At 63.6% G+C, this 54,933-nt stretch carries 58 protein-coding genes (1 of these 58 cut by a window edge); 35 read left to right on the top strand and 23 right to left on the bottom strand.

The annotated features are described in order from the left end of the window. From FB460_RS11475 to FB460_RS11455, 6 genes are all read right to left on the bottom strand, one after another. A partial coding sequence (locus tag FB460_RS11475; protein ID WP_142094241.1) for a hypothetical protein occupies positions 1-277 on the bottom strand: 277 nt, incomplete at its 3' end. 70 nt (positions 278-347) lie between these two features. Then, positions 348-1,412, bottom strand: a complete 1,065-nt coding sequence (locus tag FB460_RS11470) for a glycoside hydrolase family 88 protein (protein WP_142094240.1) — start codon at positions 1,410-1,412, stop codon at positions 348-350. Continuing rightward, entirely contained in the window at positions 1,409-3,301 is a 1,893-nt protein-coding gene (locus tag FB460_RS11465; protein WP_142094239.1) for a hypothetical protein, read from the bottom strand. Before FB460_RS11465 ends, FB460_RS11470 begins: the two co-directional genes overlap by 4 nt. Positions 3,302-3,353: 52 nt before the next feature. After that, positions 3,354-4,718 carry an MFS transporter gene (locus FB460_RS11460; protein WP_170210070.1) on the bottom strand — a complete coding sequence of 455 codons (1,365 nt, stop codon included), beginning with the start codon at positions 4,716-4,718 and terminating at the stop codon, positions 3,354-3,356. After that, the gene (locus FB460_RS13105; protein WP_170210069.1) at positions 4,715-6,541 is read right to left on the bottom strand and encodes a hypothetical protein; all 1,827 of its coding nucleotides are present in this window, start codon (positions 6,539-6,541) and stop codon (positions 4,715-4,717) included. Before FB460_RS13105 ends, FB460_RS11460 begins: the two co-directional genes overlap by 4 nt. After that, positions 6,534-8,279 (bottom strand): outer membrane protein assembly factor BamB family protein, encoded by a 1,746-nt coding sequence (locus FB460_RS11455; protein ID WP_142094237.1) that lies wholly within the window; start codon positions 8,277-8,279, stop codon positions 6,534-6,536. Before FB460_RS11455 ends, FB460_RS13105 begins: the two co-directional genes overlap by 8 nt. A 100-nt stretch (positions 8,280-8,379) precedes the next feature. Between FB460_RS11455 and trxB the strand changes: the two genes are divergently transcribed. The 9 genes from trxB to FB460_RS11410 all read left to right on the top strand — a co-directional run bounded on the left by trxB (position 8,380) and on the right by FB460_RS11410 (position 15,527). Then, complete coding sequence (trxB, locus tag FB460_RS11450) at positions 8,380-9,312, top strand: thioredoxin-disulfide reductase (protein WP_142094236.1); 933 nt, start codon at positions 8,380-8,382, stop codon at positions 9,310-9,312. 83 nt (positions 9,313-9,395) lie between these two features. Continuing rightward, positions 9,396-9,716, top strand: coding sequence for a thioredoxin (gene trxA / locus FB460_RS11445; protein ID WP_142094235.1), 321 nt, complete (start codon positions 9,396-9,398; stop codon positions 9,714-9,716). A 72-nt stretch (positions 9,717-9,788) separates the two neighbouring features. Further along, complete coding sequence (locus FB460_RS11440; RefSeq protein ID WP_142094234.1) at positions 9,789-10,361, top strand: hypothetical protein; 573 nt, start codon at positions 9,789-9,791, stop codon at positions 10,359-10,361. A gap of 238 nt (positions 10,362-10,599) precedes the next feature. Beyond that, a complete protein-coding gene (locus FB460_RS11435; RefSeq protein ID WP_142094233.1) occupies positions 10,600-11,034 on the top strand; it encodes a hypothetical protein in 435 nt (144 codons plus the stop codon). 52 nt (positions 11,035-11,086) lie between these two features. Continuing rightward, entirely contained in the window at positions 11,087-12,115 is a 1,029-nt protein-coding gene (locus FB460_RS11430; RefSeq protein ID WP_142094232.1) for a ferritin family protein, read from the top strand. Next, positions 12,112-12,441, top strand: coding sequence for an MmoB/DmpM family protein (locus FB460_RS11425; protein ID WP_142094231.1), 330 nt, complete (start codon positions 12,112-12,114; stop codon positions 12,439-12,441). The genes FB460_RS11430 and FB460_RS11425 overlap by 4 nt, the downstream gene beginning before the upstream one ends. Continuing rightward, positions 12,441-14,012: a YHS domain-containing protein gene (locus tag FB460_RS11420; protein ID WP_142094230.1), complete on the top strand. Its 1,572-nt coding sequence runs from the start codon at positions 12,441-12,443 to the stop codon at positions 14,010-14,012. The genes FB460_RS11425 and FB460_RS11420 overlap by 1 nt, the downstream gene beginning before the upstream one ends. A gap of 2 nt (positions 14,013-14,014) precedes the next feature. Next, the gene (locus tag FB460_RS11415; RefSeq protein ID WP_142094229.1) at positions 14,015-14,335 is read left to right on the top strand and encodes a phenol hydroxylase subunit P4; all 321 of its coding nucleotides are present in this window, start codon (positions 14,015-14,017) and stop codon (positions 14,333-14,335) included. A 127-nt stretch (positions 14,336-14,462) separates the two neighbouring features. Beyond that, the gene (locus FB460_RS11410; RefSeq protein WP_142094228.1) at positions 14,463-15,527 is read left to right on the top strand and encodes an NADH:ubiquinone reductase (Na(+)-transporting) subunit F; all 1,065 of its coding nucleotides are present in this window, start codon (positions 14,463-14,465) and stop codon (positions 15,525-15,527) included. A 91-nt stretch (positions 15,528-15,618) separates the two neighbouring features. On the opposite strand, the gene FB460_RS11405 is transcribed toward FB460_RS11410, so the two are convergent. From FB460_RS11405 to FB460_RS13100, 3 genes are read right to left on the bottom strand one after another with little or no spacing between them, the layout of a single operon-like run. Beyond that, positions 15,619-16,527 carry a mechanosensitive ion channel family protein gene (locus FB460_RS11405; protein WP_142094227.1) on the bottom strand — a complete coding sequence of 303 codons (909 nt, stop codon included), beginning with the start codon at positions 16,525-16,527 and terminating at the stop codon, positions 15,619-15,621. Between the two features lie 54 nt (positions 16,528-16,581). Beyond that, on the bottom strand, positions 16,582-17,259 hold the full coding sequence (locus tag FB460_RS11400; protein WP_142094226.1) for a hypothetical protein: 678 nt from the start codon (positions 17,257-17,259) through the stop codon (positions 16,582-16,584). Between the two features lie 4 nt (positions 17,260-17,263). Then, positions 17,264-17,440 (bottom strand): hypothetical protein, encoded by a 177-nt coding sequence (locus FB460_RS13100; RefSeq protein WP_170210068.1) that lies wholly within the window; start codon positions 17,438-17,440, stop codon positions 17,264-17,266. Between the two features lie 25 nt (positions 17,441-17,465). Between FB460_RS13100 and FB460_RS11395 the strand changes: the two genes are divergently transcribed. The 8 genes from FB460_RS11395 (at position 17,466) to FB460_RS11360 (ending at position 24,645) form a co-directional block, all read left to right on the top strand. Beyond that, positions 17,466-18,812, top strand: coding sequence for an aminotransferase-like domain-containing protein (locus FB460_RS11395; protein ID WP_142094225.1), 1,347 nt, complete (start codon positions 17,466-17,468; stop codon positions 18,810-18,812). Positions 18,813-18,887: 75 nt separating this feature from the next. Beyond that, on the top strand, positions 18,888-19,841 hold the full coding sequence (locus FB460_RS11390; RefSeq protein WP_142094224.1) for a D-alanine--D-alanine ligase family protein: 954 nt from the start codon (positions 18,888-18,890) through the stop codon (positions 19,839-19,841). Positions 19,842-19,845: 4 nt separating this feature from the next. Next, positions 19,846-20,715 (top strand): SURF1 family protein, encoded by an 870-nt coding sequence (locus FB460_RS11385; protein ID WP_142094223.1) that lies wholly within the window; start codon positions 19,846-19,848, stop codon positions 20,713-20,715. Continuing rightward, a complete protein-coding gene (locus tag FB460_RS11380) occupies positions 20,708-21,109 on the top strand; it encodes a DUF3817 domain-containing protein (RefSeq protein WP_142094222.1) in 402 nt (133 codons plus the stop codon). The genes FB460_RS11385 and FB460_RS11380 overlap by 8 nt, the downstream gene beginning before the upstream one ends. 107 nt (positions 21,110-21,216) lie before the next feature. After that, positions 21,217-22,023 carry an alpha/beta fold hydrolase gene (locus FB460_RS11375; RefSeq protein WP_142094221.1) on the top strand — a complete coding sequence of 269 codons (807 nt, stop codon included), beginning with the start codon at positions 21,217-21,219 and terminating at the stop codon, positions 22,021-22,023. A gap of 97 nt (positions 22,024-22,120) precedes the next feature. Beyond that, the gene (locus tag FB460_RS11370) at positions 22,121-22,573 is read left to right on the top strand and encodes a TetR-like C-terminal domain-containing protein (RefSeq protein WP_142094220.1); all 453 of its coding nucleotides are present in this window, start codon (positions 22,121-22,123) and stop codon (positions 22,571-22,573) included. 363 nt (positions 22,574-22,936) lie between these two features. Next, positions 22,937-23,710, top strand: a complete 774-nt coding sequence (locus tag FB460_RS11365) for a ParA family protein (RefSeq protein ID WP_170210067.1) — start codon at positions 22,937-22,939, stop codon at positions 23,708-23,710. Beyond that, the gene (locus FB460_RS11360; protein WP_142094219.1) at positions 23,707-24,645 is read left to right on the top strand and encodes a ParB/RepB/Spo0J family partition protein; all 939 of its coding nucleotides are present in this window, start codon (positions 23,707-23,709) and stop codon (positions 24,643-24,645) included. The genes FB460_RS11365 and FB460_RS11360 overlap by 4 nt, the downstream gene beginning before the upstream one ends. Before the next feature lie 21 nt (positions 24,646-24,666). Here the strand turns inward: FB460_RS11360 and FB460_RS11355 are convergent, their stop codons facing one another. From FB460_RS11355 to rpmH, 7 genes are all read right to left on the bottom strand, one after another. Next, entirely contained in the window at positions 24,667-24,900 is a 234-nt protein-coding gene (locus FB460_RS11355; protein WP_211345951.1) for a nuclear transport factor 2 family protein, read from the bottom strand. A 193-nt stretch (positions 24,901-25,093) separates the two neighbouring features. Next, complete coding sequence (gene rsmG, locus FB460_RS11350; protein WP_425466996.1) at positions 25,094-25,669, bottom strand: 16S rRNA (guanine(527)-N(7))-methyltransferase RsmG; 576 nt, start codon at positions 25,667-25,669, stop codon at positions 25,094-25,096. A gap of 29 nt (positions 25,670-25,698) precedes the next feature. Continuing rightward, positions 25,699-26,316, bottom strand: a complete 618-nt coding sequence (locus FB460_RS11345; RefSeq protein WP_425466995.1) for a Jag family protein — start codon at positions 26,314-26,316, stop codon at positions 25,699-25,701. A gap of 141 nt (positions 26,317-26,457) precedes the next feature. Then, positions 26,458-27,489: a membrane protein insertase YidC gene (yidC, locus tag FB460_RS11340; protein ID WP_246044373.1), complete on the bottom strand. Its 1,032-nt coding sequence runs from the start codon at positions 27,487-27,489 to the stop codon at positions 26,458-26,460. Continuing rightward, entirely contained in the window at positions 27,489-27,890 is a 402-nt protein-coding gene (gene yidD / locus FB460_RS11335; RefSeq protein WP_142094218.1) for a membrane protein insertion efficiency factor YidD, read from the bottom strand. Before yidD ends, yidC begins: the two co-directional genes overlap by 1 nt. Beyond that, positions 27,887-28,237, bottom strand: a complete 351-nt coding sequence (gene rnpA / locus FB460_RS11330) for a ribonuclease P protein component (RefSeq protein WP_281281840.1) — start codon at positions 28,235-28,237, stop codon at positions 27,887-27,889. Before rnpA ends, yidD begins: the two co-directional genes overlap by 4 nt. A gap of 7 nt (positions 28,238-28,244) precedes the next feature. Further along, entirely contained in the window at positions 28,245-28,382 is a 138-nt protein-coding gene (gene rpmH / locus FB460_RS11325) for a 50S ribosomal protein L34 (protein WP_142094217.1), read from the bottom strand. 379 nt (positions 28,383-28,761) lie between these two features. Here rpmH and dnaA point away from each other — a divergent pair, with 379 nt between their 5' ends. The 8 genes from dnaA (at position 28,762) to FB460_RS11285 (ending at position 36,262) form a co-directional block, all read left to right on the top strand. Continuing rightward, a complete protein-coding gene (gene dnaA / locus FB460_RS11320) occupies positions 28,762-30,123 on the top strand; it encodes a chromosomal replication initiator protein DnaA (protein ID WP_142094216.1) in 1,362 nt (453 codons plus the stop codon). A 46-nt stretch (positions 30,124-30,169) separates the two neighbouring features. Further along, positions 30,170-30,418 carry a ribosomal protein L7/L12 gene (locus FB460_RS11315; protein WP_142094215.1) on the top strand — a complete coding sequence of 83 codons (249 nt, stop codon included), beginning with the start codon at positions 30,170-30,172 and terminating at the stop codon, positions 30,416-30,418. 464 nt (positions 30,419-30,882) lie between these two features. Next, a complete protein-coding gene (dnaN, locus tag FB460_RS11310; RefSeq protein WP_142094214.1) occupies positions 30,883-32,043 on the top strand; it encodes a DNA polymerase III subunit beta in 1,161 nt (386 codons plus the stop codon). A 2-nt stretch (positions 32,044-32,045) separates the two neighbouring features. Continuing rightward, positions 32,046-33,185 (top strand): DNA replication/repair protein RecF, encoded by a 1,140-nt coding sequence (recF, locus tag FB460_RS11305; RefSeq protein WP_142094213.1) that lies wholly within the window; start codon positions 32,046-32,048, stop codon positions 33,183-33,185. Then, entirely contained in the window at positions 33,178-33,783 is a 606-nt protein-coding gene (locus tag FB460_RS11300; protein WP_142094212.1) for a DciA family protein, read from the top strand. Before recF ends, FB460_RS11300 begins: the two co-directional genes overlap by 8 nt. 66 nt (positions 33,784-33,849) lie before the next feature. Continuing rightward, entirely contained in the window at positions 33,850-35,175 is a 1,326-nt protein-coding gene (locus tag FB460_RS11295) for a hypothetical protein (protein ID WP_142094211.1), read from the top strand. Further along, on the top strand, positions 35,172-35,735 hold the full coding sequence (locus FB460_RS11290) for a hypothetical protein (protein ID WP_142094210.1): 564 nt from the start codon (positions 35,172-35,174) through the stop codon (positions 35,733-35,735). The genes FB460_RS11295 and FB460_RS11290 overlap by 4 nt, the downstream gene beginning before the upstream one ends. Next, positions 35,732-36,262, top strand: a complete 531-nt coding sequence (locus FB460_RS11285; protein ID WP_142094209.1) for a hypothetical protein — start codon at positions 35,732-35,734, stop codon at positions 36,260-36,262. Before FB460_RS11290 ends, FB460_RS11285 begins: the two co-directional genes overlap by 4 nt. A 9-nt stretch (positions 36,263-36,271) precedes the next feature. Here FB460_RS11285 and FB460_RS11280 read toward each other — a convergent pair whose 3' ends face one another. Further along, positions 36,272-36,883, bottom strand: coding sequence for a hypothetical protein (locus tag FB460_RS11280; protein ID WP_142094208.1), 612 nt, complete (start codon positions 36,881-36,883; stop codon positions 36,272-36,274). Positions 36,884-37,020: 137 nt separating this feature from the next. Between FB460_RS11280 and mutA the strand changes: the two genes are divergently transcribed. The 4 genes from mutA (at position 37,021) to FB460_RS11260 (ending at position 43,600) form a co-directional block, all read left to right on the top strand. Continuing rightward, the gene (gene mutA, locus FB460_RS11275; RefSeq protein ID WP_142094207.1) at positions 37,021-38,958 is read left to right on the top strand and encodes a methylmalonyl-CoA mutase small subunit; all 1,938 of its coding nucleotides are present in this window, start codon (positions 37,021-37,023) and stop codon (positions 38,956-38,958) included. Next, complete coding sequence (scpA, locus tag FB460_RS11270) at positions 38,955-41,138, top strand: methylmalonyl-CoA mutase (RefSeq protein WP_142094206.1); 2,184 nt, start codon at positions 38,955-38,957, stop codon at positions 41,136-41,138. Before mutA ends, scpA begins: the two co-directional genes overlap by 4 nt. Then, positions 41,139-42,131 carry a methylmalonyl Co-A mutase-associated GTPase MeaB gene (gene meaB / locus FB460_RS11265; protein WP_142094205.1) on the top strand — a complete coding sequence of 331 codons (993 nt, stop codon included), beginning with the start codon at positions 41,139-41,141 and terminating at the stop codon, positions 42,129-42,131. Positions 42,132-42,751: 620 nt separating this feature from the next. Then, a complete protein-coding gene (locus FB460_RS11260) occupies positions 42,752-43,600 on the top strand; it encodes an endonuclease domain-containing protein (protein WP_142094204.1) in 849 nt (282 codons plus the stop codon). A 343-nt stretch (positions 43,601-43,943) separates the two neighbouring features. Here FB460_RS11260 and FB460_RS11255 read toward each other — a convergent pair whose 3' ends face one another. Continuing rightward, the gene (locus tag FB460_RS11255; RefSeq protein WP_211345950.1) at positions 43,944-45,287 is read right to left on the bottom strand and encodes an endonuclease/exonuclease/phosphatase family protein; all 1,344 of its coding nucleotides are present in this window, start codon (positions 45,285-45,287) and stop codon (positions 43,944-43,946) included. A gap of 230 nt (positions 45,288-45,517) precedes the next feature. Between FB460_RS11255 and FB460_RS11250 the strand changes: the two genes are divergently transcribed. From FB460_RS11250 to FB460_RS11240, 3 genes are all read left to right on the top strand, one after another. After that, complete coding sequence (locus tag FB460_RS11250; protein ID WP_142094203.1) at positions 45,518-46,738, top strand: acyl-CoA dehydrogenase family protein; 1,221 nt, start codon at positions 45,518-45,520, stop codon at positions 46,736-46,738. Positions 46,739-46,838: 100 nt separating this feature from the next. Next, entirely contained in the window at positions 46,839-47,879 is a 1,041-nt protein-coding gene (locus tag FB460_RS11245) for a phosphotransferase family protein (protein ID WP_142094202.1), read from the top strand. Between the two features lie 5 nt (positions 47,880-47,884). Next, positions 47,885-48,559: a TetR/AcrR family transcriptional regulator gene (locus tag FB460_RS11240; protein WP_142094201.1), complete on the top strand. Its 675-nt coding sequence runs from the start codon at positions 47,885-47,887 to the stop codon at positions 48,557-48,559. Positions 48,560-48,571: 12 nt separating this feature from the next. Here the strand turns inward: FB460_RS11240 and FB460_RS11235 are convergent, their stop codons facing one another. Continuing rightward, complete coding sequence (locus FB460_RS11235) at positions 48,572-49,348, bottom strand: SDR family oxidoreductase (RefSeq protein WP_142094200.1); 777 nt, start codon at positions 49,346-49,348, stop codon at positions 48,572-48,574. 112 nt (positions 49,349-49,460) lie between these two features. Between FB460_RS11235 and FB460_RS11230 the strand changes: the two genes are divergently transcribed. After that, positions 49,461-50,462 carry an NADP-dependent oxidoreductase gene (locus FB460_RS11230; RefSeq protein WP_142094199.1) on the top strand — a complete coding sequence of 334 codons (1,002 nt, stop codon included), beginning with the start codon at positions 49,461-49,463 and terminating at the stop codon, positions 50,460-50,462. Between the two features lie 72 nt (positions 50,463-50,534). After that, positions 50,535-51,485, top strand: a complete 951-nt coding sequence (locus tag FB460_RS11225; protein ID WP_142094198.1) for an NADPH:quinone oxidoreductase family protein — start codon at positions 50,535-50,537, stop codon at positions 51,483-51,485. Between the two features lie 50 nt (positions 51,486-51,535). Here FB460_RS11225 and FB460_RS11220 read toward each other — a convergent pair whose 3' ends face one another. Next, entirely contained in the window at positions 51,536-52,006 is a 471-nt protein-coding gene (locus tag FB460_RS11220; protein ID WP_142094197.1) for a MaoC family dehydratase, read from the bottom strand. Positions 52,007-52,120: 114 nt separating this feature from the next. Between FB460_RS11220 and FB460_RS11215 the strand changes: the two genes are divergently transcribed. Further along, a complete protein-coding gene (locus FB460_RS11215; RefSeq protein ID WP_142094196.1) occupies positions 52,121-52,375 on the top strand; it encodes an SDR family NAD(P)-dependent oxidoreductase in 255 nt (84 codons plus the stop codon). A gap of 40 nt (positions 52,376-52,415) precedes the next feature. On the opposite strand, the gene FB460_RS11210 is transcribed toward FB460_RS11215, so the two are convergent. The 3 genes in view from FB460_RS11210 to FB460_RS11200 are tightly spaced (at most 26 nt apart) and all read right to left on the bottom strand, a layout consistent with a single transcriptional unit that may run on beyond the window. Further along, the gene (locus FB460_RS11210) at positions 52,416-53,381 is read right to left on the bottom strand and encodes an ArsA family ATPase (RefSeq protein ID WP_142094195.1); all 966 of its coding nucleotides are present in this window, start codon (positions 53,379-53,381) and stop codon (positions 52,416-52,418) included. A 26-nt stretch (positions 53,382-53,407) separates the two neighbouring features. After that, complete coding sequence (locus FB460_RS11205) at positions 53,408-53,671, bottom strand: cory-CC-star protein (RefSeq protein ID WP_142094194.1); 264 nt, start codon at positions 53,669-53,671, stop codon at positions 53,408-53,410. Between the two features lies 1 nt (position 53,672). Continuing rightward, a protein-coding gene (locus FB460_RS11200; RefSeq protein ID WP_142094193.1) for a carbon starvation CstA family protein crosses the window boundary here: on the bottom strand, positions 53,673-54,933 show its 3' portion. Its footprint extends 437 nt past the window's final position; only the last 1,261 of its 1,698 coding nucleotides appear in the window; the start codon falls outside the window, past its right edge — the gene reads right to left on this strand; it ends in the stop codon at positions 53,673-53,675.

Here is a 54,933-nt window from a genome sequence, read left to right as displayed (position 1 = left end):
CACCGAACTTCGCCCAGTTGCCCGGACGCCACATCCCGGCCCGGGCCGCCATCGTGGCGTCACCGAGGCCCAGTTCCACGTACTGCCGCATGTGGGCATCGAGGTTCGCCTTCAGATTCACCGCCTGTGTGCAGGTGAAGTCCGTGGGATCGGAGATGATGCCGAAGCCCACCACCTCCTCGACGGCCTGATCGATCACCATCGCCTCGAACGAATCCCGCAGAGCCGACGCCACGTCGTCGATCTGCTGCGTGTACCACACACCGAGATCTGTCATACGCCAAGCAAATCAGTCACCCCGGAGCTTCGAACAAGGGGCACCTGGAGTTTCCTGGGTCGCCCCGAGGTCAACCGGCTCGCAGCGCGGCCCACATCTGCGCGGCGAGGCCGTGGCTGTGGTCCCGCCCCATCGGCACCACCTGGTAGGCCTGACGCCCCACCCCCGGAACCGGGATCGTGGGCCCGCTGATGCCCGGCAACGACCACTGCCGCATTCCGTCGGGGCCCACACGCCATTGGATCGTCGCGTCCACCGCGCGCAGCGCCTGCAGCGCCGGTTCGCGATACGACGGGTCCAGGACGCCGAGAGCGACGCCGTGCAGCCACCCGGCGGCGACGAGCGAGGTCACCGACGCCTCGGCGCGCTCGGGTTCGTCGAGGAGCGTGGCGAACCAACCGTCATGCCGCTGGAGGGGCGCGATGGCGTCGCTGGTGCGGCGCAGGATGTGCGCGATGGTTTCGACCTCCTGATCGAACCCGCCGGCGGCCATCAGTTCTTCCATGATCAACGGAAGGGCGGCGACGACCCAGCCGTTGCCCCGGCCCCAGAACACACCTTCTGGCACCGGACGCCGACCGCGCCGCCACCACGAGTGGTGCCACAGGCCGCTGGGGTGCTGCAGCACCGACGCGTACGCCGCAGGTTGCGACGCGGCGATCCGCAACAGCTCGGCGTCGCCCGACGCCCTCCCCCACCGCGCGGCGAAAACCCCGAACATCATCAGGCTGTCGACCCACACCGACTTCGGATACAGCCTTCCGATCATGGAACCGCCGAGGTGGTTGGTCATCTCGGCGTCCATGCGCGGTTCATCCCGCACGTAGGCCGCGATGCGCTCACAGACCTCGCGATGGCGAGACGCCGCCCCACGCGCATGGAGCCCGGCGGCCACCAGCCCGGGGGTGACGCGGTCGGAGGTGTCGGTCACGGTGCCGCGTGCCAGATGGTGATCCACCCAGCCCGTGGCCCACGCCACATGTCGATCATGGTTCGGGCCCGCCGCCGCGGCGTCCAGGGCAGCCGCACCGAACAGTGCCGGGCCCCACGTCCACGGGGAGTAACGCCCGGTGCGGAGTTCCCACGCGCAGACGGTGTCGGCCACGAGCGAGATGCGCTCCAGTGGGTCGTTCATCGCGTCTCCCGGGTGCCGGCCGGCCAGTCCAGCGTCAGGGCATGCCCGGCGTGTTCCACGTGGAACCGCTGCGGATCACGCTCGACCCGCCCGAAGGGGCTGTCCAGCCGTGGATGGTCGAGGTCGATCCGCTCACCGTCGATCATGAAATCCCGGTCCGGTCCGAGCCGCCACTGCCATCGCTCACGGGCCGGTTCCCACATCGGATCGGTCTGCACCTCGAGCACTCGGCGTCCCCGCTCCCGGACCAGACGCATGGCCGACCGCCGCAGACCGGCCACGAACCACTCGAACGAGCCCGCCTCGGCGGCATCACTGCAGATCGCCACCCAAGCGGTGTACCGGCCATACTGCTTCACCTCACCGGGCATGCCATCCTCAAGGTCACGCAGCGCCAACACACCCACATAGGAATCGTCGACGCGACCGGCGAGCCACCGGTCTCCACGTTCTTCCTGATCGAACAGGTCGGCGGGCCAGTACACATGGCTGAGCAGACGCCGTGGCGATTCCAGGTAGCCGGAGCGTCCGGTGAGGTCATGAAGAACCAGCACCGCGTTGGCATCTGCGGCCACCAGCGGAAGACGCCCGTTGCCGATCCACTCCGAGGGCGAGAAGTCACGCGTGCGGTCTGCGAAGAACGGCTCGGCGGGATGGGTGCTGAACACCGACACATCTCCTGGCAGCAACACCTGCCAGATGTGCTGCTGGTCACCGAACCTGCGGGGGTTATGGGCCTGCGCCGCAGAAACCAGCCACGAGGAACTTCGAGTGGTCACCACGTCGGCTCGATGCAGCGCCACTCCCTGCGTGGCCGGATTGACGATGTGCATCATCTGCGGCAGGACGCCGCGTCCGCGAAGTTCTGCGAACGGGGTGAAGTCCTTGAGGAACGGGTTCTCGACCAGGTCGTAATGGTGGAGCATCTCGGAGGTGAGCTCCACCGATTCGGGGGTGGTGATCGCCTCCATGCCCCAGAAGAACAAGCCGGCGCGCGTGATTCCGGGGCCGACGGCGTCCACCACTTCACCGGCATCCAGGCCGAACGTGGCTCGCACCGTGTTCTCCTTCGTCTCCTGCGCAATGGCGGTGATGACCGGAGGGATTCGGTAGGAACTCAGACGCAACAGCGCACCCAGTCGAGTCTCGTCCCAATCGGCATCGGTGCCCGCGATGGCCTCGACCAGGCTCTGGACGGGTGCCTGTTTCGGATCCACCTTCGCCAAGTCGTAGCAGCGTCCGCTGGAGGGCAGGAACCTCGGCCCGGTCGGGAAGGAGTGCAGTGCGAGATCGAGCATCAGCAGGTCGAGGACCGAACTCGCGGCGGTGACGAGTTCAGGGTCATCGGCCTCATCGATGAGAACCGCGAGCGCGGCGGCGTCCTCCTCGTAATAGATCGGCGACAACCACTCGCTGAAACCAAAGCGAAAGCGATGATCCAGCCACAGCCGGAGCCGTTCTGCCGCTCGCTCGCGTTGCTCCACACCACGGCGCCCGGAATTGGCGAACACCTCATCGGGCCAGTGCTGACCGGCGAGGTATTGAGTCACCCCGGTGACCACCTGATGGTTCTCCGACCACAGGCACATGCCGTCGCGTCCTGGCTCATCCATCCAGTACTTGTGGCGCATCAGCGTGGTGGAGATACGTTCCCTCGTCGCTTCGGGGAGTCGGTCCCCCCACGCGAGAAGGGTCTTGATCAGCACCAGGGCGCGGAAGTCGGAACAGTCATGGCGGGCGTCCACGAAATCGCAGATCGCCTCGAGGTCATCACGCCCCGAGGCGGTCAGGACGCCACCCCCGGCCAATTCTCGGATGCCACGGAACCCCGGGGGTGCCATCTTGACGGCCATGCCCGGGTCCTCGGAACTACGCGTCACGGTGTCCATGGAGCCTTCCTGCTGTGTCGACAAAACCATCTCTACTACATCGAAAGTGGATTCAGCTGGTCGGCGGCTCAGGATGCCTCCGAGTTTCGAGTTCCGCAGCCGTGGCCAGACACCGTTCCCGTGTCAGAGGCCAATGGGACGACACATACCGGCCGATCCCCAATGTGAGCACCACGCCCACGGCCACGCAGCCCCGGATGCCCCATTCCGCGCTGAGCGGCTGAGGGCCACCACCGGGGCGATAACCGGTGAACTGCAGGACGAGCCCGATGACCTGAAGCATCGCAGCGCTCAAGATGTTGCGGGTGAACGTCATGAGCCCTGCGAAGGTTCCCGAGTCCCTACGCCCCCAGACGAGCTCGGCGTCGTCGAGCACATCGGGGAACATGACCCACGGCAACAGTTGTGCGCCGGCGGTTCCGACGGCGAGCACGAGCACGAGCACATAGGCGCCCCACGGCGTCCAATCACTCGGATACAACGCCAGTCCCACTGCGGCAACCATCGCCCACGGCATACCGAAGCGGTAGATCCGATGCTTGTCGTGGCGTCGAAGCATATGCAGGATCACCGGAAAGGCCACGACGGTGACGGCGATGAACACCCCGAGGAAAACCGTCGCCGAGAGTCCGATGACCACATGCGCGGTGTAATAGAGCACGATCGCCGATATCACATCCATCGCCAGGGCCTGGCAGATGTACATGGTGATGAGCCCACGCGTCGGCCCGTGCATCAGCGGCATCATCGATCGGCTCCACCAGGTCCGGGTGTCATCCACCGGCGGCAGGGCCACACGTTCCCGACAGCCGATGGCGACACCCAGCGCAGCCACCGCGAACGGGACGCCGAACACCAACAAGATCGTCAGATGGAGCGTCACCACCCCCATGCTGCCGTCACGGTGGGATTCGACCAGATGGGTCGCAACGAGCGTCACCACAGCACTGGCGATGGTCGAGAACAGGAGCCGGGTCAGATTGATCCGGTTCCGTTCATGGGGTTCGACGGCCACCTCGCTGCTCATGGAGATGTACGGAACCATGATCATCGTCTGGATGGAGTTGTAGACGATATAGGTGCCCATCGTCCACAGCATCAGCGACACCTGCCCGTCGAAGGGCGGGTCGGGCATCCACATGAGCGCCATGCCGCCCACCAGGAGCAACGCACCGATGCCGATCCAGGGCCGACGTCGACCCCACCGCGAGCGGGTGCGGTCACTCAACGACCCCACGAGCGGGTCGTTGACGGCATCCCACAACCGCGCGACGAAGATGGCGTTTCCCGCAAGTGCCGGCTGCAGGCCCACGATGTCGGTGAGGAAGATCAGATACAACACCGCGATCAGGGATCCTCCCCCACCGCCGAAGATGTCCCCGGCAGCGAAGAGAATCCGTTCACGTCTCGGGATCACCCTGACCCTCCCCGACGAGGAGACCGGGCGGTCCCGCTCTCCGGCGACGCCACATCCACAGCCTTCTGCCCGATGGATGGAGCCGGGACGGTGGCTTTCGGTTCGATGCGGGCAAGAGCAGTGACGCCGAATTCCTCACCCGGTCGCTGGTCACCGCCTTCACGCCCTCGCCAGGCGATCAGCAGGCTCGACAACGTGGCCGCGAGATACAACGTCGTTCCGATGTTCCGGTCGGCCACCCCCTCCACCTGATCGAGTGAGGCGGGACTCGCTGACCCGGCCACCGTGCCGGCCAAGATGCAGACACCGATCAGAAGCATGTTCCCCAACCCGAGCAGGACGCGGGCATCGACGCGAAACACACTCGTGCCCCGCTGTGTGAACTCGTATTCGGTCAACTGACGCCAGATCAGACCGACCGCCAATGCCGCCGAGGCTCCCGACACCGCGAAGAGATTGGTGAAGGGTTCATCGAACCAGTCACGGATCGTGTAGAAGCGGGAGAGGAGGAATGCGGTGGCGATCGCCAGGAGGCGGTCCGGCGTCAGCCGCCGTGCGACGATCAGACCCACGAGAATCAACAGCGTCAGGCCATCGAGCACCAGCGTCAGCGCCTGGCCACTGACCAACGAGACCCTCAGTGCATTCAGCGACTGGATGAGGAACGTGGAGGCCGCCGATGTGGCCAGGATGACCGCGGTCGTCGCCTCACCCCGGCGTGCAGCCCGGATCGCCAGTACCAGGAAGAAGATGCTGAGCACGAACTGAAGGCTGTGGTAGGTGCTCAGCCCGCCGAAGGTCACGGCGTCCCAGATGAGAGGGCCCAACAGGTAGGCACCGGCGAAGCCCATCACGATCGGGCGGGACGCCCGCACCCACGCGGCGCTCACGTCATCGGCGTCCACCGGGACTCCCGGACGCATCCCCATGGGCACCAACCAGCCGATCATCAGCGCGACCAGACCCACCAGGACCACAACGATCAGCGCCACCAGCAGTCGGCTCGGGAGCACCTCCACCGAACCCTCGGTGAGCGAGAGGACGTCGGCGAGCAGCGTCCACACGATCAGGAGTGCGAACAGGGTCCATCCCGCACGTCGGGACCCCGAGTACGCGGCCTCCCAAACACCACGTGCCGTCCATGATGCGGCACCCACAGCGATCTCCACGATGGCCGCACCGGCCGCGAACACCGACGGATAGGCCATCCAGGAGAGAAACTGCAGCAGCATGGCCAGTGCGTCCAGTGGTGTGACATCTCGGGGCTCCATGATGATGCTGCTGGTCAGGATCCCGAAGAAGAACACCGCCAAGGGCATCTCCCATCGCGCGACACGGGCTCTGCGTCGCACGATGCTCAGAACGATCATCGGGAGCGCCAGCACAGCTCCCACCAACATCACGATCCCCGAGGACGCGAAGACATAACTGATCACCAGGGCCGCGAAGATCGCGTAGCGCACGGGGTGACGCCAATGGCACGCCGCCACGAAGAACCCTGCTGACCCGAAGATGATCGCCGGGATCATGACGAGAATCACCAGCACAGGCAGGGACATCGATCCGCCGGCGACCACCGGTGTGACTTCACGCAGTCGCGTTCCCACCACCGACAGGGCAACCAAAGCGGTGTACAGCACGGTGGCGATCACCACGAGCACGCGAATCCCCCGGGGCCACGGGAACTCCGGATCCTCGGACATGCGGCCCCGTCGCACAGGCTCGACGAAGGTGCGGTGCGCCACGAAGCGCAGCACTCCCCACACCCGTTGCCCTGCCGTCGCGGTGGGCTCCTTTGTGCTCGGTGTGTTCTGGTCAGCCAACGCGGATCACCACCTGTCGTGCCCCGGCGACGGTGTACCACCACGCAGTCGCATGGGTGTCCGCGCGCGACTGACCGATCAGCCTCGGCTCACCCGTGGAGCCGTGCGAATCCCAGCTCTGCTGGACCTCACCCAGCAGATCACGCACGACATGGGTCTCACCACTCACCTCGAGCACCCCGACCCCGGGCACAGGATGGAGGTGCCCCTCGGCTCTCGGCCGGTCCACGACGCCCAGCGTGGTGGCGTCGAGGACCACCATCGTTCCGGGTCCCACCGCCGCCACTGCCCCGGGATGATCGGGGCTCGTCACAAGATCGAGTGCATCATCACGGGCCAGGGTCGTCTCCATGGCCATCGCTTCGCCGTCCTCGTAGGCGTAGCGGACCAGGGACTTGTTTCCGTTGAGCACCACAAGACCCACATCGGTGGCGGCCGCGGACAGCAACGAACCGGCTCCTTCGGAGACCCAGCGCTGCTGTCCGGTCGCGTCGATCACCACCACTTCATCCTCGGTGGTGTATGCGACGATCAGCGGCCCGGTGGGAGCATCCACGACGTGGAGAGCAGCCTCGAGCGGGTCGGTCCGGACCCTCCAACGCTCGGTCCCGTCCTCGAGATCGAACGCCGTCACGTGTCCGGTCACCGAACTCACCACCACCACGTCATCGCCCAACGGCTGGGGGGTCCCGAACGGCGTGTCAGCCATCTCGCTCTGCCACAGGCGACGACCGTCGCGGTCGTAAGCGAGCAGATGGCCGGTGCTCGTGCTCACGATCACGTGGTGGCCCATGACCTGCAATCCGACGACCTTGCCCGGTGGCGATGCCGTCCACGACGGCGACAGGGCACCGTCGGGAGTGTCCTCCACCAGACCCACGATTCCCCTGTTCCCGGCCTGGGTGCTGACGACCATCCCGTCGGTGGTCACGCCGGTCGTACGGGAGTCGAGGGACACCTCGCGGAACCCGAAGTGTTCATCACCGGCGCGGGGGATCAACTCCACACTCTCCTCCCCATCCGGGATCTTCACAGGACCACCGGTGATGGGAGGGAGCGGCTCTTCGGCCACTGGTCCCTGCACATAACCCGAATAGGGGACGCCACCGTCCACGATCCCGCGTCCGGGGCACCACGTCACGACGCCCGTGCGGCTCATCTCCTCGTCTTCGACCTCCAGATCCCAGCGAGACCGCAGACACCCCTCACCGGCCGCGGGACCGGAGGGCTCGTCCACCTCCAGCTCGTATCTGTACCGCTGGCCGACCTTTTCACCGAACCGGACCATCCCGGTCATCTGCTGCGTCACTCCCGGGTCGGCCTGCGCCGGGATCATGGGAAGGCCCGGCTCGAAGGCCGCACTCTGCGCACGATCGATGACGCCCTCCAGCGTCACTCCCTCAGCGGCCACACCGAAGTACGCTTCCCGCACGCCGAGGCCATCACCGCCCGACATGCTGACGCGCCAGAATCGACTGATCCCATCCCCATCGACCATGTGGGGATTGATCGATCTGGTCTCCCCCACCGTCAGGATCCCGTTCTCGAGGGATGCCGCCCCGCCCACCATCTCGACACGTGTGGAGTGGCCATCGGCAGGGACGAAGCCGGTCGATGCTGCGACCGGGAGTCCGGTTCCGGCCACCCACACCGTTCCCATGACGCCGAACAGCACCAGCAGAACCACGATGAGGATGCCGCTGATCAGGCTCACCATCCCACTCGCCGCGTTCTGCATGTCGGTGAGTCTATGGCTCACTCCCGGGCGCGGGAAGGAATAGCGTCGCCCCACACGACGTTGGATAACCTCGGATGGACTCTCCAGAAAGGTTCAGCACATGAGCGAGGTTCGCGAAGTCATCATCGTCGGCAGCGGTCCGGCAGGTTGGACGGCGGCGGTGTACGCAGCCCGCGCCAATCTCACCCCCTTGGTGATCGAGGGCGAGATCGAGGGCGGCGGCGCTCTCATGAACACCACCGAGGTGGAGAACTTCCCCGGCTTCCCCGAGGGCATCATGGGACCCGACCTGATGGCCAACATGCGTCAGCAGGCCGAACGCTTCGGAGCCGAGATCCTCACCGAGGACGCCACCGAACTGGAGCTGACCGGCGAGATCAAGACCGTCAAGGTCGGCGATGCCGAGTACCGAAGCAAGACCGTCATCCTCGCCACCGGTTCGGGATACCGCCGCCTGGGGCTCCCGGATGAGGACCGTCTCTCGGGCCGCGGCGTCTCGTGGTGCGCCACCTGCGACGGATTCTTCTTCCGTGACAAGCCCATCGCCGTCGTCGGTGGCGGCGATTCCGCGATCGAGGAGGCCACCTTCCTCTCGCGCTTCGGTGAATCGGTCACCGTGATCCATCGACGCGATGAACTGCGTGCGTCGGCGATCATGGCGGAGCGAGCCAAGAACGATCCCAAGATCGACTTCGCCTGGAACTCCCAAGTCGTCGCCATCAACGGCGAGCAGCAGGTGGAGAGCGTCACGCTGGAGGACACCGTGACCGGGGAGCGCCGCGACCTGCCGGTCAACGGCCTGTTCATCGCCATCGGCCACGATCCCCGCTCCGAACTGGTCAAGGGTCAGGTCGATCTCGACGACGAAGGCTACGTACTGGTCGAAGGACGCAGCACTCGCACCAACCTGCCAGGTGTCTTCGCCTGTGGCGATCTGGTGGACCACACCTATCGTCAGGCGATCACCGCCGCAGGCACCGGCTGCCAGGCCGCCCTCGATGCCGAGAAGTACCTCATGCGCTTGGCGGACTGAACGTCCGCTTCGTCACGGAATGGCCCCGGTTCGGGCGTCAATGGCAAGATGTCACTGCTGAACGAGACAACAGAAGGGCCGCCATGACCGTGCTTGACGTGACCGATGCGACGTTCGCCGACGAGGTACTGAAGTCGGACATTCCGGTTCTGGTGGACTACTGGGCCGATTGGTGTGCGCCCTGCCGTCAGATCGCTCCGATCATCGACGAACTCGCCAGGACCTACGAGGGTCGCGTGAAGTTTGTGAAGGTCGACACCAACGCCAACCCGGTGACTCCTGCCGATCAACTCGTGCGTGGCCTTCCCACGCTCCAACTGTTCGTGAACGGTGAGGTTGTGGAGTCACTGCAGGGCGCCAAGCCCAAGACGGTGATCGTGAAGGCCCTTCAGGAACACATCTGACCCTTCGGGACACACCCGGGGAGTGCATCTGCAAACTCCCCGGCCAGCAGCCCAGTGAGGCAGGAGCCAGGCATGAGTGAGGACCAGACCGATCCCTACAGCGGTCTCTCCGATGATGAGATCATCGAGGAGGAGGTCGAACAGGGACGCAGCAACGTTCCCATGATCACCATGGTGGTTTCGCTGGTCGTGCTCGCCACGACGGTCGCCGTCATCGGCTACTTCATCTCCAGCGCCACCACCGATCTTCCTGCACCGACCGAGACCCCATCGGTGCAGCCCACCGGTGAGCCCAAGCTTCCGCAGGAGATCGGCGAATACTCACGTGCGCCGGGTGGCGGCGGGGTCGACGACAGCGACCCGGACCAGATGACCTCCACCGCCTTCTACATCAAGAACGGCCAGGAATCGATGCTGATCGCCGCGATCCGGCCGGCGAAGGATCCACGTCAACAGCTCGAGGACATCGACACCACCAACATCGTCGACTACGACGACGACGCCCGCTGCGGTCGAGACAAGAACGATCTCGACATCTGTGCAGTGCCCTACGGCAACACGCTCGTGGTGGTGCAGGGCCTGCGCGACCAGTCCGTCGATGACATGGTCGAGTTCGCCCGCGAGGTGGCACCGCACATCGGTTGAGCGCCTCCGGCACAACTCAAGCTCTGACACAGAGGAGGATCGGGCACGACCCGCGCTTCATGGACCCGGGCACACCATCAGGTGTGCCCGGGTTCATTCGTCTCCTCGCCTGCCTTCGCGAGGACGCTGCGGATGCATGAATGCGTATACCCACTCACGTAAACGGGTAGTTCTACGTGTTCCACATCACATTCTGGCTGCCTAATGTGAGGAACGTCCCGAACTCGAGGAGGAGTCAGTGACTTTCTTCATGCAACACCTCGCCGAAGCATTGGGTGAGGATCCCGATCAGCTCGACATCCCGGAGGTCGCTCTTCGCCCGAGCCGTCCGGTCTCCCGCGGCACCGGCACCGACCGTCAGATCGAACTGCGATCGCTCGCCGAGCAGCTCGTCTGCGAAGCCAACGCGATCATCCAGGACCGGGTGAACCGGCTCACCTTGGACGACGAATACGGACGCGAGGAGCTGGCTTTCACGATCACGTGCAAGGACCACACCGCTCGCGTCAGCACCCGGTACGACGGCGATATGACGTACGGGCAGATCACCTCCAGCGACCTGCCGGGTACCGAGGTGCACGAGCTGGACGGCCCCGAGGCCCTCCCCAATCTCATCATTCGCCTCTGCTTGGTGGCCGGTCTGCACAACGAGCAGTCCGCACACCTCATCTGAGCGACGCCCCGGCCCTCACCAGCAGGTTCCCGACCAGTATCAGGAGAACTCCATGCAGTATGAACTCAAAACCCAGGTGATCGAGCCCACGCGGCACACGTTCGATCACATCGCGGCCCGCTACGGCGACCGCCCCGCCACCCGGTACCAGGAGGGAACCATCGGCCTCCAGCCGAAGGAGAACTTCCATTACCGCCCGAGCTACGCCCCCGAACGCGAGATGTACGACGTCAACTACAGCGCGTACAAACTCGCCGACCCCGAAGGCTTCGTCGATCCTCGCGGCTATTACTACACGCCGTACGTGACGAACCGTTCCGAGATGCACGAAGGTTTCGGCGCGTCTTTGGAGTACGTCACCAAGCGTGAACTGTTCGGTCGCACCCCCGATGCGTGGAAGACCGTGATGACCGAGGTTCTCATCCCGACGCGTCACTACGAGTCCGGTGCCCAGATGCTGTTCTCGGGGGCCTGCCGCTTCTGCTACGGCTCGGCACTCGCTCAGTGCTGTGCCTACGAAAGCTTCGACCGCGTCGGCAACGCCCAGCTGATCAGCCGCATCGGCATCGCCCTGGGTGACCAGACCGCAACCGTCCTCCGCGAGGGCAAGCGTGCCTGGATGGAGGCCGAACACATGCAGCCCCTCCGCAAGCTCATCGAGGAGCTTCTCATCGAGGAGGACTGGGCAGATTCGGTCACCGGCATCGACTACGCCGACCGCCTGCTGAGCGCCCTGCTGCACAAGCATCTCGAGGAGGTGGCGATCAACAACGGCGCCGGTGCCTACTCGCTTCTGATCCAGCATCTCGACGGGTGGTACGCCGAGCACCGCAAGTGGCTCGACGCGCTCTACAAGGCATGGACCTCCGATGAGACGCACGGCGCATCCAACATCGAGCTCTTCTCGGCGTCGGCCAACAAGTGGCTGCCACAGGCCGAGGCCGCAGTCCGCGACATCGCCGCTCGTGCCGACGAGCTCCTCGGTGCCGACGCCGGGTGCGTCGCCGCCGTCGAGGCCGCCGCCCTCGAAACCCGTGAAGCCCTGTCCAAGCTCGGACTCACCGTGGAGGAGGCCCGATGACCACAGAGACCCGCACGGTCAGCGTCGACATCCAGGAGACGGAGAACAACCGCGCCCTGATCGATGCGATCGAGGCCGACAACAGCGAACTCGTCATGCGGCACCTGCCCGGAATCGTGAAACTGCAGGCACCCGGACGGCTCGAGATCAACCGCGCCAGCGTCGAGGAGCGCCTCGGACGCGAGTGGGAGACCCACGAATTCCAGATGGCCATCGTGACCCTGGCCGGCAACATCAGCGAATGGGACGAAGACCACATCGTCATCTCGTGGGGACGCCCCGTCGAGGACGACGAAGACGATGACGATGACGAGGAGGACTACTGATGACCACCGAAGCAACCACCAACACCGGCGGGAAGCCCGCCAAGAAGCTCACGATGAAGAAGCGCTACAGCGCTCTGACCCGTGACCTCGACTGGAAGCCCAGCTACGTCACCGAGGAACAGATGTTCCCGCACACCACGTACGAGGGCATCAAGATCCACGACTGGTCGAAGTGGGACGACCCCTTCCGCCTCACCGTGGACGCCTACTACCGCTACCAGGCCGAGAAGGACAAGCGTCTGTACTCGGTGCTCGACGGCTTCGCGCAGGGCCAGGGTCACCTGACCATCTCCGAGGCCCGCTACCTGAACGCCATGAAGGTGTTCCTCGGTGGCGTGACCCCGCTCGAATACGCCGCCCACCGCCACTTCGCCTATCTGGCTCGTCACTACAACGGCCCGGGCCCCCGCTTCGCGGCCCTGTGCCAGTCGATCGACGAGATGCGTCACGCGCAGACCGAGATCCACACGCTCTCGAACTACAACAAGTACTACTCGGGCTTCCACAACTTCTCCGAGTCGTTCGACCGCGTCTGGTACCTCTCGGTGCCGAAGTCGTACTTCGACGACGCCCTCACCGCCGGCCCGTTCGAGTTCCTGATCGCCATCGGCTTCTCGTTCGAGTACCTGCTGACGAACCTGCTGTTCGTGCCGTTCATGTCGGCCGCGTCGTTCAACGGCGACCTGCCGACCATGACCTTCGGCTTCTCGGCGCAGTCCGACGAGTCGCGTCATATGACCCTCGGGTTGGAAGCCATCAAGTTCCTGCTCGAGCAGGACGAGGACAACGTGCCGATCGTCCAGGAGTGGGTCGACAAGTGGTTCTGGCGTGGCTACCGCGTCACCGCGATCATCGCCCAGATGCTCGACTACATGCTGCCGCGCCCGGTCATGAGCTGGAAGGAGGCCTTCGAGCTCTACTTCGAGGAGCAGATGCTCGGCGGCCTGTTCCCCGACCTCGCGTACTACGGCATCAAGCCGCCGCGTCACGTCGAGCAGGCCATCTGGGAGAAGGACCACCTCTCACACGTGGTGTACGAGACGCTGTACAACTTCAGCTTCGCGGCGAACTTCACCACCACGGTGCCCGACGAGGAGCACCACAAGTGGCTCGCCCAGCAGTACCCCGACACCTACGAGAAGACGTACAAGCCCCGTTGGGACAAGTACGAGGAACTCGACAAGGCCGGCAAGCGCCAGTACTTCCCGGGTCTGCCGCAGCTCTGCCAGGTGTGCCAGGTGCCCATGTGTTTCCCGGCCCACGATGACGAGACGCAGACGCAGTTCCACTCCGAGTTCGAGGGTGAGCACTACAACCTGTGCTCCGAGGGCTGCAAGTGGATCTTCGAGCGTGAGCCCGGCAAGTACCGCCAGGCGTGGCTGCCGGTGCACCAGATCCTCGCCGGCAACTGTGGCGGACCGACCGTTCCCGATGTGCTCGCCTGGTACAAGTTCCAGGAGGGCGACAACGGTGAGTACGTCGGTTCGGTGGATCACAAGCACTGGATCGAGTGGCATGACCAGATCGAAGACGTCGCCGGTGAGACCGCCGACGCGGGCAAGGAGGCCTGATCATGGGTGAGACCCTGGGTACCTACAACTTCCCGTCACGCTCGGCGGTGGAGAACTACGACGGCGACATGATCGTCCACATCTGGATCAAGGGACGCTCCCTGCTGCCGTGCGCCGCGGCGGTCCGCGTCCCACAGACCATGCCGTGGAGCGAGTTCCATGAGACGCAGGTCAAGCCCCTCATCGACGCCGATGCCTTCTTCGATCACTCGAAGACGATCTCGTGGGAGCTCGTCGGCGAACCCTTCACCCCTGAAGACGGCAAGTCACTCGTGGACAACGGGATCTCCCACAAGAACACCGTGTCCATCCTGACGGCCTGATCGATCCCCACACACCCGAACGACGCGGCCCGTCCTCCCCACGAACTGGACGGGCCGCGTCGTCCATCCCCCACGAACCACGAACCACCGTCCGCGACGCAGCGGCGGCGTCCGAAGGAGTTTCCCCATGAGCGAGACCCACACCGTCACCATCGAACCCCTGGGCCGAGAGATCGAGTGCCGGGACGACCAGACCATCCTCGATGCCTGCCTCCGCGCCGGCGTGTGGGTGCCCCACTCGTGCACGCACGGCACGTGCGCCACGTGCAAGGTGGATGTGCTCGACGGCGATGTGGACCATGGCGAGTCCTCCAGCTTCGCCCTCATGGACTTCGAGCGCGACGAGGGAAAGACGCTGTTGTGCTGCGCCCGCCCCGAATCCGACGTGACCTTCGAGGCCGATCTCGACGTGGACGAGGAGCTCGAGGTGTTCCCCGTGCGCGACTTCACCGGCACCATCATCGAGCTCGAGGACATCGCCAAGGACATCAAGCGCCTCAAGATCGAACTCGACGACGACCTCGGCTTCAATGCCGGCCAGTACATGCGCGTCATCATCCCGGGCACCGATGGCATCGACCGCACCTGGTCGATGGCCAACTCCCCCACCGAGCAGCGCATCATCGAGTTCCAGGTGCGCAATGTCCCCGGTGGCGTCGCCACCGATGGGTGGTTGTTCAAGGACGCCGCCGTCGGCGATGAGCTGAAGCTCTCGGGTCCGTACGGCAAGTTCGTCCTCCGCACCTGGGAGGAGGACAAGCCCATCGTCATGCTCGGTGGCGGCACCGGTCTGGCGCCCCTGGCGTCGATGGTGAAGCACGCCTTGGAGGATGAGGCCTACGAGGGCCACATCACCCTCTACGCCGGCGGTGCCACCGCTGAACACCTCTACGACGTCGACTACTTCCGTGAACTGGAGGAGGAGTACGAGGACCAGTTCACCTTCCACGCCTGCACCTCCGAGGAGGCCGAGGGCTTCCGTCACGGCCACGTGAACACCGTCATGGAGGAGGACTTCAAGACACTCAGCGGTTACCAGGGCTACATGTGTGGTTCACCGGTGATGGTCGAGGCGTGCCTGAAGTCCTTCATGGGCAAGCGTCTGTTCCCTCGCGACATCTTTCACGAGGACTTCTTCAACGAGGCCGACAAGGCCGAGGGCGGTCTGAACTCGCCACTGATCAAACGCTGATCGCATCCGCGGCAGGAACCCGCTCACAGCAAGGACGACGCCCGGCTCATCATGAGCCGGGCGTCGTCATATGTCGTGTTGCTTTCAGGGATCAGTCCCTGGGGTCGATCTGTTCGACGCTCGATGTCTCGGCACCGGGTCCGAAGGCACCGGGACCGTCGGCATTGGGGGTCGAGAACAGGATCGGTCCGGGGATGCCCGCGGCGCGGAGGCGGGACATGCCGACCTCCAGGAGTTCTCGCTTGACCCCCCAGTGGGTCTCGGGGAGGCACTTGGCCATGGCCTTGACCGTCATGGTGCCGTTCTGCACCTCGCCCACACCGAGGACGATGGGCTTCTCGAGCATCTTCTCGTTCCACTTGGGGTCGGCGTAGACGTCTTCACAGGTTCCTTCGAGCACCGCGATGGTCCGTGCCGGGTCGGCGTTGTAGGCCACGGGGAAGTCCACCCAGGCGGTGTTCCAGCCCTGCGTCTTGTTGGCGATGCGGAGGATTTCACCGTTGCGGATGTACCAGATGACGCCGTCGTAGTCGCGCAGCTTGGTGATCCGCAGCGTGACCTCCTCGACGGTTCCGATCACATCTCCGGTGTCGACGACATCCCCGACACCGTACTGGTCCTCGATGATCATGAAGATTCCCGAGAGCAGGTCCTTGACGATGGACTGGGCGCCGAAGCCCAGGGCCAGACCGCCCACACCGGCCGAGGCGAGCAACGGTGCGAGCGGCAGCCCGAGGATCTGCATGATCATCATCACCGCGACGATCACGATGACGACGGTGGAGACACTCCGCAGCATGGACGCCAGGGCACCGGTGCGTGCGCGGACACGCGCGACGTCGACGCCGATGCGCTTCTTGGGGTTCTCCGCAGCCAATTTCGCGCTCTTGACCGTGGCGTCGACCACGCGTCGGATCCCGAAATGCAGGATGATCCGGGCCGCGACGGCCACGACCACGACGAGACCGATCTGGATGGCGGTTTCAGGCCATTCGAACATCAATGACTTCACATCGTCATTGATACCAGCGCCGCACACGCCACAATCAAGAAATCAGGCGGAGTGATCCGCGCGCTCGGCCATGCGTCCCTGCGCGACAGGACGCGGCCACAGGCCGACGAGTCGGTCGACCAGGTGGAACCCCGGTGTACGCACCGTGCGTTCGAGGTCCAGACGCATCCATGGATGGATGTCATCGACGAATGCCGCCGACCCGTGCCACGACCAGCCGCGCGGCTTGCCGATCGGCCGGAACCCGATCCGCTCCAGGTCGTCATGGTCGGGCAGAGCGCAGTGTGGGGAGATGCGTGTGGAGCGCACCTGCAGCCCATGCCACTGACGCGTCCGCCCACGCTGCAACAGGTGTCCCATCGCCCGCTGGATGAGGGCGTCGGCCAGCCACTCCCCCTCCCCGTCGAGGACGCGGAGCTGGAGAATGACCGCCGAATCGCTGAGAGGGGCTCGACGTATCCGATGCCACGCTCCCCCGGCCCAGGACTGTGGACCCCTGTGTGGCGCGTGCGAGGGCGGAGCCCACATGAGGAAGGCGACGGGAACAGGGTCATCCACCCCGGCATGCACGATGAAGCCCACGCACCCGAACTCGCGCTCGGCCGCCCACGCCCAACCGGTGTCGAGCCCGGGAACACGTCCAGCACCGAGGGGACAGCTGTCACATGTACGCGGCAACCGCTCCACGGCGGAGAGGTGCAGTGGGGTCAGACGTTCCATGGATTCAATCCCGGTCGGCGATCCCGGCCAGCTCCTCTCGGTCAGGGGCCGCGAGTCCCAACAGGAAACCGGTTCCGAGCGCCAACAGCAGGCCCACGGCGAGCAACAACCACCGGCGTCGTGTCGGCAACAGCAGGTCTTCTCGACCCACGAGCCGCCGCCAGATCGAAGGCTTCTTCATGCCCCTATCGTAGGATGAGAGCACCATGACCGATCCTCACTCCTTCAACCCGTCGCGGTTGCCGTCCACCGGTGGGCGCTCCGACACGCGGCTGGATCATTACGTAGACAGTTACGCGCAACGCACGCACAAGATGACCGCCTCGGCGGTTCGATCCTTGTTCTCCGTGGCCAACCGGCCCGAAGTGGTGTCGCTCGCCGGGGGAATGCCCAATATCGCCGATCTTCCGCTCGGCAAGGTCGGCAATCTGCTCGATGAACTCATCCAGCGCGACGGTGCCCGCATCATGCAGTACGGGTCGGGGCAGGGAGAACTGCAGATCCGTGAACAGATCTGCGAGGTCATGGCCGAGGAGCAGATCCGGGCCCACCCCGATGATGTGGTCATCACAGCCGGATCTCAGCAGGGGCTCGATCTGGTGACGCGGATCTTCTGCGATCCCGACGATGTGGTGCTCGTGGAGGCCCCCAGCTATGTGGGTGCGCTCGGGACCTTCAAGTCGTACCAGACGCAGATCTCCCACGTGGCGATGGATGATCAGGGCCTTGACCCCGACGCACTGCGTCAGGTCGTCACATCGCTGCGGGATCAGGGGCGTCGGGTGAAGTTCTTGTACACGATCCCCAATTTCAACAATCCCGCCGGCATCACCCAGCCCACCGAGCGCCGACGCGAGATCCTGCAGGTGGCCGAGGATCTGGACCTGCTCATAGTCGAGGACAACCCCTACGGTCTGCTCACCATCGACGGTGAACCCCTGCCCGCCATGCGTTCCATGGAAACCGATCGCGTCATCTACCTGGGATCGTTCTCGAAGACCTTCGCACCGGGCTTTCGCGTCGGCTGGGTGCTGGCCCCGCATGCGGTCCGCGAGAAACTGGTTCTGGCCCAGGAATCAGCGACGCTGTGCCCGCCGGTGTTCTCACAGTTCGCGATCTCGGAGTACTTGGCGAAGCACGACTGGCGCGGCCAGATCCGTCAGTACCGCGACATGTACCGCGAGCGTCGTGACGCCATGCTGCAGGGCCTCACCGAAAACATGCCCCAGGGAACCACATGGACCCACCCCACCGGCGGGTTCTTCGTATGGGTCACGCTCCCCCAGGGCGTCGACTCCCAGAAGATGCTGCCCCGTGCGGTGACCGCCCGCGTCGCCTACGTTCCCGGGGACGCCTTCTTCGCCGATGGTTTCGGATCGCGCCACATGCGCCTGTCCTACTGCTTCCCGACGCCCGAGCGCATCATCGAGGGCACCCGTCGACTCGGCGAGGTCATCGCCGACGAGATGCGCATCAACGAGGTGTTCGGCATCACCGACGACCACCGCCTGCACAGCAATCCGACGCCGGGCCCCTCCCCCGACATCTCGTGACCCCGATACCTCGTGACCATGACATTTCGTGACCATGACCAGCGATTCCCGCGCCACCTCGAACAGGAGCACGACATGACCTCCAAACCCACCGTTGCCGTTCTGGCGGGCGGTCTCTCCCATGAGCGGGAGATCTCCCTGCGCTCGGGCCGACGCGTCACCCAGGCTCTCCGCGACCTGGGTCATGAGGTGATCGAAAGCGATGTGGACAGCGGGCTGATCGAGACGCTCACCGGTCTGGACGATGTGGTCGCCTTCCCACTGCTCCATGGGGAGAGCGGTGAGGACGGTGCCCTGCGCGAAGTGCTCTCGATGCTCGACATCCCCTTTGTGGGGACGCTCCCGCGTTCGTGCCGGCTGGCGTTCGACAAGGCGGTCTCCACAACGCTCGTGCGTCGCGCCGGTATCCGTACCCCCGAGCAGGTGGCCCTGCCGCACGATCTGTTCCGTGAGCTCGGGGCGAAGCACATCGTGCGTTCCTTGGGGGAGAAGCTCGGTTTCCCGCTCATGGTCAAGCCGGCCCGCTGCGGCTCGGCGTTGGGCTGCACAAGGGTCGACGCCCCTGAGGATCTTCCTGCCGCCATGGTGGCCGCCTACGGGTACGGCCCCCTCGCGGTGGTGGAAGAAGGCGTCTCGGGCGTGGAGGTGACCGTCACCGTCATCGACACCGGCAACGGGCCCGAGGCCCAACCGGTGGTCAAGATCGAGCCGGCCAGCGGCGTCTACGACTACGAGGCCCGCTACACCGCCGGAGCCACCCGTTTCACCGTTCCCGCGGATCTCTCCGACGAGATCACCGCACAGTGCGCCGACATGGCGGTGCGTGTCCATGAACTGCTCGGGCTCCGGGATCTCTCGCGCACCGACATCATCATCGATGAGGAGGGCCCAGTGTTCATCGAGACGAATGTGGCCCCCGGCATGACCGAGACCTCACTGGTGCCGCTGGCGCTCGACGCCGGCCCGGACGGTTTCGCCAAGGTCTGCTCGCAGCTGGTCTCGGTGGCGGCGGCCCGGGCACGCGGCTGACGCGATGTCCTCCCGCTCGCGCACCCAGGCGCTCATCTGGTCGATCGGTCTGACCGTCACCCTCGTGATGGTCGCTCTCGGGCTCTGGCAGGCGAATGCCTTCCAGGCGTCGGGACGCGATGCGATGGTCACCCGTTTGACCGGTGAGCCCGAACCACTTCAGGATCATCTCGACGGCGAGAAGGGAATCCAAAGCGCCTACGGGCTGCCGGTGGAGGTCACCGGGGAGTACACCGATGAACCCGACCTGCTGGCCGGCATCGGTGAGCCCTATCGCGTGGTCTCGGCGTTGGAACTCGCCGATGGCCAGATCCTCCCGGTGGTGCGGGGCGCAACCCAACTCGAACCGATCCCGCCCGTTCCCGGGGAAGAGGTCACGCTCACCGGCATCCTGCTGCCCACCGACCCCGACGAGCCGGCGCCTGCGCCGACTGCCGGCGTCGCCCCCGGCGTCGGCTACACCGAGGATCCTTCGTCGTTGCCGACGCCGGGGCCACACGTGCAGGGAGGGGCGAATCCAGAGGACCTGACCATGATCGACAACGTCCGGCTCCCGGAGATGGCCCAGATCTGGACCAGGCCCATGCACGCGGGGTACCTGACCGTCGACGCATCACTGGCCGCGAAGAACGGTCTGAATCCGGTCATCGTCCCGGTGCCGGACACGGCGGAGGGCCAGGCCCGCAACCAGGGGTACGCCCTGCAGTGGTGGGTCTTCGCGATCGTCGCCATGGCCGCCACCGTCAAACTCAGTCATGACGCCGGACGCGGCACCGGTTTCATGGCCCCAAGGACGAACGCCGGGACGGACAACGGGCCGACCGAGCCGAAGAGTTCCCGGACCACCGAGATGGAGGACCAGCACGATGACTGAACAGCAGCCGAGCACTGAGCCCACAGCAGCAAACGCGCAGGTCGAGGGCGTCAAGAAGGCCCTGATGTTCTACCGCGTCATGGCCTACATCGTCGGTGTGCTGCTCGTGCTGCTCGTGCTGGTCGGCATGCCCTTGAAGTACCTCTCCCCTGACCCCTATCTGCAGCAGATCGGTGCCGGTATGAACACCTATCTGGGTGTCGGGCATGGCTGGTTGTACGCGGTCCTGTTGCTCTCGGCCTATCTTCTGGGACGCCGCGTGCAGTGGAGCTGGAAGTGGCTGCTGGCCATCGCTCTGGCCGGCACCGTGCCGATCCTGTCCTTCGTTGCAGAACGCAAGGCCACCCAGAACGTGAAACAGCACATCGCTCACCTGGAGTCCGCCGAGCGCTGACCGGGGATACATTCGGCGCTTCGAGGGCATCCGCGCAGCGCTGATCGTCTTGTCCTCTTGATCCTCGCGGGGTTGCACCCTCATGGCTAATAGTATTAGCTAAAGCCATGGACAGCAGGGTGATGAACCTGGAACATCAAGGTCGGTCCGTCGTCGTCGAATTGCTGGGGCCCGAGGGCGCCCCCGGTGTCATCTGTCTTCCCGGTATGGGGGACATACGTTCGGTGTATCGCCATGTGCGTGAGCCACTGGTGTCCCGTGGCCACCAGGTTGCTCTGATGGATCTTCCGGGTCACGGCGAGAGTGAAGCCGGCGTGGAGCCCTCACAGGTGGACATCGCTCACCTGGTGGCCAACCTGACCGAGCAGCTGACCTCACCTGTGATCGTCATCGCGCATTCCTACACTCCGGACAGTGCCCTGCTGGCTTCGCAGATGAACCCGTCCATCGTCGGGGTGCTCGCCATCGGCCCGTGGGCCACGACACCCGAACTCGATCCCTTCATGCGTATGGTCAGCCGAATCGTCGGCCGCACGCCATGGCTGTGGGGGTGGTTCTATCGATCCCTTCACAAGAGGCCACCGACTGACCTGAAGGATCATGTGCAAGCGATCCGACGATCCCTACGGCGGGCCAATGGCACCTCCACCCTGCAAAGCATGGTCCTCGGCAACGGGAAGGATGCCACCGATCGCCGCGAGACCACCACGGTCCCGGTGGGCATCATCATGGGAAGCGCGGATCCGGACTTCAAGAACCCCCGAGCCGAAGCCGAGGCTTTCGCCCAAGGACTCGATGCCACGATCACCCTCGCTGACGGCAGTGGGCATTACCCCCACACGGAGGACCCCGACGCGGTACTCAAAGCTTTCGACATGTTGTCCCGCCGCATAGATTCCGACACTGATGCCTAGGGCGGGATTAAACCGTGAACGCGTCGTGGACATCGCGCTCGAGCTGGGACGTTCGGGTTCACCCGCCTCCCTCGGGGCCGTGGCCAGAGTCGCCGGCGTGAAAACCCCCTCGCTCTACAAACATGTGGCTTCAGCGTCCGAACTGTCCTCCCTGGTGGCGGAACGAGCTCTGACGCAGTTCGCTGACGCTTTGACGCTCGCTGTCGGTGACGCTCAGAGAACAGAGGCCGCAAGACGTTTCCTTCATGCCTACCGAAGCTTCGCCATCTCAGATCCTCACCTGTTCTCCCTGATTCCACTTCAGCCGGGAAACGATCCTCGTCTGCGACCGATCGCCCAGCGACTGATGCGCAGTATGGCAACAGCGCTGGGGTTCACCGGCCCCACAGCTCCTGGCGCCCTTCACGCCCTACGTTTCCTGCGTTCATGCGCCGATGGCTTCGTACGCCTCGAACTCGCTGGAGGTTTCGGCGAACCGATCGATGTGAACGAGAGCTGGGACCGCCTCGTGGAAGCCACGAGCAAATCCACTCTTCTCTACCCTGCTTGATCGGCGTTTCATCACGCCGTCGTTGCTAAGGTTGCTCAGCGCCTGACCGAAGGGAGAGTCATGGGAGAGCAATCAGCGGCTCGTCGCCGAGCTCGCATGGATGAAGCCGTGGAGCGCCCAACTCCTGTTTCACGTGAAACAGGAGCCCGACAAGCACCACGGCGTGCGCAGTTCGATGTGGAAGAAGAAGACAATTCCCTTGCCACCGAGGATGGAGCCACGGCTCCTGGGCCAGAGTCGACTGCCCTGGCGGAAGCCACGAAAACAGACACCCCCGGGTCTGGCACCCACACCACTGTTGCCGGTGGACGACCGCGAACGGTTTCGCGCCAACGCCTTCCCAAGCCGAAGCATCCGCGAACCATGGTCGTTGCCAATCAGAAAGGCGGCGTCGGAAAGACGACCACCACGGTGAACCTCGCCACGGCGCTGGCTGCCGGTGGGCTCCGGGTTCTTGTCATCGATGTGGACCCCCAGGGAAACGCATCAACAGCTCTGGGGGTCGATCACGAGCCCGGGACGCCAGGAACCTATGAAGTTCTTCTGGAAGAAGCGCCGATCGCCAAGCACGTCGTCAAATCCGATGAAGCCCCCAACCTGTGGGTACTTCCCGCGACTATCGATCTTGCTGGCTCAGAGATACAACTCGTTTCCGTCGTTTCACGTGAAACACGTCTGCGTCGAGCCGTGGAAGAACTCCAACAGCAGTACGACGTCGACTACGTCCTCTTCGACTGCCCACCCTCCTTGGGTCTGCTCACACTCAATGCTCTCGTGGCGGCCAAGGAACTCATCCTTCCGATCCAATGCGAGTACTACGCATTGGAGGGTGTCACCCAGCTCATGAACACCATCCGAATGGTCGTCAGTGAAGTGAACAACGAACTTGAACTCACCACCGTCCTGATGACGATGTTCGATCGACGCACCAATCTTTCACAGGAAGTGGTGGAGGAAGTCCGGAAGCACTTCCCGGATATCACTCTCTCCACTGTTATTCCTCGTTCGGTGCGTATCGCCGAAGCGCCGAGTTACAACCAGTCGGTCATCACCTACGACCCTCGATCCGCAGGATCCCGCGCCTACATCGAGGCAGCCAAGGAAATCGCTCAACGCGGGGCAAAGGAGACGCCATGAGTGCACAGAAGCGCGCGGGACTCGGCAGAGGCCTCGGTCAGCTCATCCAGAACACCGATCCGGAGGCACGAAAGAGCCGCCCGGTGGACGAGGTGATCGACTCGCGCTACTCCTCGCGTCGCATCCCCGAAGGATCTCACTACATGGAGATCCCCATCGAGTCGGTGACTCCGAACCCTCATCAGCCGCGTACCGATTTCGATGAGGAGAAGCACCACGAACTCACCGAATCCATTGCAGAGGTCGGCCTGCTCCAGCCCGTCGTGGTTCGTCCCCTTGAGAACGGCACCTTCGAACTCGTCATGGGGGAGCGCAGATGGCGTGCCTCCAAGGCCGCCGGGCTCACCGAGATTCCTGCGATCGTGCGCCCCACCGAGGAAGCAGACATGCTTCGCGACGCACTCCTGGAGAACCTCCACCGTGCCGAGCTCAATCCGCTGGAAGAGGCGAACGCCTATCAGCAGATGCTGGATGACTTCGGTTGTACCCACGAAGAACTCGCCACTCGCATCAAACGTTCCCGCCCACAGATCTCCAACACCATCCGTCTGCTGAAGCTCCCACCCTCGGTGCAGCGACGCGTCGCCGCAGGGGTTCTCAGCTCAGGACATGCCCGTGCTCTTCTCGGACTCGATGACCAGTTGGCTCAAGAGCGTCTGGCCCAGCGGATCGTTGCGGAGGGCCTGTCGGTGCGGGCCACCGAGGAGGCCGTCCTTCTCAACGACGACACCCACAGACCCGCCACCAATCGGACGCCGCAGGAACCCTCACCTCGGGCTGTTGAACTCACCGAGCGTCTGACCGATCACTTCGACACCCGAGCCAAAGTACAGATCGGGAAGAAGAAGGGAAAGATCACCATTGAGTTCGCGTCCGAAGATGATCTTGAACGGATTCTTCAGCTGATGCATGTCAGCGCAGAGGACACCGACTGATCCACAAGCGCACCAGCTTCTTCAGACTCCTGCGACGAAGAAGTAGCTGGTGCGCATTTTGATCAGACCTTCAGCATCAAATTCGAAGAAATCAGCGAATTCGATCTGGACGTCCCGGCCATCTCTCAGTCGCCCGGTGAATAAACCCTGAACCGCCGAGGTTTTGCCGTTCACCAGCACGGTGTGTATCTCGTGTCGTCCGCTTTCGATGATGCGTTGGGAGCGGTAGAAGCGTCTGATCTCATCTCCCGTCATGGGGGAGTAACCCCCGCGGCGGTAGCTCCATCGGAGGCGAAGAGGTCCGCCGTGGCGTCCGGATCACCAGCATCGACGGTGGTGTAGTAACGGTCAGTCCATGTTCGTACATTCGTCATGTGAACCCTCCGGACGAGGGTGCCACAGTCGATCGCTCAGGTACAGGGATGAGCGTGAATCCACTCTCCGGCCCTCAAGCGCGGCGAAGACGTACAACCGTGGTGGACTCTGTCTCGGAATGGGCCCGTGCGGTCAGGATCTCCGCACGCAGCCCCAACTTATCCAGAGACTTATCCACAGCCTTGAGCTCGTCCGGTGCAGAACCTCCCTTGAGGAGAACCGCCTGGCCGCCCGGCTTGGCCATGAGCCCATACACCCATGGCACCAAGCGTTTCAAGGGGCCCACGGCACGACCGGTCACGACATCGAAAGATTCATGGCATTCCTCGGCGCGTCGCCGAAGGATCTCCACCTGGGAAGTTATCCCCAGGTTGTCCACAACCTCTGTGAGGAAGTTCACCCTCCGCAGCAGTGGCTCCAGAAGTGTGATCCTCAGGTCGGGTCGGGCCAGGGCCAGCGGGATCCCGGGGAGACCGGCGCCCGAACCCACGTCCACGACACTCGATCCTTCCGGCATCAGATCGGCGATCGCAGCTGAGTTGAGGATGTGGCGTTCCCACAGACGCTCACGTTCGCGCGGGCCGATGAGGCCGCGCTCGATGCCGGCCTCCGCCAAGAAATCGTGGTACTGCTGTGCTTGGGGAACCATCTCGCCGAACACATCGGCGAGAATGTCGTTCAGGGCATCACCACGACACACCGCTGTGGCTCCTCGCCCTCGGACTCGCTGCTCAGTCCCGCAGCGGCCACGACGTCATGGACGATCTTGCGCTCGAACGGATTCATCGGCGACAGTCGCACCGATTCACCGGAGGTCTTGACCTCGGTCACCGCGTCGGTGGCCAGGTCGGTGAGTTCCCGACGACGACGGTCACGATGCCCAGCCACATCCAGCATCAGACGGCTGCGCTTTCCGGTCTCGGTCATCACCGCGAGTCGTGACAGTTCCTGAAGGGCCTCGAGCACATCACCGTCACGACCCACCAACAAGGTGCTGTCGGTCATGATCGCCACGTGGGCCCGCCCACCTTCTGTGTAGGTGTCGATGTCACCATCCAGATCGGCGATATCGAGCAGCTCCTCCAGGTAGTCGGCCGCAATGTCGCCTTCTTCGTCCAAGATCTGCATCTTGTTCGACCGGGGTCGCTCGCTCGATTCCTCGTCATCGTCCAGATCGTCCCCGTCCACATCCTCGTCAGGGGTCTCGATGTCGTCGGAATCCAGGTCCGTCGCCTTCTCGTCCACCACGACATCGACATCTTCACCAGTGGGGGAGAGCTCGGTCTCCGGAGCCACGTTGCTGTCGTTCTCGCTCACGTTCATTCCCTTCATCACCCCATGGGGTGGGTTCGCAGCCCTCGCATGGATGGGCTCGGCCCCACTGCGGGACCTGGAACAGAACGGTAGCCGATGCCGGTCACCGTCTGTGAATCAGTGTCAACGACGTCGCTTGGAGCGACTCTGTCGACGCGGCTGCTGCCGTTGCACCTTCGGACGAGTCTCCTTGGTCGCCTGGGTGTCATCGGACGCTCCAGTGGCGTCATCACCGGACTGTGCGGTACCAAACCGTTCGACCGGTTTGCGGGGAATCTTCTGCCCCGGCTTGTACATCTTCGGATCATGCCCCTTCGCACGCAGACGCTCCTCCCAGGCAGCGTAAGCAGGGGTGTTCGGCGTCGGATTGTTGCGGATCACATAGAACTGCTGCGCCATCGACCACAGGTTCGTGACGGTCCAGTAGATCAACAGACCGATGGGGAAGTTGACGCCACCGACCGCGAAGATCAGCGGGAACAGGTACAGCATCATCTTCTGCTGCTGGGCGAACTGACCGGTCATGGCCTCCGGCGGCATGTTCTTGCCCATCAGCTGACGCTGGGAGAGGAACATCGTCGCAGTCATGGTGATGATCAGGATCACCGCGACGATCTGAACCGCTCCAAAGCCGTCGGTGACGGGCCAGAATGTCTCGGAGATCTGTGCGCCGAAGATCGTGGCCTGCTGCATCGATTCGATCAGGTGAGGACGATCGATGAGGAAGGTCCCGACCGGATTACCCCGAGACACGCCATTGAGCACCTGGAACAGTGCGAAGAAGATCGGCATCTGGAGCAGGATGGGGAAGCAGGAAGCGAAGGGATTGACGCCCTCCTCCTTGTAGAGCTTCTGCATCTCCATGCCCATTTTCTCGCGGTCATGCGAGTACTTCTCCTGCAGTTCACGCAGTTTGGGCTGGATCACCTGCATGTTCCGCGTCGAACGAATCTGACGCACGAACAGTGGGATGAGGAGCGTCCTGATCACCACAGTGAGCAGCACGATGGAAAGCACCCAGGTCAGACCCGTGTCGTTCCCGGTGAAGGGGGAGAAGATGGTGTGTGCCAACACCAACAGACCCGAGACCGCCCAATGCAGGGGCCACATGATCGTCTCGAAGAATCCCATCGGCAGCATATGTGCCATCAGCATCAGTTCGTTCCTCGGTTTTCCTGGTCGGGGGAAGCGTCGGTGCCAGTGTGCCCTGTGGTGATGACGGAGTCGATTCCATCGTCATCCCCGCGGGAGGTTTCGGGGTTGTTCGGGGGATCGGCACGGGCGAAGGCTGCGCGCTCCTCGGCGATGCGTTGCTGCTCCTTCGCCCATTCCCGTGCCTCGGGGGTTCCCGGAACCGGGTCATAACCACCAGCATGCCAAGGAGTGCATCGGGCCAGGCGTTTGATGATGAGCCATGACCCTTTGATCGTGCCGTGCACACGGACCGAATCCAGGCCGTATTGCGAGCAGCTCGGGTAGTACCGGCACACCCGGCCGTACAGCGGACTGATCAACAGCCGCCATAGTTTGATGAACCCGATCAACAGGTACTTCATGGAGTCAACTGCTCACACTTGCGCAGACTCCGCTCCCAAGCTGCGTGAAGATCATCGGCCAGTTCCCGGTCAGCGTTGGCAGCCGGAGGAAGGGCACGAACCACCACATGGAACGACCTGTCCTCCAGCGCTTCCACAAGCGGACGCGTCAGATGCCGCAACCGACGCTTGACGCGGTTGCGGCAGACGGCGTTTCCCACCGCCGTGGACACCACGAAGCCGACGAGTGTTGGACCATCGCTCGGCCTTGCATGCACCACCACCGTGCTGCGTCCGGAACGGACGCCACGTCGTACGGTAAGGCGAAAATCCTCACCTTCGCGCATGCGGTGGGCAGCGCTGAGCACGGTGTGATCAGCCAGCGAGCTTCGCGCGGCCCTTGCGACGACGGCTCGAGATGATCGAACGCCCGGCACGCGTGCGCATGCGGAGACGGAATCCATGGGTACGACTACGGCGCCGATTGCTCGGCTGGAATGTGCGCTTGCTCACGGGTCTCTCCCAGTTTCTGAATTACGTGTATCGCTGACCCGCGGACACTGCATCCCGGGCACGCAGGATTGCCGGACGGACCGGCGACCAGACAACGATACGCTCACGAACCATCCCAGGCAACTCCACACGATGGTGAGAAGTGTCTCTCACGCACCCGTCCAGCCGACACGCCGAGGCATCGATTTCTGGTGTTGCGATCATGGATCACGGTGGTCTACCGTCATTCCCCATCGGGTTGCCTGATGATCCGTCGCCGGTCGGTGCCAACCCAACGGCGTCGGATGACCAGGAGTCACAGCCCGCACCTTGTCATATCCACAGTCTGTGGAAAACTGTGTGGAAAAGCGACTGACGTTGGAGAGCAGGGGGAAACGGATTGAGTACTTCTCCCGATTTCGCCTCCGCATGGGCGCAGGTCATCACCAATGCCCCCAGTGAACAGCAACGTGCTTGGCTGCGTCGCACAGCTCCCCTCACGCTCCACCAGAATCGCGCCATCGTTGCCGTACCGGACTCCTTCACCGGAACACAGATCGAAACGCGTCTGCGTCAACACATCGAATCCACGCTGACCGAACAGTTCGGACGTCCCACACAGTTGGCCATCACCGTGGACAATTCCATGGAAGAGCCCGTCGCCGAAGCATCCGAAGATCCCTCACCAGAACCCGAAGCAGACCTTCCGCAGTCGCCGCGAACCCCTTCGACGATGGATCCCAGGCTGAATCCAAAATACTCTTTCGATTCCTTCGTCATCGGTTCATCCAACCGCTTCGCCCACGCAGCTGCGGTCGCAGTGGCAGAGGCTCCCGGCAAGGCCTACAACCCACTGATGATCTACGGCGAGTCAGGTCTGGGAAAGACGCATCTGCTCCACGCTCTGGGGCACTATGTCCGCAACTACTACGACCGCGTTCGAGTGCGCTATGTCTCGACCGAGGAACTCACCAACGACTTCATCAACGCGATCTCCACCAACCGCACCGCAGAATTCCGACGCCAGTACCGCGACGTGGACGTCCTGCTGATCGACGACATCCAGTTCCTGGAATCCAAGATCCAGACGCAGGAGGAGTTCTTCCACACGTTCAACACGCTGCACAATGCGCAGAAGCAGATCGTGATGACCTCCGACCGTCCCCCCAAGTCGCTCGAAGCCCTGGAACCACGGCTTCGCAGCCGGTTCGAATGGGGTCTCATCACCGATGTGCAGGCCCCCGACCTCGAGACACGCATCGCGATCCTGAAGAAGAAGGCCTCCCAGGAACGCCTGACCGTCTCCCTCGAGGTGCTGGAGTTCATCGCCTCACGCATCCAGACGAACATCCGCGAACTCGAAGGTGCCCTCATCCGCATCAGTGCCTTCGCAAGTCTGAACCACCAGCGCGTCGACATGGACCTCGCCAGCCACGTGCTCAAGGACCTCATCCCCGACGAGCAGACCGAAATCACCGCCGAACGGATCATCGACCTCACCGCCGATTACTTCCACTTCGACGTCTCCGAACTCTGCGGACCCGGCCGCCAAAGCGCCCTCGCCCAAGCCCGTCAGATCGCCATGTACCTGTGCCGCGAACTCACCGACCTCTCCCTGCCCAAGATCGGCCAGGAATTCGGTGGACGCGACCACACCACCGTCATGCACGCCTACCGCAAGATCCACGGACTCATGTCCGAACAACGCAACGTGTTCGACAAGGTCACCGAACTCACGAACATCATCAAGAACAACCGCTGACGCCGGCGTCCACCCGTTCCGAACACGTGCGCACTACCGTCATGGCATGGCTCTTTTCAGTTCCAACGCCGACATCGCACGCCTGAAACGTCAGCTAGCCGAGCAGCAGGCGCTGATCGATCACCTCTACCTCCAGCTCGGGCTGCCCAAGCCCACCGCGTCCCGCGATGAGGAACTGGCCACGCAAGCAGGACGCCTCAAGGAATCCGGCAAGGAGGTCCAAGCCATCAAGCTCGTCCGTGAGAAGACCGGGATGGGGTTGCTGGAGGCCAAGCAGTACGTGGACAGGCTCTGAACCACGTCACCAACACGCGCCATCCGACGCTGTTCAGCCCAACGGAACAGTTTTCCCAAGGTGTGGATGGTGCTGGGGATAACTGTGGACATCCGGCGGACAACCTCGTGGTCCTGTGCACCGATGAACAACACGGACACGCTCATCCGCAAATACTCCCCATGTGATTCACGGTTCTCCACAGGAATCACAACTTTGTGGTTCTCGATCCCCTCAAGGGAAACCGTGGTTCTCCACATCTTCCACACCGGTGATGATGAGTATGAGTGTGTAACTACAAGAATGATTACAAGTGGGGAGCGCTCAAAACTGTGGACATCCCGAACGAATCACAAGATCCTGGACGGACTGGCTCGTCTCCGCATCACGCGCCTTGGGACCAGCGGGGCAGGACCGATATGCTCGATGAGCCCCAGCGGATCAACGCGGGCATGTAATTCCATCGAACGAGGAAGCGAGCGACCGTGAAGATTCGCCTGGAACGCGACGTATTGGCCGACGCCGTTCAGTGGGTCGCCCGTTCCCTACCGTCCAAGCCGAGCGTCCCGATTCTCGCCGGACTGCTGATCCGGACCGAGTCCGACACCGTCACACTCTCGAGCTTCGACTACGAGACCTCCGCGCACATCCAGGTGCCCGCTCACATCGCCGATGAAGGCGAGGTCCTGGTCTCGGGCAAGCTGCTGGCCGACATCAGCCGCTCCCTGCCCAACAAGCCCGTCGAACTCAACGCTGATGAGACCAAGGTCGAGCTGGTGTGTGGTTCTGCTCGCTTCACGTTGCAGACACTTCCGGTCGAGGACTACCCGGCATTGCCGACGATGCCCGACTCCACAGGAACGGTGGATTCCACAGCGTTCGCACAGGCCGTCCAGCAGGTCGTCGTGGCCGCCGGTCGCGATGAGCTCCTGCCGGTGTTCACCGGTGTTCGCGTGGAGATCGATGGAGACACCGTCTCCCTGCTCGCCACCGACCGCTACCGCATGGCGCTCAAGGAGATCACCTGGAATCCCGCGACGCCGCAGGAATCGGGCGGCGCCCTTGTTCCGCACCGCGTGCTGGCCGAGACCGCCAAGTCGATGACCGCGGGCGAGGACATCACCGTGGCTCTCTCCTCGGGTTCGACCGGTGAAGGCCTCATCGGTTTCCAGGGCGAGGGATCCAGCGGACGCCGCGAAACCACCACGCGTCTGCTCGATGGTGAGTTCCCGAAGGTGCGTCATCTCATGAACATCGCTCCTGGGCTGACGGTTCGTGCCTCCACCAGTGAGCTGATCGCGGCTGCCAAACGTGTGGCGTTGGTCGCCGAGCGGAACACCCCGCTGCGCATGACCATCGGCACCGATGACGTCATCCTCGAAGCAGCCACCGGTGACCAGGCCCAGGCATCGGAATCGATCCCGTCCACCATCGAGAACCACGATGGCGGCGAACCCCCGATCACCGCTGCGGGCTTCAACCCCACGTACCTGCTCGATGCGCTCACCGCTGTCGACACACCCTTCGTGCAGTTCACGTTCACCGCACCCGGCAAGCCCTGCCTCATCACCGGGCTCACCGAGGAGACCGGCGATCCGCTGGTCGACTACCGGCACGTGATCATGCTCATGCGCCTGCCCAGCTGACCGTGTATGTCGATCACCTGACCCTCGCCGATTTCCGCTCCTACGAGCATGTCGAGATCACTCTCGACGCCGGCGTCACCACCTTCGTGGGGGCGAACGGGCAGGGAAAGACGAACCTGGTCGAGGCCGTGGAGTACGCCTCCACGATGTCCTCGCATCGCGTGGCGTCGGAGATCCCACTGGTGCGGGCGGGTGCGTCACGTGCCATCGTCCGGGCGCGCGTCCGGGCCGGCCGCGAGGACGATCGGGCCCTGGTCATCGAGATCGACATCACTCCCGGCAGATCGAACCGCGCGAAACTGAACCGCTCGGTCCTGACGCGTGCACGCGACATCGTGGGCACGCTGCGCACCGTGGTCTTCTCCCCCGAGGACCTTGCGATCGTGAAGGGCGACCCCTCGGAGCGTCGACGTTTCCTCGATGCGCTGGTGGTCAACCGGTGGCCGCGCATGGCCGGGGTCAAAGCCGATTACGATCGCATCCTCAAGCAGCGAAATGCCCTTCTGAAGGGGATCGCCAAGCAGCGCTCGAGCCGCGATGACGACGCCCTGATCGAGAGCACCTTGGCGGTCTGGAATGAGCAACTCGCCGATGTCGGAGCCGAACTGCTCGAGGCCCGCCTCGACACCCTTGCTGACCTGGGCCCCCACATGGCCACCGCTTACGCCGACATCGCTCCGACCAACAATGTGGCCTCAGCCTCCTACCGGACCCAGGTGGTGCTGCCGTCCGAACCTTCACGTGAAGGACTCCGTGAGGCATTGGCCGAAGCGATGCATCAGCGACAGGATGACGAGATGGCGCGTGGGGTCTCGCTGGTCGGGCCACACCGTGATGATGTGACCCTGCATCTGGGTGATCTTCCCGCGAAGGGGTATGCATCACACGGTGAGTCGTGGTCGTACGCGTTGTCATTGCGCCTGGGTGCCTTCCAGCTGTTGCGCGCTGACGGCATCGAGCCGGTCCTGGTGCTGGATGATGTGTTCGCCGAACTCGACGCCACCCGCCGTGAGCGTCTGGCCGCAGGCATCGTCGACGCCGAACAGGTGCTCATCACCGCCGCGGTCGCCGCGGACGTACCCGATTTGTTGAGTGGCGTCCGCTTCGATGTGCGGAACGGTGAGGTGACCCGGAATGAGTGAACCCGGAACGGAGGACCCCGAACGGTTCGAGGCGCTCGATCCGGTGGACGAGGAGGTCGAGGTTCCCGAGCGGGAGGACAGCCGCGAACCCGGATCGACCGACGTCACCCAACACGATCCGACCGGTCTGGACCTGGCCCGGAAGGTGGCCGCCTCCATCGGTGCCGGTCCTGCGCCGGCGAAGCGTCGTCGGCGTCGACCCTCACCCCGCAAGCGTTCGGGATCGAAACCGTATGACGATGGACGCGATCCGCTCGCCTTGGGCGATGTGTTCGGCCGGGTGGTGCACGAACGCGGATGGACCACGCAGGTCAGCATCCATGCGATGTTGGCGAACTGGCCGCGATTGGTGGGCACGAGCATCGCCGATCACTCCCGGCCCGAACGATTCGAGGACGGAGTGCTTCACGTGCGGGCCGAATCGACCGCGTGGGCCACACAGATGCGTCTGATGGCCCCCAATCTCGTGGCGCGTCTGAACGACGAACTGGGGCAGGGGAGCGTCGTCTCGGTGCAGGTGAAGGGCCCGGACGCGCCGAGTTGGAAACACGGTCCCAGGTCGGTTCCCGGACGCGGACCCCGCGACACCTACGGTTGATCCTCTGCGATGTCCTTGTGACCGCATGGGGGCACGTGACCCCTGTCGGGGCCCTACGATGCTGCTGTGCGAGCTTCGATGGCCGATTTCGCCGCCCTGGTACGTCGGCTGGTGACCGGTACGGCACGCGCCTGGTGGGTGTTGTTGCCGCAGTTGATGATTCTGCAGCTTCTGCAGTGGTTGGTGACCGAGCTGTCGTTCCGCTTCGCCTCCCTGGTGATCGACATTTCGGGATGGCTCGCATTGGGGGTCTTCGGTCTGTCGATCCTCATCGTGTTGGCGATGGTGGTGCTGCAGATGCGCCTGGTCTCCAATCATGTGGGGGGTCGACGCCTCATCCCCGCCGATCTGAGATTGGTGCAGGCACGCGTCCACGACGATGAGTTCGGCCGCTTCCTGGGGCTGACTATTCTGCCGTTCCTGTGCATCTACGGAGCCTTCGGTGAGATCGATCGACGCATGCAGCGGCTCTCGCAGGAATCGGTGGCCATCCAGGATGTCCTGGCCGGAGTGACATTGACCCAGCAATTCTCCATCGATCCGCTGTGGCCCAAGGGGGCATTCCTGCTTCTTGTGTTGTTGGTGCTGTTCGCGGTGCGTCGTTCGTTGGAGTTCGCGAACGAATCGACGACCTTCCGGGGTTTCGGGTACCTGGCCGCATTCGCCGAGTGCATGTTCATGCTCCTGATCATCATGATCCTGCGGGAGCTGTACTCGACCACGGAGATGAGTTTCAGAGGCACGCGGATGGCTGCGTGGGTCGAGGCCGTGGGGGAGTGGATCGTCAGTCATATGGCTCCGGTGGCATCACTCATTGACATGGTGGCCTCCGGGATGACGATCATCTGGCCCCTGGTGAGTGTGGTGCTGTTGCTCCCGGCCCTGTGGTTCGCCCTGGCCGGTCTGGTGCACGGCTCGAAAGTGATTTCGCTCGCTGATCTGTGGCAGGCCGGCGTCTCACCGAAGATGGCGGTGCGTGCATTGGTGCGGCGACAGGCCCCGGTGGACGCCGGTGGATCGCGCACAGTGCGACACGTGGTGTTGACCGTGCAGGAGCTGCTGTTTGGTGATCTCGATGACAAGTACATTCCGGCTGCGCAGGCCGTACGGCTCGCTTTCCGGGGTGGGGCCCTGTTCCTGGCGGCACTGTCGGTGCTCCACACCCTGCTCCATCTGTTGGGAGAGGAGATCCTTCCCTGGTTGATGGTGAGACTGCTCGGGGGGCACGTCTATGACTTCTGGTTCCGGTTCGCTCCCATGTTCGTGGATCTTCCGGTGGAACTGCTGATCGAGCCGGTGCGTATCACGCTGCTCTCGGTGGCGTTCGCCGAATGTCTGCGTCGGGTGCGGGACGTGTCGGAGAACGTCCGAAACCAGGAGGCCACGGCATGAGGATGACGTGGCCCAACATCGTGGTGGGCGTGGTCTGGGTGACGCTCATGGCTGTACTCACTCAGGTGACGATGCAGATGACCCAGCCCGGAGAGGACGTCATCGAGGTCGAGATGGGTGGCTCCGGGAGGATCGAGGACGCCGAGATCAAGGTCACGCAGATCCAGCTCACCTCGGCCATCGAGGATGAGATGGGGGCGCAGAATCCTTGTGGAGAATCCTGTGCTTTTCTGGTGGCTACCGTGGAGGTCACCGATCATGGCCGCACCAATCTTCCGCTGACGACCTCCTTGGAATATGCCGGCCTCGAGGCCCAGCCCACGTCATCGGTCATCGGTCAACAGGCCGGCTACGCCATCACCTCGACGGTGCCGATCGCGGTGGATCCGTCGCGGTTGGAAGGTGCCCGATTCAGCGTCTGGCCCTTGGAGGATCTCGAGGTGTATCCACGTCGTGTCACCTTCGACCTGGGAATCGACCGCGTCGAGCTGCAGCGCTTGGCCGCAGAAGCGCCACCGAGCATCGAGGTTCCCGTCAGCCCGACGAGGAGGCCCCTGTGAACCGTGATGTCCGGGGCGTTTCCTTGCGACGCCGTCCCCGCCCGGAGACGTGGATCCTGCTGGTGATGGTCATGGTGGTGGTGGCCACGTGGTGCATCGGATGGGGCAGGTACTCGGCCACATGGTCCCAGCCACGCATCGTGCCCACCGAACCCGGAGCATGGGTGCCGACATCCGGTGGCCGTATACGGGTGGTGTCGATCGACCAACGTCCCGAGATAATCGATGGTTTCTCCGGACCCCTGCGTCAGGAGGGGGAGGTCTTCGTGGTCGCCCGGTTCGAGTTCCACAAGGATCCGGGAGATGTGGCCCCCGATTGCCGACTGTCCTTGGTGTTCGATGACGGCATGGTGGTGAACAAGCCGGGGAACACCGCGATCCGTGATGTCCCCTCCTACTGCTTGGGGGAGACCGATGTCGAGGTGGGGGAGGCGGTGTTCGCCATTCCCGTGGAGCGGGCGGAGCACGTCATCGGCGTCGGCCATGCCGTCAGGTTCGGCGAGATGCAACTGTTGCGTCCGGCCTGAGCGATCCCGTCAGTATCCTTCGACGATCGTCAGTGGAACCTTCGTGCGCAGGCCGGCCGGTGCCGGAACCCACCGACTCGTGGGATTGCCGAGATGTACGTGGGTCTGACGCTGCATCAGCACGTTCACGCCCACGGGAAACTCGGAGGTGGTGCGTTCCAGGTCAGAGGCCGGCACGGTGAACGACAGCTGGAAGTCCTGCCATCCGAGGCCTGGTACCAGATCCATGCCGAATGCTGACGAATCAGCGGGCCCGATGGTGAAGAAAGTGGGCGTAACCCCCGATTTGGATGCGATGAACGAGCTCATGTTCAACGTGTGGTTCGTGGTTTCGAGGTTGTGGATCCGGGCATCGACCTTCACCGTCCACGACGCCACCGATCCCTCCAGGCCGGAGTCGGTGAACGTGGCAGTGGCGGCGTCGAACCTCACCTCATAAGGGCCGATCTGCATGATTTCGTTCGCCGGGACGTGGGTCCAGGTGTCACGACGTTGAGCAAAAGCCCCGACCCAGGTGAGCATCGCGATCAGCAACCCGACGCAGGCCACACCGATCATGACCTTCGTGCCGTCGGTGAGGAGTCGGGGACTGGATCGGGTGCCGATCCGAGATGTGGGCATGACATCACTGTAGGACCAGTGAATGCACTGGGCCCTATTGATTCGCGGACGAACGCGGTCGTTAGGCTCTTGAGCGTGGTGTGGCGTGGATGTCACCGACTTTTCGCCCACGTACTCGCGCTCATGAAGGGAAGCACATGTCCAGTCCCGAACAGCCGAATCCGGCGGATCTGCCCACGAATGACGAGGTTGCAGCCAACGTTCCGGAGGCCTTGGATCTGGCCGAAGGTTTCAATGCACCGGACCACTCCCAGTGGGAGGAAGCCGTCCTCAAGGTGATGAACCGGGGGCGTCCCGAGGGCCGGGAACTCACCACCGAAAAGGCATTGGCCCGCCTGCGGAGCACCACCGTCGACGGCGTCGAGATCGAGCCGCTGTACACCTTCGATGATGATGCGGCCGAACTCGGATATCCGGGCGTGGCCCCATTCACTCGGGGTTCCACCATCCGTTCCGGTGAGTTGGACTCGTGGGATGTGCGGGCGTTGCATGAACATCCCGATGCCGGTGTGACGCGTCGTGCGATCCTGGACGACCTTCAGCGTGGCGCAACCTCGATCCATCTGCGCATCGATCCCGACGCGGTCCAGCCCGAAGATGTCGGCACCGACCTGGCCGACGTACTGCTGGATCTGGCCAAGATCTCGGTGAGCAGCCGACATGATCAGAACACCGCGGCCGAGACCGTGCTGGGTGTGTTCGAGAAATCCGACGTGGCCGATGAGAATCTTCAGGTGAACCTCGGGATCGACCCGATCGGTTTCGCCGCACTGAACCACACCGACCCCGATCTGGCGGGGTTGAGTGGCTGGGTCGAGAGGATCCGCGGTTTCGACGCCACCTCGCGGGCCATCACGGTCGATGCCAGCGTCTGGCACAACGCCGGAGCCGGGGACGTGCACGAGGTCGCGTGGCTGATCGCGACCGCGGTGGAGTACGTGCGGGCACTTGCCGAACAGGGCATCTCCCCGAACGAGTCCTTCGGAGCGATCAACTTCCGTGTCACCGCGACCGATGACCAGTTCGCCACCATCGCACGTCTTCGTGCATTGCGGACCCTGTGGAACCGTGTCGGTGAAGTGTTCGAGGTGGACGCCGACCGCCGTGGTGCTCGTCAGTGGGCGGTGCAGTCGTGGCGTCAGATCACCCGCGACGATGCCTACAACAACATCCTGCGTTCGACGGTCTCGACATTCGCGGCGGCTGTGGGAGGCGCCGAGGCGATTTCGACGCTTCCGTTCGACACCGCGTGGGGCCTGCCGACCGACTTCGCCCGACGCATCGCCCGTAACACCCAGATCGTCCTGGCCGAAGAGTCACATATCGGACGCGTCAACGATCCCGCCGGTGGCTCGTATTACGCCGAGGAACTCACCCGGGCACTCGAGGACGCTGCCTGGGCCGAGTTCCAGACCATCGAGGCAGCCGGGGGCATGGTGGCTGCTCTCGGTTCGGGGCATGTGACCGATCGTCTCGCAGAACTGAATGCCGAGCGCGCCAAGCGCCTGGCGCATCGGAGCCTGCCGATCACGGGCGTCTCGATGTTCCCGAACCGCACTGAGGAGCCCCTCACCGGGCAGACGCCCAGACCACCGGCACCCGAGCGTCATGGTCTGCCTTGGCATCGTGATGCGGAGGTCTTCGAGGCTCTGCGTGACCGGACGAACCGAGCCGATGGGGAGCCTGCCGTCTTCTTGGCCTGCATGGGAACCCGACGCGAATTCGGTGCGCGGGAGGGATTCACCACCACGTTGTTCCATGTGGCCGGACTCGCCACGCCTTCCTCCGAAGGTGGCGACATCGCGGAGATCGTCGAGCGGTTCCGGGCTTCCGGAACGCCAGTGGCGGTGCTGTGCTCCAACGCCGCGACGTATGCGACGCAGGCCCGCGAACTGGCCGACGCCCTGCGCGCCGCCGGTGCCCAACGCGTCCTGATCGCAGGCGCCTACAGCGAAGCCGGTGAAGGAGCCGAGGCGTCCTTCGATGGCCGGGTCTTCGCAGGAATGGACGTCGTCGAACTCCTCACCGACACGCTTGATGTGCTCGGAATCGCTCACGAAGGGGATCAGAAGTGACCACACCTCGTTTCGACCAGATCGATCTGGGCGACCGCAGCGTCGCCCCGGACGCCGCACAGCGCTACGCCGACATGGCGGCCGCGCATGAATCCCAGCCGTGGGTGACTCCTGAACAGATCCAGGTGGCCAACCTGTATGGCTCCGAGGTCTATGGCGACATCGACTTCCTGCACACCTACCCGGGGTTCCCGCCGTATCTGCGTGGTCCCTACGCCACCATGTACACCTCACGTCCGTGGACGATCCGCCAGTACGCGGGTTTCTCGACGGCCGAGGAGTCCAATGCGTTCTATCGACGCAACCTCGCGGCGGGCCAGAAGGGTCTGTCGGTGGCATTCGATCTTGCGACGCACCGCGGCTACGACTCCGATCATCCCCGTGTGGCCGGTGACGTGGGAATGGCCGGCGTCGCGGTCGATTCGATCCTCGACATGAGGCAGCTCTTCGACGGCATCCCGTTGGACCAGATGTCGGTGTCGATGACGATGAACGGTGCGGTGCTGCCGATCCTCGCGTTGTACGTGGTGGCCGCCGAGGAACAGGGCGTTCCCACCGAGAAGCTGGCCGGAACCATTCAGAACGACATTCTGAAGGAGTTCATGGTCCGCAACACCTACATCTATCCGCCGCAGCCGTCGATGCGGATCATCTCGGAGATCTTCGCGTTCACATCGGCGAACATGCCCAAATGGAACTCGATCTCCATCTCCGGCTACCACATGCAGGAAGCCGGTGCGACGGCTGACATCGAGATGGCGTACACGCTCGCCGATGGCGTCGATTACATCCGCGCGGGTGAGTCGGTGGGCCTGCAGGTGGATCAGTTCGCACCGCGCCTGTCGTTCTTCTGGGCCATCGGCATGAATTTCTTCATGGAGGTCGCCAAGATGCGTGCCGCGCGCATGCTCTGGGCGAAGCTGGTGAAGCAGTTCGACCCGAAGAATCCGAAGTCGATGAGCCTGCGCACACACTCGCAGACCTCGGGTTGGTCGCTGACCGCCCAAGATGTCTACAACAACGTGGTTCGTACCGGTATCGAGGCCATGGCGGCGACGCAGGGCCACACCCAGTCGTTGCACACCAACGCCCTGGATGAGGCCATTGCACTGCCGACCGACTTCTCGGCCCGCATTGCCCGCAATACGCAGCTGCTGTTGCAGCAGGAGTCGGGAACCACGCGCGTCATCGACCCGTGGGCCGGTTCGGCGTATGTGGAGAAGCTGACGCTCGAGCTCGCCCGCAAGGCCTGGGGACACATCCAAGAGGTCGAGTCTGCCGGGGGCATGGCGAAGGCCATCGAGGCCGGTATCCCGAAGATGCGCATCGAGGAGGCCGCAGCTCGTACCCAGGCGCGGATCGACTCGGGTCGCCAGCCGCTCATCGGCGTCAACAAATACCAGCTCGACCACGATGAGGACCTCGAGGTGCTCAAGGTCGAGAACGCACAGGTTCGGGCCGGGCAGATCGCCAAGCTCAAGAAGCTCCGTGCTGAGCGTGACGAGGACGCATGCCGTGCGGCTCTGGACCGGCTGTCGTGGGCCGCGGCGAATCCCGATCCCACCGATGCCGACCGCAACCTGCTCAAGCTCTCGATTGACGCCGCCCGCGCGCAGGCCAGCGTCGGGGAGATCTCCGATGCCATGGAGAAGGTCTTCGGACGCTACACCGCAGAGATCCATACGATCTCGGGTGTGTATCGAGAAGAAGCAGGCCAGACCGCCAACTCCGAGAAGGTCCGAGGCATGGTGGACGACTTCGCCGAGAAGGCCGGACGCCGCCCCCGCATCCTCGTGGCCAAGATGGGTCAGGACGGGCATGACCGTGGTCAGAAGGTGATCGCCACGGCGTTCGCCGATCTCGGCATGGACGTCGATGTGGGCCCGTTGTTCCAGACCCCTCAGGAGGTGGCGCGTCAGGCCATCGACGCCGATGTGCATGTGGTGGGTGTCTCCTCACTGGCTGCTGGGCATCTCTCGCTGGTGCCGGCCCTGCGGGAGGAACTCGACAAGATGGGCCGCGAGGACATCTTCATCGTCGTGGGTGGTGTCATTCCGTCGCAGGACTTCGCTGAACTGCGGGAGAAGGGTGCCGATGCGATCTATCCGCCCGGCACGGTGATCCCCGATGCCGCCGTGGAGCTCATGGAGAAGCTCATCGCGTCGGTGCAGGGAGCCTGAGTGCGTTCTGTTCCCGAACTGGTCGCGGGAATCCGTTCGGGTTCCCGCGGCCATATCGCGCAGGCGTTGACGCTCGTCGAATCCACTCGACACGATCACCGGGTGGCGGCTCGAGAGTTGCTTCAGGAGCTGTCGGGCTCCGGTGATTCGGTGCGGGTCGGCATCACCGGAGTTCCCGGTGCGGGCAAGTCGACCACGATCAACGCCCTGGGCATGTTGCTGATCGAGAAGGGCCACCGGGTGGCGGTGCTCGCAGTGGATCCGACGAGTTCTCGCACCGGTGGCTCCATCCTGGGTGATCGGACGCGGATGCCGGAGCTCGCGAACCATGACAATGCGTTCGTCCGCCCTTCACCGGCGGGCAGGGAGCTCGGTGGTGTGGCGCGGGCCACTCGGGAGGCCATCATCGTGATGGAGGCCGCCGGTTATGACGTCGTCATCGTCGAGACCGTGGGTGTCGGGCAGAGTGAGGTCGCAGTGGCCGGCATGGTGGACACATTCCTCATGCTCACGGTGGCTGGAACCGGTGACCAGTTGCAGGGCATCAAACGCGGGATCCTGGAGATGGCCGATGTCATCGCGGTCAACAAGGCCGATGGTGACAATGCTGGTCGTGCACGGGTGGCCGCTCGGGATCTGTCGGTGGCCATGAAGCTCATCAGTGGGGCTGACAAGCGTCGGCCACCGGTGTTGACATGCTCGGCGCAGACCGGGGATGGGCTGGAGGATGTGTGGGATGCGGTTCTCGACCATCGGGCCTCGTTGACCAAGACCGGTTCCCTGCATGCTCGACGAGTGGAACAACAACGTGAGTGGTTGCACACGCTGGTGCGCACACAGTTGATCGAAGCCCTGGAGGAGCCTGCGCTGCGAGAGGTCGTCGAGCAGGTCGAAAGCCAGCTGGACGGTGAGGCCACGAGTGCTCTCGAGGGATCTGCGAGCATATTGCATGCCTATGCCGCAGCTGTTTCCGATTTTGAGTGGGCTCAATAGAAAAATCAAGCATAATTTTTTCTTATTTTCGATGCCGCTCGATTGTCTCGATTTTTCGGAGATCGACAGTCCAATCTTGCAAAATCATTTATAACTACGTAAGGTAGTCGATGTTTTATTGAGGTGTTGTTGGAGCTCTCGTGGCTCTTGGCGGGAGTGGTGGTATGAGAAGATGGCGCGGAGAAGTGGGAGAAAATTCGTTCCCATCGAGACCTGGGCGTCATCCTCGGAATCCTGTCTCCCTGATGTTGGCCATGGCCTTGATCCTGGCGAGTTGTCTGGCTGCGGGGCTCACCCAGAGTTCTGACGCGGCTGCCGCTGAAACCACCACCAGTGATGCTCGTCTGACCGTCGTGGCGCTGAAGCCCTCTTCTTTCGTGGGGGTTGGGCATCCACAGGTCGGAAACCGCATGAAGGACTGTCCACAGGCCGCCTGCCGGTGAGCTCGAATTCGGGAAGCCCCTTCCATAACGAGGGGCATGACACGTATCTCAGCGGAGGTATCAACCTCTTCCGAACCTCCGGAGCCAGATGCCTCACCAAAGTCAGCTGTTTCAACATCGGTTACGGGCCGAAGCAATCGAACCAAGCAGCGCTCAATCTCAGGCGACACTGAACGGTTGGCGGCCCTGCTGCAGGAGGGCAACGGGGTGATCCTGACCCGTGAATGTGAGGAGGATGACAAGCGCCGACTGCTGCGCTGGTGCCGCTGGGGCCTTCTCAAACGTGTGATGCGTGGCCTCTATGTGGCCCCTGAACCGCGTGTCGAACTTCTGGTGCGGGCAGTTGCCCGGATGTACCCGGATGCGATCTTCGTGGGCGAGACCGCAGCTTGGCTGAACGGACAGATCAAGCGGGTTCCCAAGATCATCACAGCTGCCCACGTCGGGCGTTCCCGAACTTTCGCCGGAATACGGATGATCCGGAGCAGGGTGCCAGATGATCTTTGGGTCGAGCGCCACGGTCTCCGGCGTATGACTGGCAGCGCAGCAGCTGTGGAGGTCGTACCCCAGCGAGGCGCTGAACTGATCGATGACCTGATGCGGTTCTCGAGAGATAACCGGAGGTTACTGGCACATCTTGGTGCCGTTCTCCGCAGTCGGCCATGGCGGTCGGGGAATGTGCAACGGCGTGTGGTCGTTGAACGTACCTCGACTTTCCCTTGGTCGGCTGCGGAGCGGGTTCTGCATGAACTCTTGGATGAGGCGGGGATCAAAGGGTGGTCTGCCAACACCGAGATGATGATCGACGGCCAGATGATCGTGCCGGATGTGACCTTCAAGAGATCCCGGTTGATTCTGGAGGCGGATGGTTATGCCTTCCACGCTGATCGAATCTCTTTTCAACGTGATCGGGCTCGTCAGAACCAGCTGGTACTTGAAGGGTGGCGAATCCTGCGCTTCACCTGGGAGGACCTGACAGAGCGCCCCGACGAGGTTGTGCGGCAGGTTCTCAGCGCGCTCACCTGAGCATTGCTTGCGGCGTGCGGGAGAACATTTCACGCGGTTTCTTCCCACAGGATTTTGCGGTGACTGCTCAGAGCCCCATCCAGCGGGAGACGGTGGGGTCTCGTGGGAGGAAACCACGAGAGGGAGAAGTACAGCCCAGCCCCATCTGTGCCAGAAATGCCAAAGGTCAAACGCTGAGTGGGCCGGGTCCAAGGGCCAAGCGGTCAAGCGGTCAAGGCCAAGCGGCCGGGGCCAAGGGAAAACCGTTCAAGCAGGGTAGTGAATCGGGAGCCGAGCTGGCGGGAGTCGAAGGTGAAAACCAGAAGATGGATGATCCTGCCAGCCAGATGCTTGATCGAGCGGTTCAGTTCCCGGTGTTCGGCAGACCGCGTTTGGGAGCTCCGGGAGGTGGAGTCGAGTTGCCTGGGGACTTTGTCGGAGCACCGGTGGGATCAGGAGTTCCAGTGGGTTCGGTCGTGGGCTCTGCCGAAGGTGTCGGTTCGCTGGTCTGGCCCGGGAAGCTGGCCTTGATCCACACCAGACGGTGGTCTGATGTCGGGAACGGGTATTCGCCGGTGAGCCTGCTCAGCGGGTTGTCGCTGGTGGGCCAGAAGATCCCGGAATCGCTCACATCGGCCGCCGCGTTGGGCAGCACGTAGTCCACGCGCAGGTTGCCCGGGGCGGGATCATCGTTGAAGTCGGAGGTGTCGAGCCTCGGATCACCCTGATGATCGGTGTTGGCACCGCCCTGCTGGGCCGCTTCCTCACCGCCGGGCGAGGTCGGCTTCGGATCCTGGATCTGCTCAGCGGTCAACAGCTGATCGATCGCACCGGGCCAAGAATCACCGTCGTTCGGGTCGGAGTTGTAGTCACCGACGATGACGAAGTTCGCCCCCGCATCCAGACCGCCGGTTTGGCCGTTGTCGTCGTACAGGTAATCGGCATGGCCGGAGACGTAGTCGTGCCACAGTCGGATCTCGTCCGAGTTGCGACGCTGGTTGCGTTTCTCGGGGCCATCGAACGATGGGGGCGTGGGATGGGCAGCCAGCACATGCACGGTGGTGCCATTCACATCGACCGGCACATCGGCGTGGGTCTTGGACGACAGTGGCATGATCGCGAGTTCTTCCTCGGAGTACCACGCGGTCCCGTCTTCTGCGACAGGGAGCAACGCATCAGGCATGTCGGCCCACCGGAAGTTCTGGAAGGTGCGCACCTGATCCTCAGCGATCGGATGCTTGGAGTAGACCACGAAACCGTACTGCCCGGGGAACTCACCGAAACCGAGGGCGTCGTCGGGGCCGCCGATCTGTCCGTCATTGTTCAGGTCGAATCCGCTGGGCACACCGGTGTTCACCGGGCCGCTCCATGCGTAGGGGTAGTCGGCGGTGGGAGCCCCGTTCTGCGAGACGTTCAGGTAGTTCTCCCGGAACAGATCGACGGCCTTGCCCTCGGCGTCGAAGTCGAATTCGTTGACCAGAACGATGTCCGCTTCGGCTCGCTGGATGGTCTCCGCCACGTTCTGGGCTTGTTCATCATCACCGGTCGAGAGATCGTCGATGAGTTTTCCCGCGCCATCCCGGTTGAGGCTCGCGTTGAAGGTGGCGATGGTGACTTCGGGTGTTTCGGCCGCTGCCGGGGCCGAGGTTCCCAAGGCTGCTGCGAACAACATGAATGGTCCCATGACCAGGGCGAGAAGGCTGCGCACGACGACTCCTGATGCGAGTGGCGGTTTCACTGCGGACGCTAGCGAACCTTTTGGCGGGGAGGAATATCAGTCGGGTGAAATGTTGGTAACGACCTGGGTAACGGCGAAGACATAAACTTGAAATTGAATCTGGATTCATATAACTTGGCGGACATCACGGATTGGATCCCCGCACCGATGTGAGGCACGGCGATGGAGCCGACGATCCCAGCGAAACAAGGAGTCAGAGCATGATGGAGCTCAGCGAGCGCGGCCGTGAGTACAGGGAACGGCTCTTGACGTTCATGGACGAGCACGTCTACCCGGCAGAACCGGTGTACCGCGAGCAGATGGAGGCTGCGGGGGACCCTCACCACCACCCGCAGATCCTCGAGGACCTCAAGGCCGAAGCTCGACGCCGTGGGCTGTGGAACATGTTCCATCCGTACTCGGAATATGGCCCGGGGCTGACCAATTTCGAGTATGCGCACCTGGCCGAGATCACCGGACGGAGCATCGAGTTGGCCCCCGAGGCCACGAACTGCAACGCTCCCGATACCGGCAACATGGAGGTCCTGACGCTCTTCGGTACCGATGAGCACAAGAAGAAGTGGCTCGAGCCGTTGTTGGCGGGTGAGATCGCCTCGGGCTTCGCGATGACCGAGCCTGCTGTGGCGAGTTCCGATGCGACGAACATCGAGACTTCGATGGTCCGTGACGGCGACGAGTACGTGATCAACGGACGCAAATGGTGGTGCTCCAATGCCCTGCACGCGAAGTGCCGCGTGCTGATCGTCATGGGCAAGACCGACCCCGACGGCCCGAAGCATCGGCAGCAGTCGATGATGGTGGTTCCCATCGATACCCCCGGGATCACGATCGAGCGCGGGCTCCCGGTGTTCGGCTATCACGACCGTGAGGGGCATGCGGAGATCACTTTCAATGACGTCCGGGTGCCCACCACGGCCCTGCTCGCCGGTGAGGGTGATGGGTTCATGATCTCCCAGGCACGGTTGGGGCCGGGTCGGATCCACCACTGCATGCGAACGATCGGAATCGCCGAACGCGCATTGGATCTCATGATCGACCGGGCACAGTCCAGGGTGACCTTCGGTTCGCCGGTGGCGGACCGCTCCAACATCCAGGACTGGATCGCTGAATCCCGCATGGAGATCGAGATGGCCCGTCTTCTGACGCTGAAGGCTGCGCACATGATGGACACGGTGGGCAACAAGGAGGCGCGGATGGAGATCGCAGCCATCAAGGTCGTGGCTCCCAATGTGGCTTTGAAGGTGCTTGATCGTGCCATCCAGGTTCATGGGGGAGGCGGGGTCAGCGACGACTTCCCGCTGGCTCGGATGTACGCGGCGGTGCGAACGCTCCGCCTGGCAGATGGCCCCGATGAGGTGCACAGAATGACGATCGCTCGGCAGGAACTGCGTCGCCGCGATCCGGAGTGGGGTCGACGCTGACCATCCGGGAGGATGGACCACGATGCGCCACCTCGGCGAAGGAGCCGTATCCGTCCGACTATGGCGGCCGGACGCGTGGTGATCGAAGGAAGGACGTTTCATGGAGACCGAACGGGTCGAAGGGATCAATGCCGGAGCGGTTGAATCATGGCTGGTTGGTCTGGACGCCGGACTCACAGCACCCCTGACGTTCAAGCGGATCGGTGCCGGTCAATCGAACCTGACCTACACCGCCACAGATCTCGAGGGGCGACGGCTGGTTCTGCGGCGGCCACCATTGGGTGAATTGCTTGCCTCCGCCCACGACGTGGCTCGGGAACACCGGATCCTCACGGCTCTGCAGGGGAGTGAGGTGCCGGTGGTACAGGTGTTCGGGCTGGCGACCGAAGAACCGGTCACCGATGTTCCGCTGATGGCGGTGGAATATGTGGAAGGTCTGGTTCTGAACACCGCTGCCGATGCCGAGCAGCTTGCGGCCGAGCAGCGGCACCGTGTGGGGCTGTCGCTGGTGGAGGCCATCGCGAAGATTCACTCGGTCGATCTCGAGGCCACCGGGCTCATCGATCTGACATCCCACAAGCCGTATGCGGAGCGTCAACTGCGGCGTTGGTCGGGCATGTGGGAGAAGAGCCGGACGCGTGATCTTCCCGAGTTGGATCGGTTGACGCAACGCCTGATCGCGGGAGCCCCCGAACCTTCTGAATTGACGCTCGTGCATGGGGACTGTCACGTGCGCAACATCATCATCGACCCCGCCGACGCCGAGGTGAAGGCGGTGATCGATTGGGAGTTGTGCACGCTGGGGGAGCCCCTCGCTGATCTGGGAACGCTGTTGGCCTACTGGAATGAGCCCGGGGATCCGCCCACGGTGCTGCCGAACTCAACGGCCCGTGCCGGATTCGCCACCCGCGCCGAGCTCATCGAGCACTATGCCCGCGTGACGGGGCGCGATGTGTCGGACCACACCTTCTGGCATGCGATCGGTCTCTGGAAGGTCGCGATCATCCTCGAAGGCGTGCGCAAACGCCAGATGGATGACCATCGGAACCTGACGAGTCTGGGCGAAGTCGGGCCTGAAGCTGTGGACGATCTCGTGGCGCGTGCCAACGCCGTGCTCGACGCAGCAGAACCGGTAACGTGACTTCGATGGAGCATGAAGAATCCGAGCCGATGGGCGAGCTCTCGACCGGTGTCCAGCCCCAGACTGCCCGTGGGCACCGCACCCGGGAGGCGTTGATCGCGGCCGCACGGGTGGTGTTCGAGCGGGACGGTTACGTTGACGCCCGTCTTGTGGACATCGCCCAGGAAGCGAAGTGCTCGATCGGAAGCTTCTACACGTGGTTCGAGGGTAAGGATGAGGTCTTCGCCGCGGTCATGGAGCAGACCAAGAAGGACATGCTCTATCCGGGTACGGGGCGTATCGATGATGATCCGATCGCGACGATCGAGGCGGCCAACCGTGCCTACTTCGAGGCCTACAAGCGAAACGGCAGGCTGAATCTCCTGATGGACCAGGTGGTTGCGGTGGATCCACGTTTCCGCCGACTTCGACGTCAGCGTTCTGAGGCCTTCGTGGAACGCAATGCGCGTGCCATCCGAGATCTCCAGGCTCGCGGTCTGGCGGATCGACAGTTGGACCCAGACGCCGCCTCCGCCGCGCTGTCCGGGATGGTTTCCCGTCTGATCCATGATCAGGTGCGCTATGAGCTCGGAGGGTCGATGGAGCTACTGGTGCAGACCGCGACGCGACTGTGGACCAACGCCTTGGGCCTCACCGCCCCTGATCTCGGCGGTTCGGGGGTTGAGGAAGCAGAGGGGTGAGGCCCCACGGGGTCACCGCTGGATGGTGACGCCTCCATCGACGACGAGCGTTTCACCGACCACGTAATCGCCGGCGTTCGAGGCGAGGTAGACCGCAGCAGCTCCCATGTCGGCGTCGACGCCGATACGCCCTGCGGGGATGCCCTGGACGACTTCATCGGCCTTCTCGGCGGCTTCGCGGTTCATCTTGGTGGCGAAGGCACCGGGTGCGATGGCCGAGACGACGATGCCGCGGGGGGCCAGCGTCACCGCCATACGGCGGGTGAGGTGGATCATTCCCGCCTTGCTCGCGTGGTAGGAGAACGTCTCCATGGGGTTCAGGGAGAGTCCGTCGATGGACGCGATGTTGATCACCTTGGCCTGGTGGCCGTTCGTGACATGGGCCTTGGTCAGCATCGGTGTGAGCTGTTGGGTCAGGAAGAACGGTGCCTTGAGGTTGAGATCCATGACCTTGTCCCAACCATGCTCGGGGAACTCGTCGAAGGGCGCTCCCCATGCCGCCCCGGCGTTGTTCACCAGGATGTCCAGTGAGGTTTCGCGGTCACTGAACTGACGCACGAAGGTCATGAGCGACTCGGGGTCGGAGAGATCGCAGGGCAGTGAGATGCAGGTGCCGAATTCGCTGAGCTCTTCGGCCGTCGCATCACAGGCCTCGGCTTTGCGTGCGGTGATGTAGACGGTGGCGCCGGCGCTGAGCAGCCCCTCGCTGATCATGCGGCCGATGCCGCGTGAGCCGCCGGTGACGATTGCGGTGCGGCCGGTGAGGTCGAACAGAGACGAGAGATCCATGGGCCCTCCGATGTCGATGTGCGCGTCATTGCGTTGGCCGCGAACATACTTGAAAGCGGATTCATGTACAAGTAGTGTGGCCACCCGGACACGGCTAGACGAGGAGGTCTCCATGCCCTGGTCCGCCACTGAGGTGCGGCTTGCACAGCGACCCACCGGATATCCCGATGACAGCACATGGGAGATCGCAACGCGCGAGGTTCCCGATCCCGATGACGGCCAGATCGTCGTCCAGGTGGAGTACATCTCCATCGATCCCGCCATGCGCGGATGGCTCAACGATGTTCGCTCCTATGTGCCGCCGGTGAAGATCGGTGCCGTCATGCGTGCGTTCGGGGCTGGGACGGTCGTGTCCTCACAGCACCCCGACTTCACCGAGGGGGACAAGGTCACCGGCTTGTTCGGCGTGCGTGACTTCGCGCTCTCCAGCGGCAAGGGGGTCGAGAAGGTGGAGGCCGATGCGGTGAGCCTTCCCACTCATCTCGGTGCTCTGGGTATGCCGGGTATGACGGCCTACTTCGGGCTCTTCGAGATCGGACGCCCCGAGCCGACCGACACCGTGCTCGTCTCGGCGGCGGCCGGAGCGGTGGGAAGTGTCGTGGTGCAGCTCGCCAAAGCACGTGGCTGCCGTGTGATCGGTGTCGCCGGTGGGCCGGAAAAGTGTGTCTGGTTGCGGGAGCTCGGGTGCGACGAGGTCATCGACCACCGTGAGGGGAACCTCACCAAGCAGGTCCGTGCAGCTGCGCCAGACGGTGTGAACGTCTACTTCGACAATGTCGGAGGTGACATGTTGGACGCCGCCCTGGCCAACCTCGCGGTGGGGGCGCGCATCGTCATCTGTGGAGCCATATCGGCCTACAACGCAGAGCAGCTCCCCGAGGGCCCACGCCGTTACATGTCGTTGCTCGTGTTCCGTGCCTCGATGAGCGGATTCGTGGTCACCGACTACGAGGCGCGTTATCTCGAAGCTGTCACCGAGATCATGCGCATGATCTCCGACGGTTCCCTGCAGGCCCGCGAAACCGTCCGCACCGGTGGGGTCGCCGCCTTCCCGGAGGCGTTGCTGGACATCTATCGCGGCACCAACACCGGCAAGCTCGTCCTCAAGGTCTGAGCCCACATCGCATTCGACAACGACGACGCATCCGACAACGACGACGCATTCAATAACGACAAGGAAATTCACATGCGTGCCATCCAGATCACCCGGCTCGATGGGCCCGAGGCCCTCGAGCTGCAGGACATTCCCGAGCCCGCCAACCCCGGCCTGGTGACGATCGCGGTCAAAGCTGCAGGTGTCGCTTTTCCCGAGCTCCTGCAGACCCGTGGTCTCTATCAGGTCAAGCCCGAACTTCCCTTCGTTCCCGGGGCTGAGGTCGCCGGTGTCGTGGAGTCCGCCCCCGAAGGTTGTGGGCTCAAGGTCGGTGACCGTGTGGCGTCGCTCTGCCTGCTGGGTGGGTTCGCCGAAAAGGTGCAGGCCCGTCCGGACCTCACCTTCGTGCTCCCGGACGAGGTGTCCTTCGCCGAAGGGGCCTCGTTCCTGTTCAACTACTGCACCGCGTACTTCGCTCTCGTGGAGCGGGGCCATCTGGCGGAGGGGGAAAGCGTCCTGGTGCATGGGGCCGCCGGAGGGATCGGTACCGCGGCGATCCAGATCGCCAAGGCATTCGGCGCCGGACGCGTGGTGGGTGTGGTGTCGACCGAGGAGAAGGCGGCGGTGGCGCGTGAAGCCGGTGCTGATGAGGTCGTGGGTGTCGAAGGATTCAAGGACACGGTGGGCAGGAGCATCGACATCGTGGTCGATCCGGTCGGCGGAGACCGTTTCACCGATTCGCTGCGGACGCTGCGCCCCCACGGACGGCTCCTCGTCATCGGTTTCACTGCCGGATCGATCCCGGAGGTCAAGGTGAATCGGTTGCTGCTCAACAACATCTCGACCGTCGGTGTCGGTTGGGGGGCCTATGCGATGGAGCGCAAGGGCCATGTGGCCAAGGAGTGGGCCGCCATCGAACCGCACCTGCGGTCAGGGGCACTCAAGCCCATGGTCGGGGGAACTTACCCTCTGGAGGACGCGGCCGCCGCACTCCAGTCACTGGAGACGCGCACGGTCACGGGCAAGGTCGTGCTGGAGCCATGAGCCGAATCGGGCCGGTGACCCCGCAGGGTCACCGGCCCGAAATGGTGCGCTCAGCTCACGAAGCGTCCGATCGATTCGGCGACGAGTGAGGGTTTGTCGCTCTCTTCGGTCTCGAGGGTCAACCGCGTCACGACATCAAGCTCTCCGGGGGAACGTTCCTCGGCCCTGATGACCTCCGCCGACATGCGGATCCGGCTGCCCACCGGGACGGGGCTGGTGAACCGGACCTTGTCGTATCCGTAGTTGAGTACGTGACGGAAGCCTTCGGCCTGCAGGAGCTCGGCCATCAGGGCAGGGGTGCGCGACAGGCCGTAGAGGCCGTGCGCGATCGTGCCGCCGAACGGACTCTCGGCGGCACGTTCTGTGTCGATGTGGATCCACTGGTGATCCTGGGTGATGTCGGCGAATGCGTTGATGTCGTCCTGGGCGACCTGATGCCACCGTGTGGGGCCGAGGGTGACACCCACGAGGTTCTTGAGTTCTTCGATCGAGGCGACGCGGCGCGGTGTGGTCTCGCTCATCGGGTGCTCCTGTTCGTCTTTGAGAGGGCACTGGCAAGCTAGTTGAACTCGAAGCCAGATTCAACTAGCGTGAGACCCACGCCACACGTTCAACGTTGAATGGGGAGTCTCGACATGGTGGATCAGCGCGTCGCAATCGTCACCGGAGCAGAACGAGGGATCGGAGCGGAGGTCAGTCGTCGCTTCGCTGCCGACGGCATGGCGGTTGCTGTCCTCGATCTGAAACAGGAGGCCTGCGAGGCCGTGGCCGATGAGATCAGCGCTGCCGGTGGGCGGGCCATCGCCGTGGGCGCCGATGTGTCGGAACCCGACCAGGTGGAGACAGCGGTGAGCGCGTTCGTCGAGAAACGACCGCCCGTGTTCGAGTGAAGCCTTTCCCTGGGTTGGGAGCAGCCAGACACCGGCGGGTTCAGCGTCCACCCATGGCGGTCTGCAACGCGTCGGCCATGGCCGTGACCGCGTCGAGGCCGGTCATGGGGCGTTCCAACACAGGGATCTGGAGCACCGGAGCGTCGACCCGGGCGGTGATCTCTTCGATGTTCCGCGCCTCCTCGTCGATTCGCCATTGGGGCGCGTCGGGGGCGGAACAGCGGTTGATCAGAACCGCGGGGACGCCCATGCCCAGTGCGCACAGTTGTTCGTGCAGCGCGAGTGATTCGAGGGTCGGGAGTCGTTCGGGCAGGGTCACCACCATGAACCCGGTCAGCACCGGATCACCGAGGATCTCCTGCACCTGGATGAATCGGGTGCGCCGTTCCTCGAGCAGATGACGAATCCGACTGTTGCGGACATCGACGGCATCGGGAGCACGGCGGTCCCCGTCGAGGCCACGGATGGCGTCGCTGAACCGGTCGGCGCGGTCACGGCTGGCGAGAAGCCCGTCGGTCCACATCTGCATCAGCCGCGGCATCTCCAGCAGACGCGTGGTGTGGCCGGTGGGCGCGGTGTCGAACACGAGCGTGTCGTACTCCTCGAAGCCCTCCAGCACGAGTCGGCCCATGGCGTCCACGAGCGCCGATTCATGTGTTCCGGGGGCTTCGAGGGTGAGTGCGAAGTAGTCGTCGACGCGTTTGTGGAGGTGTTCGGGCATGAGCCCGCGCACGGTCCGTGACACCGCCCGCACATGTTCGCGGGCGATCTGTGTGGGATCGAGTTCGGTTCCCCAGACGCCGTTCGTCAGCGGCACCTGTCCCGCTCCGACCGTCTCGTCCCACAGATGTCCCAGGTTGTGGGCCGGGTCGGTGGAGACCACCAGCACACGCTCACCCTGACGGGCTTTCGCCATGGCCATGGCCGACGCCAGAGTGGTCTTCCCAACGCCCCCCTTGCCTCCGAAGAACAGGATTCGGCGGTCATGCCATGGAGCAGTGCTCATGTGAACTCACCTGTACACATGTGGCATCAACAGCACGCGAGGGTGTCGAGGGGGGATCGTTCCATGCCCATGCGGCGATGCCATTCGTGGAAGCGTTCGAACATCACCGGGGTCAGTTCGAGAGTGTGGTAGGACGCCGGGTTGGGGACGCCGAGGGCCTCGGCGAACACCATCATGCTGAACAGATCATCCTCGTCGCGGCGGGCACGGGCGAACGTCGCACGGTAGTTCCCGGAATAGAACTGCGACAGCCCGCGGGCGAAGACGCGAAGGCGTTCGCGTACGTTCATGTCACTTTGTGGATTTCATGGTCGATTCGGCTGGTGTCTCGTCGTCCTCGGGCTCATTGCGTGCCCGGGCCAGTGCCAGTGCCGATTCCAGCACCACCCACACCGCGCACACGAGGATGATCGCGTCGAGGGCCAGCAGCAGCCACTCCTGCTGGGACCAGTACTGGCCGAGTTGGGTGACCAGCGCCAGCAGCGTCATCACGAGGATGAACAACAGCGGGAGGACGATCGCGGTGATCGGGCGACGTTTGCGGGTCAACATGACCGCGAGGATGCTGAGCGTGAGCGCGGCCATGAGCTGGTTGGTGGTACCGAACAGTGGCCAGATCACCATGCCGCCTTCGCCATCGGCTCCGGTGCTGAACGACAGGGCGAGCGTGACGACGATGACGATGAGCGTCGAGACCGCGGCGTTCGGTTTGCGGCCGAACAGTTCACCGATCTCACTGACGACGTAGCGCTGCAGGCGGACGCCGGTGTCCATGGTGGTGGCGGCGAAGAGGACGGCCATGGTGGCCAGGATCGTGGAGGACAGACTGGTGGGAATGGCCAGTCCTGCGTTGAGGATCTGCCCACCGGCCTCGACGAACGCGGTGACGCCACCTTCACCGAACTCCTTGTAGACCTCTTCCCAGTCGGCCAGGGCGGCGAAGCCCGAGGTGGTGGCGATGATGGTGCCCAGTGCGAGGAGCCCTTCGCCCACGGCGCCGAAGTAGCCGACGAATCGTTCGTCGGTCTCCTTGTCGATCTGCTTGGAGGACGTGCCCGAGGCGACGACCCCGTGGAAGCCGGAGACAGCACCACAGGCGATCGTCACGAACAGCAGCGGAGCGATTCCCGGAGTGCCCTCGGGAAGGTTGGAGTTCACCGCCGGAGCCACGATCTCGGGCCGTGAAACCAAGATGCTGACGTAGAGGATGCCCAGACCGATGAACAGCTGCAGGCCGTTGATGTAATCGCGGGGCTGCAGGAGCATCCACACCGGGAGCAGGGACGCGATGCCCGCGTAGATGAACAGGACCACGATCCAGAAGGCATTCGCCGTCAGGCCGAGGATCGTATCGGGCAGAACGATGGGGAACCGGTCGCCCAAGATCATCAGAGCGTACAGCGCGATGACACCCACCAGTGACACCACTGGCAGATTCCACTTGAGGCGGTAGATCGCCTGCCCGATGCACAGAGCCACCACGATTGCGCCCCACGTGGGGATCACGGCGGTGGGTGTGCTCACAAGCAGGCCTGAGATGACCACGGCGAAC

Origin of the sequence: Propioniferax innocua, assembly GCF_006716235.1 — a bacterium.
GTDB classification, from domain to species: Bacteria; Actinomycetota; Actinomycetes; order Propionibacteriales; family Propionibacteriaceae; genus Propioniferax; species Propioniferax innocua.
Note: the sequence above shows the minus strand (reverse complement) of the source record. Positions and strands in the feature narration are given on the sequence as shown.

Bases quoted from the DNA above. Each gene is read 5' to 3' on its own strand.
- FB460_RS11470 (WP_142094240.1), bottom strand. From the start codon at position 1,412: ATGAACGACCCACTGGAGCGCATCTCGCTCGTGGCCGACACCGTCTGC.
- FB460_RS11465 (WP_142094239.1), bottom strand. From the start codon at position 3,301: ATGGACACCGTGACGCGTAGTTCCGAGGACCCGGGCATGGCCGTCAAG.
- FB460_RS11455 (WP_142094237.1), bottom strand. From the start codon at position 8,279: ATGCAGAACGCGGCGAGTGGGATGGTGAGCCTGATCAGCGGCATCCTC.
- trxB (WP_142094236.1), top strand. From the start codon at position 8,380: ATGAGCGAGGTTCGCGAAGTCATCATCGTCGGCAGCGGTCCGGCAGGT.
- trxA (WP_142094235.1), top strand. From the start codon at position 9,396: ATGACCGTGCTTGACGTGACCGATGCGACGTTCGCCGACGAGGTACTG.
- FB460_RS11440 (WP_142094234.1), top strand. From the start codon at position 9,789: ATGAGTGAGGACCAGACCGATCCCTACAGCGGTCTCTCCGATGATGAG.
- FB460_RS11430 (WP_142094232.1), top strand. From the start codon at position 11,087: ATGCAGTATGAACTCAAAACCCAGGTGATCGAGCCCACGCGGCACACG.
- FB460_RS11425 (WP_142094231.1), top strand. From the start codon at position 12,112: ATGACCACAGAGACCCGCACGGTCAGCGTCGACATCCAGGAGACGGAG.
- FB460_RS11420 (WP_142094230.1), top strand. From the start codon at position 12,441: ATGACCACCGAAGCAACCACCAACACCGGCGGGAAGCCCGCCAAGAAG.
- FB460_RS11415 (WP_142094229.1), top strand. From the start codon at position 14,015: ATGGGTGAGACCCTGGGTACCTACAACTTCCCGTCACGCTCGGCGGTG.
- FB460_RS11410 (WP_142094228.1), top strand. From the start codon at position 14,463: ATGAGCGAGACCCACACCGTCACCATCGAACCCCTGGGCCGAGAGATC.
- FB460_RS11405 (WP_142094227.1), bottom strand. From the start codon at position 16,527: ATGTTCGAATGGCCTGAAACCGCCATCCAGATCGGTCTCGTCGTGGTC.
- FB460_RS11400 (WP_142094226.1), bottom strand. From the start codon at position 17,259: ATGGAACGTCTGACCCCACTGCACCTCTCCGCCGTGGAGCGGTTGCCG.
- FB460_RS13100 (WP_170210068.1), bottom strand. From the start codon at position 17,440: ATGAAGAAGCCTTCGATCTGGCGGCGGCTCGTGGGTCGAGAAGACCTG.
- FB460_RS11395 (WP_142094225.1), top strand. From the start codon at position 17,466: ATGACCGATCCTCACTCCTTCAACCCGTCGCGGTTGCCGTCCACCGGT.
- FB460_RS11390 (WP_142094224.1), top strand. From the start codon at position 18,888: ATGACCTCCAAACCCACCGTTGCCGTTCTGGCGGGCGGTCTCTCCCAT.
- FB460_RS11385 (WP_142094223.1), top strand. From the start codon at position 19,846: ATGTCCTCCCGCTCGCGCACCCAGGCGCTCATCTGGTCGATCGGTCTG.
- FB460_RS11380 (WP_142094222.1), top strand. From the start codon at position 20,708: ATGACTGAACAGCAGCCGAGCACTGAGCCCACAGCAGCAAACGCGCAG.
- FB460_RS11375 (WP_142094221.1), top strand. From the start codon at position 21,217: ATGGACAGCAGGGTGATGAACCTGGAACATCAAGGTCGGTCCGTCGTC.
- FB460_RS11365 (WP_170210067.1), top strand. From the start codon at position 22,937: ATGGTCGTTGCCAATCAGAAAGGCGGCGTCGGAAAGACGACCACCACG.
- FB460_RS11360 (WP_142094219.1), top strand. From the start codon at position 23,707: ATGAGTGCACAGAAGCGCGCGGGACTCGGCAGAGGCCTCGGTCAGCTC.
- FB460_RS11355 (WP_211345951.1), bottom strand. From the start codon at position 24,900: ATGACGGGAGATGAGATCAGACGCTTCTACCGCTCCCAACGCATCATC.
- rsmG (WP_425466996.1), bottom strand. From the start codon at position 25,669: ATGGTTCCCCAAGCACAGCAGTACCACGATTTCTTGGCGGAGGCCGGC.
- yidC (WP_246044373.1), bottom strand. From the start codon at position 27,489: ATGCTGATGGCACATATGCTGCCGATGGGATTCTTCGAGACGATCATG.
- yidD (WP_142094218.1), bottom strand. From the start codon at position 27,890: ATGAAGTACCTGTTGATCGGGTTCATCAAACTATGGCGGCTGTTGATC.
- FB460_RS11315 (WP_142094215.1), top strand. From the start codon at position 30,170: ATGGCTCTTTTCAGTTCCAACGCCGACATCGCACGCCTGAAACGTCAG.
- FB460_RS11300 (WP_142094212.1), top strand. From the start codon at position 33,178: ATGAGTGAACCCGGAACGGAGGACCCCGAACGGTTCGAGGCGCTCGAT.
- FB460_RS11290 (WP_142094210.1), top strand. From the start codon at position 35,172: ATGAGGATGACGTGGCCCAACATCGTGGTGGGCGTGGTCTGGGTGACG.
- FB460_RS11280 (WP_142094208.1), bottom strand. From the start codon at position 36,883: ATGCCCACATCTCGGATCGGCACCCGATCCAGTCCCCGACTCCTCACC.
- mutA (WP_142094207.1), top strand. From the start codon at position 37,021: ATGTCCAGTCCCGAACAGCCGAATCCGGCGGATCTGCCCACGAATGAC.
- FB460_RS11250 (WP_142094203.1), top strand. From the start codon at position 45,518: ATGATGGAGCTCAGCGAGCGCGGCCGTGAGTACAGGGAACGGCTCTTG.
- FB460_RS11245 (WP_142094202.1), top strand. From the start codon at position 46,839: ATGGAGACCGAACGGGTCGAAGGGATCAATGCCGGAGCGGTTGAATCA.
- FB460_RS11240 (WP_142094201.1), top strand. From the start codon at position 47,885: ATGGAGCATGAAGAATCCGAGCCGATGGGCGAGCTCTCGACCGGTGTC.
- FB460_RS11235 (WP_142094200.1), bottom strand. From the start codon at position 49,348: ATGGATCTCTCGTCTCTGTTCGACCTCACCGGCCGCACCGCAATCGTC.
- FB460_RS11230 (WP_142094199.1), top strand. From the start codon at position 49,461: ATGCCCTGGTCCGCCACTGAGGTGCGGCTTGCACAGCGACCCACCGGA.
- FB460_RS11225 (WP_142094198.1), top strand. From the start codon at position 50,535: ATGCGTGCCATCCAGATCACCCGGCTCGATGGGCCCGAGGCCCTCGAG.
- FB460_RS11220 (WP_142094197.1), bottom strand. From the start codon at position 52,006: ATGAGCGAGACCACACCGCGCCGCGTCGCCTCGATCGAAGAACTCAAG.
- FB460_RS11215 (WP_142094196.1), top strand. From the start codon at position 52,121: ATGGTGGATCAGCGCGTCGCAATCGTCACCGGAGCAGAACGAGGGATC.
- FB460_RS11210 (WP_142094195.1), bottom strand. From the start codon at position 53,381: ATGAGCACTGCTCCATGGCATGACCGCCGAATCCTGTTCTTCGGAGGC.
- FB460_RS11205 (WP_142094194.1), bottom strand. From the start codon at position 53,671: ATGAACGTACGCGAACGCCTTCGCGTCTTCGCCCGCGGGCTGTCGCAG.